We start from the raw sequence: 56,014 nt of genomic DNA, 5'->3' as shown, positions 1-56,014 counted from the left end.
CAGGAAATCTAGTTGTTTCGATCTCACAGCGACGGAATGTCATTACCTTATATCAAGGCGATTACCGCTATTCATTGAAAGATATTGGGGTCATTTTAACAAAAGCCAATCAAGCGATTCAAACGTTGGAGAAATACAAAGTCGTACTTGATCAGGGGATCACAAATCTTGGAGCGCTAGAGTTCGAGCAACTCGTTACTTTTCATGAAGTTACACAGGTCATTCACCGTGTACAAATGGTGCTTCGTATAAAAAGAGAAATTTTGAACTACATTAACGAACTTGGCAATGAAGGGCGATTAATTACAATGCAACTAAATGAATTAGTTGCCAATACAGAAAAAGAAGCGATTTTATTATTAAAAGACTATGTGAAAAACGCTAATCAAAATGTGCCTGAGATTCTAAAGGAACTAACAAAAACACAGACAGAAGAATTACTCGATGAGCAAGAGATCGTGAAAGTTCTTGGCTATAATAAAAATATTAATATTCAAGAGCAAGCTGTTTCTCCAAGAGGTTATCGAATTCTTCATCGAATTCCAAGGCTGCCATCAACGATTATTGATAACTTAATTGAGAAGTATGGGGACTTAACGAGTATTCTCTTTGCTAGCACAGAGGACTTAGATGAAGTAGAAGGAATTGGAGAACCGAGAGCAAAAATGATTAAAGATGGGCTTAATCGCATACAGGAACAATTGTTCGTAGATCGACATATTTAGCCAAAATGGTTGACGCTCTCTTGAAGTAGCGGTATAATTATAAGTTTTCATAATTGACAAATTATTGTAAGTTTGTTACGTTAAAGTAGTACGAACAAATTTTGAGATTTTATGTGAAATGCAGTTTGATAGGTTTCAATTCCGCAATCTTGTCTATAATAATAAAAGGAGGTGAATATGGATGCTAAAGCGAATCGTGCAGCTTTTTTTCGTTCTTGTCGGAGGGACTTTAGGTTTTCTCTACATTCCAGAACTGATCCATATAATTAATTTAGGCGAAGTTCCTAATTGGGTTACGAGTTCTTATGCGGGTGCAGTGTTTGGTGCTATTATTTTATTTATTGCAACATATTGGTTTGCTGATTATATTGTGAATGTGATGAAGCTTTTGGAAGAAGCAATTGTACGTGCACCAGTTACAGATGTGTTATTTGGTACGATGGGTTTAATTTTTGGACTGATTGTGGCCTATTTAATTGGAATACCGTTGAATGCCATTAATATCCCTGTAGTAAGTACAGTGTTGCCTATCTTCGTAACGATTTTTGTAGGGTATTTTGGATTTCAAATTGGATTTAAAAAGAGAGATGAACTTATTAATTTATTTACGCTAACTCGCAACCTTGGCAAGAAAAAGGAGGACGAGGAAGAAGATACCGCTCTCGGAAAACAATTAAAAATTCTAGATACAAGCGTTATTATTGATGGTCGTATTGCTGATATTTGCAAAACCGGATTTTTAGAAGGAACGTTGGTCATCCCTGGGTTTGTTTTAGAAGAACTTCAACATATTGCCGATTCATCAGATGTGTTGAAAAGAAATAGAGGACGCCGTGGTCTTGATATTTTAAACAAAATCCAAAAAGAGTTACCGACTAATGTGGAAATATATGAAGGTGATTTTGAAGATATCTCAGAGGTCGATAGTAAATTAGTCAAATTAGCAAAAATTTCCCACGGAATGGTCGTAACTAATGACTTTAACTTAAACAAGGTATGTGAACTGCAAGGTGTATCCGTTTTAAATATTAATGATTTAGCAAATGCGGTTAAACCAGTTGTCTTGCCTGGTGAAGAATTAAAAGTACAGGTTATTAAAGATGGAAAAGAGCAGCATCAAGGTGTGGCTTATCTAGATGATGGAACGATGATTGTCGTTGAGGGTGGACGTGATTATATTGGAAAGCATATTGATGTCGTTGTCACAAGCGTATTACAAACAAGTGCAGGGCGTATGATTTTCGCTAAACCTAAGGTGCTAGAAAAAGCATTATAAATAAGATCTGGCTTTATCTCTTTATAAAATATAAAGATTGAAGTCTTTGCCAAATGAATTTATCTTTTTAATATACTTTAAAAAAGCGCTATCTTCCATCCGTGGATATTGGCGCTTCTCTTTTGTTGTAGAGGTTATTAATTTTACTTTGTACGCAAGCAACTAAAGTGTCATCACCTGGTAGTTGAAGCAAATTATACTTTTGGGTAAGCGTTTGTCAAAATCCATCTCTAGAAAGTACGTACAAGCATTCTAAAACAAACATATGTCACTTGGTGGAAGAACATGCTAAAATAAATACGATTTTAATTAAGTGTATAGTCGTCTATTATACATATAGGAAATGAATGTAGTCATTGCCATGCTTGACCACATAATAAATGGGGAGAGTTTAAAATGAATTATAGCGTAGTCATTCCGGCAGCTGGTCAAGGCAAACGCATGAAAGCTGGAAAAAACAAACAATTTCTTGAGTTAAGAGGAGAGCCTCTAATTATCCATACGCTTCGTTTGTTTGAGCAAGACCCTTTATGTGAGACAATTGTACTAGTGGCAAACAGAGAAGAATGTCAGACCATGAGAGAGCTTGCCACGGCGCATCAGCTAAAAAAAGTTAAAGCTATAATTGAAGGTGGAAAAGAAAGACAAGATAGTGTCAAAAACGGAATAGATTCACTTAGAAATGAGCAAATCGTTCTGATTCATGATGGAGCTCGTCCATTTATTACATACGATGTTATTCATAAACTCGTTCAAAAAGCAAGTCAACTGGGTGCGGCCATTGCTGCTGTACCTGTTAAAGATACAATTAAAAGGGTAAAAGAAGGAGTGGTGATGGACACACAAAATAGAGAAGAGTTGTGGTCGGTACAAACACCACAAGCTTTTAAATGGTCACTTATTAAAGAGGCCCATGAACGAGCTCAAAAGAAACAAATGTTAGGAACCGATGACGCTAGCCTTGTAGAATGGATCGGTCATACCGTGGCAATCGTCGAAGGAGATTATCAAAATATAAAATTGACCACACCTGATGATTTGCTATTTGCTGAAGCGATCTTAAAGGAAAGGGAGAGAAAGAAATGAGAATTGGACAAGGTTTTGATGTTCATCAGTTAGTTGAAGGTAGGCCTCTTATATTAGGGGGAATTACAATCCCATATGAAAAAGGATTACTTGGACATTCTGATGCAGATGTATTATTACATACCATAGCTGATGCAGCACTCGGAGCAATAGGAGAAGGCGATATTGGAAAGCATTTTCCTGATACAGATAGCGCCTTTAAAGATGCAGATTCAGCAAAACTCCTCACCCACGTCTGGGAACTTGTGAAAGACAGAGGTTTTAAACTAGGGAATATTGATTGTACAATCATTGCACAACAACCAAAGATGGCTCCGCATATTGAGACGATACGAGCTCGTATTGCCGAATTATTAGAAGCAGAACCTAATCAAGTTAACGTCAAAGCAACGACCACAGAGAAACTTGGCTTCACAGGCAGAGGAGAAGGGATTGCCTCACAGGCTGTTATTTTATTAGAGAAAGGTTAAAAAGGTCGAACTTAACCTTTTTAACCTTTCTCTGAGCAGCTGCTGTCTTTTAAGCCTTTTCTGAGTGAACTTCTCAGGAAAGGCGTGCTAGCTGAGCGGAGCCATTGCCACGGCTACAGGAAAGATTAAAGTGTGAAGGCTATAACCGTTTATACTCTACAAGTAGTAGCCATTCACGGCCGCAGGAAACCAAAACTTGACCAAAAGAGTCTAAATGCTAAAATAGACTAAGTGAAAAAAGCATAAATTATGCTAGAAACGGAAGGTGTTAATATATGGGGAACGATGTTCGTGTTAGGTTCGCACCTAGTCCAACAGGACATTTACATATCGGTGGTGCTCGTTCAGCATTATTTAATTATTTGTTTGCAAAGAGTCAAGGAGGTAAATTCATTTTACGGATTGAAGATACCGATCAAGCTCGCAATGTCGACCAAGCGAAAGAGAAACTTTTAGATAGTTTGAAATGGCTTGGAATGGAATGGGATGAAAGTATTGACGTTGGAGGTGAATATGGTCCATATAGCTGTATGGAACGTGTTGGCCTATATGAGGGATACATTCAGCAACTACTTGAATCAGGAAAAGCTTACTATTGCTATATGACAGAAGAAGAACTTGAGGCTGAACGCGAAGCACAAAAAGCTCGCGGTGAAATGCCGCGATATAGTGGACGTGACCGTGATTTAACGGAAGAACAACGTAACGCTTATGAAGCAAAAGGTCTTAAACCAGTTGTTCGTTTTCGAGTGCCTGAAGGACAGGTTATTAAAATAGATGACGCGGTACGTGGTGAAGTGACCTTTGAATCTGATGGCATTGGTGACTTTGTCATTGCTCGTAAAGATGGTATTCCTATGTATAACTTTGCTGTTGTCATTGACGATCATTTAATGAAAATCTCTCATGTGATTCGCGGAGAAGAGCACTTATCGAATACACCTAGACAAGTTTTGTTGTATCAAGCATTCGGTTGGGATGTGCCACATTTTGCACATGCCTCTCTTATTTTAAATCCTGACCGTCAAAAGATGAGTAAACGTGATGAATCGATTATTCAATTTGTCGAGCAATATAAAGAACTTGGTTACCTCCCGGAGGCATTGGTTAACTTCCTTTCCCTTCTTGGTTGGTCACCAGTAGGCGAAGAAGAAATTTTTTCAATGAAAGAATTAGGTGAGCAGTTTACGTTAGAGCGTGTATCAAAAGCTCCGGCAGTTTTTGATACAGATAAGCTTGCTTGGATGAATAACCAGTATGTGCAGAAAGCGGAACTTGATACAGTTGTTAATCTTGCCTTGCCACACTTGGTGAAAGCAGGAAGGCTTCCAGAAGATATGACAGCAGAAGAAAAAGACTGGGCAAGTAAACTTATTGGCTTGTACCAAGAGCAATTGCAGTACGGTGCGGAAATAGTTGAGTTAACAGAACTTTTCTTTAAGACCGAAATTGAGTATAATGAGGAAGCACAAACCGTTTTAGATGAGGAACAAGTACCTGAAGTTTTAGGTCAATTTCTTCAAGAGCTTGAAGCCGTTGAAGAGTTTAATACAGCCTCAATTAAAGCAGCGATGAAAGCTACGCAAAAAGCAACAGGCCAAAAAGGCAAGAAATTATTTATGCCAATCCGAGTTGCGACAACAGGACAGATACATGGTCGAGATCTTGCAGATTCAATTGAGCTCTTAGGTAAAGGTGTTGTTACAGCTCGTTTACAGCTTTTATTGAATAATTAAAAGTTAAATCACAAAAGTGTTGAGAGGGAAAAGTAAAAGGAGTAAGCCTTTCAGAGAGAACCATCACGGCTGAGAATGGTTTAGGTCACTCGCTTTGAACATGCACCCTTGAGCCTTTTTCTGAAATGATAGTAGGAAAAAGCGGATAGCTTCGTTAAAGGCTAATAGAGATTAGTAGGTCAACCTACTATTTAACAGAGTGGAACCGCGCACCGCGCCTCTGTGCATCATACATGCACAGAGGCGTTTTTTTATTTTAGATAGACAAGAGGGGGATGGAGAAGATGGGAAAAAAAATTCGTACATTATTAAATGATGTCGATGTTGTATTTGAACAAGACCCTGCTGCACGAAGTCGTTTGGAAGTCATCTTCACTTATTCCGGTGTTCATGCGATTTGGGCACATAGACTGGCGCATTGGTTTTGGAAGCGGAGATTGTTTTTTATTGCCAGAAGTGTTTCTCAAGTGAGTCGATTTTTTACAGGGATTGAAATTCATCCTGGTGCAGTTATTGGCCAACGGTTGTTTATTGACCACGGTATGGGTGTTGTCATTGGTGAGACCTGTGAAATTGGCGATAACGTAACAATTTATCAAGGAGTAACACTTGGAGGAACAGGAAAAGAAAAGGGGAAGCGACATCCAACGGTTGAAGACAATGTGTTAATTGCTTCAGGCGCTAAAATATTAGGTTCATTTACAATTGGGGAAAATGCACGTATAGGAGCAGGTTCAGTTGTCTTAAAAGAAGTACCAGCTAACTCAACAGTTGTAGGAATTCCGGGCAGAATTGTCGCCCAGAATGGGGTGAAAGTTGAGCATGGACTGAACCATCATCTCATGCCAGATCCGATTGCCGATAAATTAAAAGAATTAGAAGATGAAATTAAAGCCTTAAAAGAAGAAAGAGAACAGGTACAGAAAACTTATTCAAGAGAATAGCTTCATGCATATAGTGGAGTAAAGATTCAAGATTCGGTAGAAGGAGTCGTGCAAATGTCTATTCATGTTTACAACAGTTTATCGAAGAAAAAGGAGCCTTTTGTTCCATTAGAAGAAGGAAAGGTGAAAATGTATGTATGTGGACCAACTGTCTACAACTACATTCACATAGGAAATGCCAGACCGCCAATCGTCTATGATATGGTTCGGAGGTATTTAGAATACAGGGGTTATGACGTAACCTTTATCTCTAACTTCACTGATGTCGACGATAAAATCATCCGAGCTGCAAATGAATTAGGTGAAGATGTGTTTGAAGTGGCTAATCGCTTTATTGAAGCTTATCATCACGATACCTGTGCTCTTGGTGTAAAAGAAGCAGACATTCATCCGCGAGTCACAGAAACAATACCAGAAATTATTTCTTTTGTAGAGGCTCTTATTGAAAAAGGCTATGCCTATGAATCAAAAGGAGATGTTTATTTTAGAACGCGAAAATTTGAAGGTTACGGAAAACTTTCTTCACAATCGATTGAAGACCTGCGTTCTGGGGCAAGAATTGAAGTAGACGAGCGAAAAGAAGATGCTCTCGACTTTGTTCTTTGGAAAGCGGCTAAAGAAAAAGAAGTGTCTTGGAATAGTCCTTGGGGAGAAGGCCGTCCGGGCTGGCATATTGAATGTTCAGCAATGGTAAAAAAATATTTAGGTGACACGATTGATATTCATGCAGGCGGTCAAGATTTAACGTTTCCCCATCATGAAAATGAAATTGCTCAATCGGAAGCTTTAACAGGTAAACCTATGGCTAATTACTGGCTACACAATGGATTTATTAACATTAATAATGAAAAGATGTCGAAATCGCTCGGAAATTTTGTTTTAGCAAACAATATCATTCGACAACATTCGGCAGAAGTTGTTCGTTTTTTCATGTTGACTGCTCATTATCGTAGTCCGATTAATTTCAGTGATGAGTTATTAGAGGGAGCGCGAAACGGACTTGAACGGTTAAAAACAGCCGTTTCAAGTTTGGAGCATAGACTAGAGGAATCGGCTGGTTTTGGTGAAACGGGTGATTGGCTAGAGAAAATTACTGCACTGAAGGAACGTTTTATTAAAGAGATGGATGATGATTTTAATAGCGCGAATGGGATTGCTATTTTGTTTGATTTAGCGAAAGAAGCAAATCGTTACTTGCGTGAGGAAAAAACGTCTAAAGAGGTTTTAGAAGCTTTTATAACACAATTTATTGATTTAGCTAATGTATTAGGTTTAACTCTTCATACGCAAAAAGAACTTCTTGATGAGGAGATTGAGCAATTGATTGAAAAACGCAATCAAGCTAGAAAAGAAAAGGACTTTGCTTTAGCCGACCAAATTCGTGATGATTTAAAAGAGCAAGGAATTATCCTAGAAGATACGGCACAAGGTGTCCGCTGGAAGCGAGGATAAGATGAAGATTATCGATGCATCGATTGATTTAACACAGTTAAACGCATTAGCTCTTGCCTATATGGGCGATTCGGTATTAGACATGTACGTTCGCTTCTATTTAATTGCCAAAGGGAATGTCAGACCACACCGCCTCCATGTTGAGGCAACAAAGTATGTGTCAGCAAAAGCACAAGCCTTTATTATGGGGAAAATGATAGAAGAAGACTTCTTGTCAGCTGAGGAAATGGCTGTTTTCAAACGGGGGCGTAATGCGAAGTCTGGTTCTATTCCTAAGAATACGGATCTTAACACCTACCGTTATTCAACTGGTTTTGAGGCGATGCTAGGTTATCATTATTTTCAAGGGGAACAGAATCGACTTGATGAAATCATGAAAAAGGCTGTATTGATAGTAGAAGAAGGGAGGAAATAAATATGAGTAGTGAAGAATTTATTGTTGGTAAAAATCCAATTATTGAAGCGCTAAAATCCGGTCACTCTATTAATAAAATCTGGATTGCAGAAGGTTCCCAAAAGGGACAAATGACAAAAGTTACACAGCTAGCCAAGGAAAGTGGTGTTTTAGTTCAACATGTTCCTAAGAAGAAATTAGAGCAGCTTGCGGACACAGATAACCATCAAGGAGTCGTTGCCTCGATTGCTGCTTATGAGTATGCCGAGATAGATGATCTGTTTCAAGCAGCAGCAAAAAAGGGCGAAGAGCCATTCTTTCTTTTATTAGATGAAGTAGAGGATCCACACAATCTTGGATCGATATTGCGAACCGCAGATGCAGTGGGGGCACACGGAATCATTATTCCAAAAAGAAGAGCGGTGGGGTTAACGCAAACTGTAGCTAAATCTTCTACAGGAGCGATTGAATATGTACCGGTCGTTCGCGTCACAAACATGGCGCGAACGATGGACGATTTGAAGAAACGTGGCATTTGGTTTGCAGGAACTGATGCTAAGGGAACAGATGATTACAGACGCGCTTCATTTGATATGCCGATTGGATTAGTGATTGGTAGTGAGGGAAAGGGAATCAGTCGTCTCGTGAAAGAAAAGTGCGATTTCCTCGTACGAATTCCAATGGTTGGGCACGTAACATCGCTAAATGCATCGGTAGCCGCTAGTTTACTTATGTATGAAGTTTATCGGAGACGAAATAAAGTAGGCAGTGAATAAAAATGAAAGATATCTTGCTCGTGGATGGCTATAACATGATTGGCGCCTGGCCTGAGCTTCGTCTCTTGAAAGATAAAGATCTAGGCTTAGCACGAGACCGGTTAGTTGAAATTATGGCAGAGTACCAAGCCTATACAGGATTTAAGGTGAAAGTGATCTTTGATGCCCATATGGTTGAGGGGGTAGGAAAGAACTATCACAACCATCTTATTGATGTCATCTATACTAGAAAGAATGAAACGGCAGATGAACGGATTGAAAAATTAGTTCACCAATTAAAAAGAATCGACACACGTATTCATGTTGCTACATCCGATTTTACGGAACAATCCCTTACCTTTGGAAGTGGTGCTTTAAGAAAATCAGCAAGGGAACTTCTTATAGAAATAGAGACGACCGAAAAAGGCATCGACAAAGAAGTACAAAAAACGCAAAAAAAGAAAAATTCGACAAAAATCCAGCTTAGTGCCGAAATTTCCGAAATTTTTGAAAAATGGCGTCGACAGCGCTGAAGTATGGTTGACCATCTGGAAATCTGTGCTATATAATGACCTTATAATTAGACAACAGCCAAGGTCGGAGGGATTGTCGTGAGCATGGACCTTCAAGAAAAGAAAGTAAAACCGATTTATGACACTGTAGACGATGACGAGTTAGTCTTAATAGTGAGAAATGGTGACAGTGGTGCACTAGAATTTTTAATCAATAAATATAAGAACTTTGTTCGTGCAAAGGCGAGATCTTATTTTTTGATAGGTGCGGATCACGAGGATATTGTTCAAGAAGGAATGATCGGACTTTATAAAGCGGTTCGTGATTTTAATGGTGACAAGCTATCATCCTTTAAAGCTTTTGCTGAATTATGTATCACAAGACAGATTATTACGGCCATTAAAACGGCGACGAGACAGAAGCATATTCCGTTAAATTCTTATGTTTCATTGGACAAGCCTTTGTACGATGAGGAATCTGATCGAACTTTACTCGATGTCATTTGTGGTACGCGTGTAACGAACCCTGAGGAATTACTGATTAACCAAGAAGAATTTGCCGACATTGAATTAAAAATGGGAGAATTACTTAGTGACTTAGAACGTCAGGTTTTAATGCTTTATCTTGATGGCAGATCGTATCAAGAAATATCAGTTGATTTAAATCGTCATGTCAAATCAATTGATAATGCCTTACAACGTGTGAAAAGAAAACTAGAACGTTATGTTGAGCTTAAAGGTGTAACACTAACTTAATATTTTGTTTAAGATAACCCCTGTAATTTGGCCATTAACATTTGTGAAAGCCAAGATTAAATCCAGGGGTTATCTTTATTGATTTAGAGTCTACTAAAACAAGTTTAAAAGAAAAAAAGGGTAAAATTCATGCTGTTTTCAAATAAGAATAAGAAGCCCGAAAGGCAATGGTTACTGAGTTTTTTTATTCTTCTAATAATTGACACGATAAAACGGGTGTGATAGATTGAAATAGTATGTACTTGAAATGCTGGAGGTGCGAAGTGCGAACGAACGTTGTACTAGCATGTGAAATTTGCCGGTCAAGAAATTATTCAACACAAAAAAATAAACAGAATACGAGCGAACGGATTGAAATGAAGAAGTTCTGTAAGACATGTCAAGAACACACCCTTCATCGTGAAACCAAGTAGTGTTTATTAGTTGAATTTGAAATGTTTGTATCGGACAAGCTTCGGCCAAATTACTTAACTATAACTAGATTCGAATAGATAAGGGCAATTTTGTCTATATTGATTGATGCTGGGGGTGTCTGTCATGGCTGGCGGAGTAAAAAACCTCGGAAGCTTCTTCCGGGATGTTGTGAAAGAAATGAAGCGCGTGTCGTGGCCTTCTCGAAAAGAACTAACCCGTTATACTTGGGTTGTTATCGGTACGGTAGCTTTTATTTCTGTTTTCTTTTTTATTGTAGATTACGGAATCTCAACACTTCTTCGTTTCTTAAACTAATTAGTAGATAGATCATTAAAGAGCTGTAGCGAAGGAGGGAAGGACAAAATCGTCCTAATAAAAAATGGAAAAAAATTGGTATGTGCTTCATACGTATTCAGGTTACGAAAATAAGGTGAAGACAAATCTGGAGAAACGTCTAGAATCTATGGACATGACAGATAAAATTTTCCGCGTACTTGTGCCTGTAGAAGAAGAAACGGAAATTAAAAACGGTAAGAGTAAGACTGTATCAAAAAAAGTATTCCCTGGTTATGTCATTGTTGAAATGATTATGACAGATGATTCTTGGTATGTCGTCCGAAATACACCAGGAGTAACTGGATTTGTTGGCTCTTCGGGTGCTGGCTCAAAACCAACGGCACTTCTCCCAGAAGAAGCAGAAGCGATTTTAAAACAAATGGGTGTAGAGCAACCTAAAGCTGAAGTGGATTTTGAGATTAAAGAATCTGTAAAAGTTAAAGAAGGTCCTTTTGCTAATTTTGTTGGTTCGATTGAAGAGATTCAAATGGATAAGCAAAAAGTTAAAGTGCACGTCAATATGTTTGGTCGTGAAACGCCGGTTGAACTTGACTTTAACCAAGTGGAAAAGATTTAATTCGAAAAAAACTTGCTATCCTGTGTTAGAAGTGATAGAATCTTCATGGTTGACAAATGGTTTCATTAAATGAACCATCGGGTGCATGAGTGCATCCGTTTTTTGAGTGGGAGGGTGCAAATTTAAACACCCGGATACCACATCACGGACTTTAAGGGAGGTGTGTCACGTGGCTAAAAAGGTTATTAAAATGGTTAAGTTACAAATTCCTGCTGGGAAAGCTAATCCAGCGCCACCAGTTGGTCCTGCATTAGGTCAAGCAGGTGTAAATATTATGGGATTCTGTAAAGAATTCAACGCTCGTACTTCAGATCAAGCTGGTCTAATTATTCCAGTTGAAATCACAGTATTTGAAGATCGTTCGTTTACATTCATCACGAAAACTCCACCTGCAGCTGTTCTTCTTAAGAAAGTTGCTGGAATCGAGTCTGGTTCTGGAGAGCCTAATTCAAAAAAGGTTGCTACAGTGAAGCGTGATAAAGTACGCGAGATTGCTGAGACAAAAATGCCAGATCTTAACGCAGCTAGTGTAGAATCGGCTATGCGTATGGTTGAAGGTACTGCTCGCAGCATGGGTATTGTGATTGAAGATTAATTTGTAAGTTTCTGGAGGTTGCGATGAGGATATACCCTCTTTACCTAATTCATTAGGTTCGCAACCTTTAATAGTGGGAGGTATTACCGCTAAAACCACATTCGAGGAGGAAATAGCATGGCTAAGAAAAGTAAAAAATATGTAGATGCTCTTAAGCTTGTTGATCGTGATACGGCGTATCAAGTAGAAGAAGCGATTGAGTTAGTTAAAAAGACGGCAACGGCGAAATTTGACGAAACAGTTGAAGTAGCTGTACGTCTTGGGGTTGACCCTAAGAAAGCAGACCAACAAATTCGTGGTGCTGTTGTTCTTCCAAACGGTACAGGTAAAACACAACGTGTTCTTGTATTCGCAAAAGGTGAAAAGGCGAAAGAAGCTGAAGCAGCTGGCGCTGATTATGTAGGTGATGAGGACTTCATCAACAAGATTACTCAAGGTTGGTTTGAATTTGATGTAATCGTAGCGACACCTGACATGATGGCTCAAGTTGGTAAACTAGGTCGTGTCCTTGGACCGAAAGGCTTAATGCCAAATCCTAAAACTGGTACGGTAACATTTGATGTGACTAAAGCTGTAAATGAAATCAAAGCTGGTAAAGTTGAATACCGCGTTGATAAAGCTGGTAACATCCACGTTCCTATCGGAAAAATTTCGTTTGAAACTGAAAAACTTACTGAAAACTTCAAGACAATCATTGAAACTCTTGTTAAAGCAAAACCTGCTGCTGCAAAAGGAACTTACATGAAGAATGTTGCTATTGCTTCTACAATGGGACCTGGAGTACGCGTAAACGCATCTGTTTTCGCAAGATAATGATTGACATAGATGACTTGTGTATGTATACTCTTAAGAGTGTCTTACATAAGGCGCTTTAAAATTAAATGTCATACCGTAGACAGTAGGTGTGTAACTCACACTTAATTCCCTACCGAGGTAAGCGATAGATACAGGATTTAAAACTGTGTTTGTATGCCCTCATGTCTACATGAGGGCTTTTTATATGCTTCTTTTACGGTATGGTACAAAAACCATAGGAGGTGTAAGAATGAGCGTATTAGAACAAAAAAAGCAAGTCGTTTCTGACATTGCTGCGAAACTACGTGATAGTAAAGCAACAATTGTTGTTGACTACCGTGGACTTAATGTTGCTGAAGTAACTGAACTTCGTAAACAGCTTCGTGAAGCTGGTGTTGAGTTCAAAGTATACAAAAACTCACTTGCTCGTCGCGCAACTGCAGAAGCGGAACTTACTGATCTTGATGTGCAACTAGTAGGACCTACTGCTATTGCGTTTAGTAATGATGATGTTATTGCTCCTGCTAAGGTCATTAACGAATTCTCTAAAAAGCATGATGCTCTTGAAATCAAAGCTGGTGTCATTGAAGGACGAGTAGCTTCTGTTGAAGAAGTAAAAGCTCTTGCTGAACTTCCATCACGCGAAGGTCTACTTTCAATGCTTGCGAACGTGCTTCAAGCTCCAGTTCGTGGACTTGCGTTGGTTACAAAAGCTGTTGCAGAACAAAAAGAAGAACAAGGCGCATAATAATCGAGTTTTTAAAACTCGATTTGAAACGGCCTAATCGTAATAGAACGTGCTTAGTTCTACTTAGTGCGTAAAAAATCAAATAAAACCAATTATAGGAGGATTTTAAAATGACTAAAGAACAAATCATTGAAGCGGTTAAGGAAATGACTGTTTTAGAACTTAACGACCTTGTAAAAGCAATCGAAGAAGAATTTGGTGTATCTGCTGCTGCTCCTGTAGCTGTAGCTGCTGCTGGTGGAGACGCTGGTGCTGCAGAACAAACTGAGTTTGATGTAATCCTTACATCTGCTGGTGGTTCTAAAATCAACGTTATCAAAGTTGTTCGTGAAATCACAGGCCTTGGTCTTAAAGAAGCAAAAGCTCTTGTTGATGGTGCTCCAGCTCCAATCAAAGAGGGTGCTTCTAAAGAAGAAGCTGAAGAAGCAAAAGGCAAGTTAGAAGATGCAGGTGCTTCTGTAGAAGTTAAGTAATAGATTTTATAAAGGGGATTCGCTTCTGGCGAGTCCTTTTTTATTTGAAGAGTATTTGGTCTATAATGAAGTGGATGATTTTTTTAAGGAGCGATGTTTATGTCGGACCATTATTATACGGAAAAACCTGAGGTAGATAGCAAGGAGAGAAGTTGGACATCTGATTTAAGGGGAATGACCTTTTCTTTTTTCTCGGATCGTGGCGTGTTTTCAAAGAAAGAAGTGGACTTTGGAAGTAAGTTGTTAACAGATGTTTTTGAGTTTCCTAACGTTACAGGAGATATTTTGGATGTAGGTTGTGGGTATGGGCCGATTGGGCTTGCGATTGCTAAATCTGATTCTACCAGAGTTGTACATATGATTGATGTGAATGAAAGAGCTTTACTGCTTTCGGAACGAAATGCAGAAAGAAATCAAATTAAAAATGTACAAATCTATAAAAGTGACCGTCTAGAAAATGTATCGGAAACTAGTTTTGCAGCGATTGTGACGAATCCGCCCATACGTGCTGGTAAACAAGTGGTACACTCGATTTTGGAACAAGCCTACCATCATTTAGCGAATGAGGGTGAAATTTGGGTGGTTATTCAAAAGAAACAAGGGGCACCATCTGCAGTCCAAAAACTAGAAGAATTATTTAATAATGTAGACATTGTCGAAAAGAAAAAAGGCTACTTCATTATTAGAGCAAAAAAAGTTTGACCCAGCTTGTCTTTTGTGATATTGTTATTTAATGCGTATAACTACCTATTTTTAGATCGTATTTTTGATAAAAGTCAAGTGGCAATTTTTGAATAAAGATCTTGAGTAGTGGTTATACTGAAATAATCGATTGAAGTTTGTGAAAATAGGTCACTATCTATTTTTTTTGTTAAAAGAAAGAAATCGAGCTTTCTTTTAATGTACGTACATACTTAGTGTGCGAGTTTTGTTTAATCTATAAAAATGTTGAATCTAATCTGATGATATGGCTGATCAGGTAGAGGAAATATTTTTAGATACTATAACGCGAGATTTGAGGGGTGAATCAGTTGACAGGTCAACTAGTTCAGTATGGACGCCACCGCCAGCGAAGAAGCTATGCAAGGATTAACGAAGTATTGGAGCTGCCGAATTTAATTGAAATTCAAACAGCGTCCTATCAGTGGTTTCTTGATGAGGGCCTAAGAGAAATGTTCCAAGATATTTCTCCCATTCAAGACTTTACAGGAAACTTAGTTCTAGAATTTATTGATTATAGTCTTGGAGAACCGAAATATCCAGTTGATGAATCAAAAGAGCGTGATGTAACTTATGCGGCACCATTACGTGTTAAGGTTCGTCTCATTAACAAAGAAACTGGAGAAGTGAAAGAGCAAGAAGTATTTATGGGAGACTTCCCACTCATGACTGAGACGGGGACATTTGTCATTAATGGTGCCGAGCGTGTCATTGTTTCTCAGCTTGTTCGATCTCCTAGTGTATACTACAGTCAAAAAACCGATAAAAACGGTAAAAAAGGTTTTACAGCTACTGTCATTCCAAACCGTGGTGCGTGGTTGGAACTAGAAACAGATGCTAAAGATATCGTTTACGTTCGGATCGACCGCACAAGAAAAATACCAGTGACGGTTCTTTTGCGTGCGTTAGGTTTTGGATCTGATCAAGAGATCATTGATTTATTAGGCGAAGATGAGTATCTTCGCAACTCGTTAGAAAAAGACAATACGGATGGAACCGAGAAAGCGTTACTAGAAATTTACGAACGTCTTCGCCCTGGTGAACCGCCGACTGTTGAAAATGCGAAAAGTTTATTGGATTCACGTTTCTTTGATCCGAAACGTTATGACTTAGCGAATGTTGGTCGTTATAAGATTAATAAGAAGCTTCATATTAAAAATCGTTTGTTCAACCAACGCTTAGCAGAAACATTAGTCGACCCTGAAACAGGTGAAGTTATTGCTGAAGAAGGGACATTACTAGATCGTCGTACGCTTGATAAAATCCTACCAAATATTGAAAATAACATAGGGTTCCGTCATGTGAACGCATCAGGTGGTGTTGTTGGTGATGATGATATTGAATTGCAATCTATTAAGATCTATGCTCCAAATGATCAAGATGGAGAAAGAACAATTCGTGTAATCGGAAATGCAATGGTTGACCGTTCGGTGAAGCACATTACACCATCTGATATTATTGCTTCTATTAATTATTTCTTCAACTTGTTACACGGTGTTGGTGATACAGATGACATTGACCATTTAGGGAATCGTCGTCTTCGTTCAGTAGGAGAACTCCTGCAAAATCAATTCCGTATCGGGTTATCACGTATGGAGCGCGTCGTGCGTGAGCGTATGTCGATTCAAGATCCAAATATGATAACGCCACAGGCATTAATTAATATTCGTCCCGTTATCGCGTCTATTAAAGAGTTCTTTGGTAGTTCTCAGCTTTCACAGTTCATGGATCAAACAAATCCGTTAGCTGAGTTAACTCATAAGCGTCGTTTATCTGCACTAGGACCTGGTGGTTTAACTCGTGAACGTGCAGGGTTTGAAGTTCGTGACGTTCACTACTCTCACTATGGTCGTATGTGTCCGATTGAAACGCCAGAGGGACCGAACATCGGTTTAATTAACTCGTTATCTTCTTATGCAAAAGTAAATGAATTTGGGTTTATGGAAACTCCATATCGTCGTGTTGATCCTGAAACCGGAAAAGTAACGACACAAATTGATTACTTAACTGCTGACGAGGAAGATAACTATGTTGTCGCTCAGGCAAACGCACGTTTATCAGATGATGGATCATTTATTGATGATAATATCATTGCTCGTTTCCGTGGGGAAAACACAGTTGTCCCTCGTGAACGTTTAGATTATATGGATGTATCGCCTAAGCAGGTTGTCTCTGCTGCGACATCTTGTATTCCTTTCTTAGAAAACGATGACTCAAACCGTGCCCTAATGGGAGCGAACATGCAACGTCAAGCTGTACCTTTACTCGTTCCTGAAGCACCGATTGTCGGTACTGGAATGGAGCATGTGTCTGCAAGAGATTCTGGTGCTGCGATTGTTTCTAAGTCTAAAGGGATTGTAGAACGTGTAACAGCGAAAGAAATCTGGGTACGCCGTCTAGAAGAAGTGGACGGTAAGGAAGTTAAAGGCGACCTTGATAAGTATAAATTACAAAAGTACATTCGTTCGAACCAAGGAACGAGTTATAACCAACGTCCAATTGTGGCAGAAGGTAACGTGGTTGATAAGCGTGAAATTCTAGCTGATGGTCCTTCAATGGAACTAGGCGAAATGGCACTTGGTCGTAACGTCATGGTTGGATTTATGACTTGGGACGGTTACAACTATGAGGATGCAATCATTTTAAGTGAGCGCCTTGTAAAAGATGACGTGTACACTTCTGTTCATATTGAAGAGTATGAATCAGAAGCTCGTGACACAAAACTTGGACCTGAAGAAATTACTCGCGATATCCCGAATGTTGGGGAAGATGCGCTTAAGAATCTTGATGAGCGTGGAATTATTCGCACAGGTGCAGAAGTGAAAGATGGCGATATCCTTGTTGGAAAAGTAACACCTAAAGGGGTAACGGAACTAACAGCGGAAGAACGTCTCTTACATGCCATTTTTGGTGAGAAAGCTCGTGAAGTACGAGATACATCACTTCGAGCACCTCATGGTGGAGATGGAATTGTTCTTGATGTTAAAATTTTCAATCGTGAAGATGGAGACGAATTACCACCTGGTGTTAACCAGTTAGTTCGTGTATACATCGTACAAAAACGTAAAATTCACGAAGGGGATAAAATGGCGGGACGTCATGGTAACAAGGGTGTAATCTCTCGGATTCTTCCTGAGGAAGATATGCCTTATTTACCAGATGGAACTCCAATTGACATCATGTTAAACCCACTTGGGGTACCTTCTCGGATGAATATTGGTCAGGTACTTGAACTTCATCTTGGAATGGCCGCACGTAAATTAGGTATTCATGTAGCATCACCGGTATTTGATGGCGCGAATGAAGAAGATGTCTGGGGTACGATTGAAGAAGCTGGCATGGCACGTGATGGAAAGACGGTCTTGTATGATGGACGCACTGGAGAGCCTTTTGATAACCGTGTTTCTGTAGGGATTATGTACATGATCAAACTTGCGCACATGGTTGATGATAAGTTACATGCTCGTTCTACTGGACCGTATTCTCTTGTTACGCAACAACCACTTGGCGGTAAAGCTCAGTTTGGTGGACAGCGTTTCGGTGAGATGGAAGTTTGGGCGCTTGAAGCTTATGGTGCCGCTTATACTCTTCAAGAGATCTTAACGGTTAAATCAGATGATGTCGTTGGACGTGTGAAGACCTATGAAGCGATTGTTAAGGGTGAGAATGTTCCTGAACCAGGTGTTCCAGAATCGTTTAAGGTATTAATCAAAGAGCTTCAATCTTTAGGGATGGATGTTAAGATGCTCTCTAGTAATGAAGAAGAGATTGAGATGAGAGACCTTGATGATGAAGACGATCAGACAAGTGAGAAACTTAATCTCAACTTTGAATCAAGTGAGTCAAACGTATAAAACAGCTATGGGAGCTAGTGAAAATCTAGTTCCCTCAAGTTGTCTATCTAAATGATTAGATAATGGCGTATCAGGAATTTTTTATTTACGAGCTCAATTAGACATGGAAACGAAAAGGGAGGTTAGCCCCTTGTTAGATGTAAATAATTTCGAATATATGAAAATTGGTCTTGCTTCACCAAATAAAATCCGCTCTTGGTCAAGAGGGGAAGTTAAGAAGCCTGAAACCATTAATTATCGTACACTAAAGCCAGAAAAGGATGGTCTTTTCTGTGAGCGTATTTTTGGACCGACAAAAGACTGGGAATGTCATTGCGGGAAATATAAACGCGTTCGTTACAAAGGTGTTGTGTGTGATCGTTGTGGAGTAGAAGTTACCCGTGCTAAAGTTCGTCGTGAACGCATGGGTCACATTGAACTTGCTGCACCGGTTTCTCATATTTGGTATTTCAAAGGAATCCCAAGTCGAATGGGTCTAGTCCTTGACATGTCTCCGCGTTCGTTAGAAGAAGTGATCTACTTTGCTTCGTATGTAGTCACAGATCCAGGCGATACACCACTTGAAAAGAAACAACTTCTTTCAGAAAAGGAATATCGTACATATCGTGACAAATATGGTCGTTCATTTAATGCACAAATGGGTGCTGAAGCGATTCGTAAGTTGCTTGCCGATATTAATTTAGAAAAAGAAGTGGGCTTATTAAAAGAGGAGCTTGTAACAGCTCAAGGACAACGCCGCACTCGTGCGATCAAACGTCTTGAAGTGTTAGAAGCATTCCGTCATTCAGGTAATGAGCCTTCATGGATGATACTTGATGTACTTCCTGTTATTCCACCGGAGCTTCGTCCAATGGTACAGTTAGACGGTGGTCGTTTTGCAACGTCTGACTTAAATGACTTATATCGTCGAGTGATCAACCGGAATAATCGTTTGAAGCGTCTACTTGACTTAGGGGCTCCAAATATCATCGTTCAAAATGAGAAGCGTATGCTTCAAGAAGCAGTTGACGCATTGATTGATAATGGACGCCGTGGTCGTCCTGTAACAGGACCAGGTAACCGTCCACTTAAATCACTTTCTCATATGTTAAAAGGGAAGCAAGGACGTTTCCGTCAAAACTTACTAGGTAAGCGTGTTGACTATTCAGGCCGTTCCGTTATCGTAGTAGGACCAAACTTGAAAATGTATCAATGTGGACTTCCGAAAGAAATGGCGCTTGAATTATTCAAGCCGTTCATTATGAAGGAACTTGTAAGTAAAGGTCTTGCTCATAACATTAAGAGTGCAAAGCGTAAGGTAGAACGTGTTCAACCAGAAGTTTGGGATGTACTAGAAGAAGTGATTCGTGAGCATCCGGTTTTACTAAACCGTGCACCAACGCTTCACCGTCTTGGTATCCAAGCGTTTGAACCAACTCTTGTTGAAGGTCGTGCGATTAAGCTTCATCCTCTTGTTTGTACAGCTTATAACGCTGACTTTGATGGAGATCAAATGGCCGTTCACGTTCCATTATCTGCCGAAGCCCAAGCAGAGGCTCGCATTTTAATGCTTGCTGCTCAAAACATTTTGAATCCGAAAGACGGAAAGCCTGTAGTTACTCCATCACAGGATATGGTTCTTGGTAACTATTATCTGACTATGGAGCGAGATACGGCTAAAGGTGAAGGGTCGATCTTTAAAGATACAAATGAAGCATTAATTGCTTATCAAAACGGATATGTGCATTTGCATACTCGTGTAGCAGTTCCAGTTTCGTCACTTAACAAGCCGACATTCCGTGAAGAACAAAATGACAAATTGCTATTAACAACGGTTGGTAAGTTGATCTTTAACGAGATTCTACCGGAAACATTCCCGTATATTAACGAACCAACACAGTTTAACTTAGAAGTTGAAACACCAGATAAGTACATCGTTCCTAGTACGACTGATGTAAAGAAGTATTTTACTGAAAACGAACTTATCTTACCGTTTAAGAAAGGTTTCTTAGGAAACGTCATTGCGGAAGTATTCAAGAAGTTTGCGATTGCAGAAACGTCTAAAATGCTTGATCGAATGAAAGAGCTTGGCTTTAAGCATTCGACAAGAGCTGGTATTACAGTTGGGGTTGCTGACATCGTTGTTTTAGCTGAAAAGAAAGAAATTATTGGTGCGGCTGAACTGAAAGTCGAAAAGATTCTAAAGCAATTCCGCCGTGGTTTAATTACGGAAGAAGAGCGTTATGACCGTGTTATCTCTGTGTGGAGTGAAGCGAAAGATGTTATTCAAAATAAATTAATGGGTACGCTTGATCGAAGTAACCCGATCTTCATGATGAGTGACTCTGGTGCCCGTGGTAATGCATCTAACTTTACTCAGTTAGCAGGTATGCGTGGTCTAATGGCTAACCCGTCTGGTCGTATTATCGAACTTCCAATTAAATCAAGTTTCCGTGAGGGACTAACCGTACTCGAGTACTTTATCTCTACTCATGGTGCACGTAAAGGTCTTGCTGATACAGCTCTAAAAACTGCTGACTCAGGTTACTTAACCCGTCGACTTGTTGATGTTGCTCAAGATGTTATTGTTCGTTCAGATGATTGTGGTACAGACCGCGGTTTAGCTGTTCGTGCAATAAAAGAAGGCAATGAAGTGATTGAAAATCTATATGACCGTCTTGTTGGTCGTGTTGTATTTAAAACACTTAAACACCCAGAGACCGACGAAGTGTTAGTTAAAAAGAATGAACTAATCGATGAAGACATCGCTAGAATGATTATTGAAGTTGGTGTGGAAGAGGTAACGATTCGTTCAGTATTTACATGTGATACACGTCATGGTGTGTGTAAGAAGTGTTACGGCCGAAACTTAGCTACTGGTAGCGACGTTGAGGTTGGGGAAGCAGTTGGTATTATTGCGGCTCAATCAATTGGTGAACCAGGAACACAGCTTACTATGCGTACCTTCCATACAGGTGGGGTTGCTGGAGACGATATCACTCAAGGTCTTCCGCGTATCCAAGAGATTTTTGAAGCTCGTAACCCTAAAGGTCAAGCGGTTATCTCTGAGATTGATGGTGAAATCATTGATTTCAAAGAAGGAGATAAACGAGAAGTCACGATCCGAAGTGAGATGGAAACGAAGAACTATGCGATTCCATACGGTGCGCGTATTAAAGTTTCTATCGGGGACTTTGTTAAATTCGGTGAACCAATCACTGAAGGTTCAATTGACCCTAAAGAATTGTTAAAGGTAAAAGGTATGAGCGGTGTTCAAGAATATTTACTCCGTGAAGTACAAAAAGTTTACCGCATGCAAGGGGTAGAAATTGGCGATAAGCACGTAGAAGTTATGGTACGTCAAATGCTTCGTAAAGTACGTGTCGTTGATGCTGGTGAAACAAATGTATTACCAGGTTCTCTTATTGAGATCCAACAGTTTAACGATGAAAATAAAAAGGTGCTTCTTGAACAGCAACGGCCAGCTACTGGTAAACCGGTATTGCTTGGTATTACAAAAGCATCTCTTGAAACAGATTCGTTCTTATCGGCTGCATCATTCCAAGAAACAACACGTGTGTTAACTGATGCGGCAATTAAAGGTAAGCGAGATGAATTACTTGGTCTTAAGGAAAATGTTATCATCGGTAAACTTGTACCTGCAGGAACTGGCATGCCTCGTTACCGTCATTTAAATATTACATCTGAATATGACCAAGTTGAAAATGAATCAGCTGACCAACCAGATGTAGAAGAAGTTCTTACTTCGAATAAATAATTTCAAAGAATGGTTGACAGTGAAGTGCGAGAATGATAATATATCCTAGTGTGCCTGAGAAAACCTGTTGCTTTGGAGGATGATTCATGTCTTATGAAAAAGTTTTACAGGCAAAAGACCTAGTAATAGGTACGAAACAAACGCTTAAGGCGCTTGATGAAGGTATTGTCACTGAGGTTTTTATTGCTAAGGATGCGGAATACCGAGTAATCTACAAAGTTGAAGCATTAGCAAGAGCCAAAGAGATACCACTATTATATGTTGACTCGATGAAAAAGCTTGGTAAAGCTTGTGGAATCGAAGTCGGCGCTGCCACTGTTGCTTTTAGGAAGTAAATAGATGTTTTTGCCACTCGGCGTCATCCGTTTGGCAAAAACTTTCCTTTTGCCTAAAGATGAACCACCAGGACCAGTGGTCTTAATTCACTTAATGAGAGGAGGAAATAAAATGCCTACAATTAATCAGTTAATTCGTAAAGGACGCGTTGCAAAAGTTAAGAAGTCAGATTCACCTGCTCTTAACAAAGGTTTCAACAGTTTCAAGAAGACTCAAACAAACCTTTCTTCACCACAAAAACGTGGAGTTTGTACTCGTGTTGGTACTATGACACCGAAGAAGCCTAACTCAGCTCTTCGTAAATATGCTCGTGTACGTTTAACGAACCAAATTGAAGTTACAGCTTACATCCCAGGTATCGGTCACAACTTACAAGAGCACAGTGTTGTTCTTATCCGTGGTGGACGTGTTAAGGATTTACCGGGGGTACGTTATCATATCGTTCGTGGAGCTCTTGATACGGCTGGTGTTCAAAACCGTATGCAAGGTCGTTCTAAATATGGTACTAAGCGTCCAAAAGCGAAGAAGTAATCCAATAATAGTTGAAGGGAGGGAATTTTATGCCTCGTAAAGGACCAGTCACTCGTCGTGATGTATTACCAGATCCAATTTACAAATCTAAGCTTGTAACACGTTTAATCAACCGTATTATGGAGGATGGAAAACGTGGAAAAGCCCAAACGATTCTTTATAACGCATTTGATCTTGTTAAAGAACGTAGTGGAAATGATCCAATGGAAGTTTTCGATCAAGCTCTAAAGAACATCATGCCTGTTCTTGAAGTTAAGGCTCGCCGTGTTGGGGGTGCTAACTATCAAGTGCCGATCGAAGTTAAACCTGAACGTCGTACTACATTAGGTCTTCGTTGGTTAGTAAGCTACTCACGTAAACGTGGAGAGAAGACGATGGAAGAACGTCTAGCTAACGAAATTCTTGATGCTGCTAACAACGCAGGTGCTGCTGTTAAGAAACGTGAAGATACTCACAAAATGGCAGAAGCAAACAAAGCATTCGCTCACTATCGCTGGTAGAATTTTAAATCTATCAAATAAATTGATTGAATTAGGAAGGAGAAATACCCTATGACAAGAGAGTTCTCCTTGAAAGATACACGTAATATCGGGATCATGGCTCATATTGATGCTGGTAAAACAACTACAACTGAACGTGTACTTTTCTACACTGGACGTATCCATAAAATTGGTGAAACTCATGAAGGTGCATCTCAAATGGACTGGATGGCACAGGAGCAAGAACGTGGTATCACGATCACTTCTGCTGCTACAACAGCTGCTTGGAAAGGTCACCGTATCAACATCATCGATACACCTGGACACGTAGACTTCACAGTTGAAGTAGAACGTTCATTACGTGTATTGGACGGAGCTGTAGCAGTACTTGATGCTCAATCTGGTGTTGAGCCTCAAACAGAAACAGTTTGGCGTCAAGCAACAACATATGGTGTACCACGTGTCGTGTTCGTTAATAAAATGGACAAAACGGGTGCTGATTTCCTTTATTCATTAGGTACTTTACGTGAACGTCTTCATGCAAATGCTCATGCAATCCAATTACCAATTGGTGCTGAAGAAGATTTCGAAGGTATTATTGACTTAATCGACATGGTTGCTTATTACTATGAAGATGATCTTGGAACTCGTACTGATGCGAAAGAGATTCCTGCTGAATACAAGGATAAAGCGCAAGAGCTACACGAACAACTAGTTGAAGCAGTAGCTGAACTAGATGAAGAGTTAACAATGAAGTATCTAGAAGGTGAAGAGATTACAAAGGAAGAACTTAAAGCTGCAATCCGTAAAGGAACTTGTAACGTTGAGTTTTACCCAGTAATTTGTGGTTCGGCATTTAAGAACAAAGGTGTTCAACTTATGCTTGACGCTGTTCTTGATTTCCTTCCATCACCATTAGATGTTCCTGCAATTAAAGGTATCGTACCTGATAGCGAAGAAGAAATTATTCGTGAATCTGGTGACGATCAACCTTTCTCTGCGCTAGCGTTTAAGGTTATGACTGACCCTTACGTTGGTAAGTTAACATTCTTCCGTGTCTACTCAGGTACACTTGATGCAGGTTCTTATGTTAAGAACTCTACGAAAGACAAGCGTGAGCGGGTTGGACGTATTCTACAGATGCATGCAAACTCTCGTGAGGAAATCTCTACGGTTTACTCTGGGGATATTGCTGCTGCTGTAGGTTTGAAAGATACAACAACTGGGGATACTCTTTGTGATGAAAAGAATCTTGTAATTCTTGAATCTATGGATTTCCCAGAGCCAGTAATCTCTTTATCTGTTGAGCCTAAATCTAAGGCTGACCAAGATAAAATGGGTATGGCTCTTGCGAAGCTTGCTGAAGAAGATCCAACTTTCCGTACTGAAACAAACGAAGAAACAGGTCAAACGATTATTTCTGGTATGGGTGAACTTCACCTTGATATCATTGTTGACCGTATGAAGCGTGAGTTTAAGGTTGAGGCTAATGTTGGTGCTCCTCAAGTATCTTACCGTGAAACGATTCGCCAATCAGCGCAAGTTGAAGGGAAGTTCGTTCGTCAATCTGGTGGACGTGGACAATTTGGACACGTTTGGGTTGAGTTCTCTCCAAATGAAGAGGGAGCTGGGTTTGAATTTGAAAACGCAGTTGTCGGTGGATCTGTTCCTCGTGAATACATCAATTCGGTAGAACAAGGAATCAGAGAGTCACTTGTAAATGGTATGGTGGCTGGTTATCCAATCATCGATATCAAAGCTAAACTTTATGATGGTTCTTACCATGATGTTGACTCGAGTGAAATGGCATTTAAGATTGCTGCTTCAATGGCTCTTAAAAATGCAAAGTCAAAATGTGGTGCTGTATTACTTGAACCATTAATGAAGGTTGAAGTTGTTATTCCTGAAGAGTACATGGGAGATGTAATGGGTGACGTTACAGCTCGCCGTGGACGCGTTGAAGGAATGGAAGCTCGTGGGAATGCTCAGATCGTAAAAGCATTTGTGCCACTTTCAGAAATGTTCGGTTATGCAACTTCACTTCGTTCACGTACACAAGGACGTGGAACTTACTCAATGGTATTTGATCACTATGAAGAAGTACCTAAGAGCATTGGTGAAGAAATTATCAAAAAACAAACAGGTCAATAAGATTTTTTTGACTTGATAATTGTTTCAGATAATATTTTGTTGTAAGCTAAGAAAGGTGTTGTTCTTCAATGGATGTTGCACCTTTCTTATCCATAAAAATACTTATTTATACTTATGTTCAATTAAGGGAGGAAATGAATCATGGCTAAAGAAAAATTCGATCGTTCCAAGACACATGCCAATATTGGTACAATTGGACACGTTGACCACGGTAAAACAACTCTAACTGCTGCAATTACAACAGTTTTAGCTAAGAAATCTGGTAAAGGTGTTGCAATGGCGTATGACGCTATCGATGGTGCTCCAGAAGAGCGCGAGCGTGGTATCACAATCTCAACTGCACACGTTGAGTATGAAACTGATTCTCGTCACTATGCACACGTTGATTGTCCAGGACATGCTGACTATGTTAAAAACATGATCACTGGTGCTGCACAAATGGATGGAGGAATCCTAGTAGTATCTGCTGCTGATGGCCCTATGCCACAAACTCGTGAGCACATCCTTTTATCTCGTCAAGTAGGTGTACCTTACCTTGTTGTATTCATGAACAAGTGTGACATGGTTGACGATGAAGAACTACTAGAATTAGTAGAAATGGAAGTTCGCGATCTTCTTTCTGAGTACGATTTCCCTGGTGATGACATTCCAGTTATCCAAGGTTCTGCTCTTAAAGCTTTAGAAGGCGACGAGGCTTGGGAAGCTAAAATCATCGAGCTTATGGAAGCTGTTGATAGCTATATCCCAACTCCTGAGCGTGACAAAGAAAAACCTTTCATGATGCCTGTTGAGGATGTATTCTCTATCACTGGTCGTGGTACAGTTGCAACTGGTCGTGTAGAGCGTGGCCAACTTAATGTTGGTGACACGATCGACATCATTGGTATTACTGAAGAGCCTAAATCAACTACTTGTACTGGTGTTGAAATGTTCCGTAAGCTTCTTGATTATGCTGAAGCTGGTGACAACATTGGAGCACTTCTTCGTGGGGTTGCTCGTGATGAAGTACAACGTGGTCAAGTACTTGCTAAGCCAGGTACAATCACTCCACACACAAACTTCAAAGCTGAAGTTTATGTTTTATCAAAAGAAGAAGGTGGACGTCACACTCCATTCTTCACTAACTACCGTCCTCAGTTCTACTTCCGTACAACTGATGTAACTGGAATTTGTAATCTTCCAGAAGGCGTTGAGATGGTAATGCCTGGTGACAACATCGAGATGACTGTTGAGCTTATCGCTCCAATCGCTATCGAAGAAGGTACTAAGTTCTCTATCCGTGAGGGTGGACGTACTGTTGGTGCCGGCGTTGTTGCATCAATCCAAAAATAATTAACTTTTTAAAAACCACCTTGGCTCGATCAAGGTGGTTTTTTTATCTTGAAATTTAATTATAATCAACTGAACATAATCAACCATTTTTGACTGTTTGATTAGTTATTCTTGTTAAAGCATACATACAAATGGGAGCGAATAGTGTCATGATGCCAATCGCTGTAAAAGCAATTCCCCAGTTAAAAGCATCTATTAATATACCGAAAAACAAAGGTGCAAATATAGTTGCACTAAAACCTAGTACGGATTGAATACCTAATGCTATTCCAAGTAACTCAGGTTCTGTCACTTCTGTAATAGCGGTATTGTAAATCGGTGAATCGGCTACAATTGAAAATCCATACACCATGGCAATAGGAATCATAATTATAATAGGAACAAATGATAGCCAACCAATAGATAATGTGCAAATAATACTAATAACAAGGAAGAGAACAGATGCTCTACCTCTTCCTAACGAATCAGATAATTTCCCTCCTATATAAGTGGCGACACCACCAATAATGATTATGAATGCCCCCATTGTATTTCCTAATTGAAAAGCTAGTTGTTGATCATACCCTTTGTTAATAAAATAGTAGACCAAGAAAGGACCAATCCACGACCACATCGCATAAAGCTCCCAACAATGACCAGTATACCCTGCGTTTATTAAAAGATTTTTCTTTTTGAATACCCCTTTTATCTTCTCAATCGTTAAAGTTTGCCCTTTTAATTTAATGGATGATGGGATCCTAATAAGTAAAACTAAAAAAGCTGCTAGAATACTGAAAAGGGAAGTAATAAAAATAACACCTTGCCAACCTACCCAATTTATAAATAAAGCAGAAATGAGTAACGAGCTACCTGAACCAACAACTAATGAGCCGACATAGATACCAAGGGCACGACCTCTCTCTTTGGGTGGATAAAGCTCAGCCACTATTTTCATGCCAGGAACGTAGATACCTGCAACACCGATCCCTGATAGAGTTCGAAGTAGCAAAGCAGACCAAAAACCTTCTGCAAAAAAAGCAAAAGCCAGTCCAGAAAAACCTGCAAGAAAAGCACCGAACACAAATGAATATTTAGGGTTATAAGCAGATATTAAAAAACTATAAAAAATAACAGCCAACACATAACCAATGTGAAAGAAAGCTAAAATAATTCCAGATTCACTAGACGTTAATTTCCATTCATCCTCGATAACAGGGATAATCGAAGAGTAATTAAACCATACTTGCATAACTAAGAATTGAGCAATTGACAAAAGCCAAAGCAAACGTTTAGGGTTTTGCATGTTTATCCTCCACTTATTCGAGTCTTATAAATGAATTTTAGCAGATGAACGAACTTACAGCATTTACTAATGCAACTAATGAATAAAAAATAGTAAAAAACATTGCTTTTTTATGATGTGGGCTATATAATAGTAAAAGTGTGATCAGCGTAAGTATTCCACTTGCACTGGTTTTTATTTTTGTGTATAATGTGGAATGTTGATCATTGACAGCGATGATGCGGAAGGTTGCTGACACACCAGGCCCCATTGCCATGGCAGGGTGTAGGAAATTTTCGCGGAGTATGTCTGTTTTATAAAAATGGACGATAAAGGAGGGGCTATAATGGCAAAGCAAAAGATTCGCATTCGTTTAAAAGCATATGATCACAGAGTCCTTGATCAATCTGCAGAGAAAATTGTAGAAACAGCAAAACGTTCAGGTGCAAGTGTATCGGGACCGATTCCACTTCCTACTGAGAAGTCTGTATATACAGTTTTACGTGCGGTTCATAAGTACAAAGATGCTCGTGAACAGTTCGAGATGCGTACTCATAAACGTCTTATTGACATCGTGAATCCAACGCCACAAACTGTGGACGCGCTTATGCGTTTGGATTTACCATCTGGTGTTGATATCGAAATCAAGCTTTAATTTTGTAAATTAACTTTAAATAATGATTCTTCATTATTATGATATGAAAATGGCAAATAAAATATGATTTTTATAGGAGGTGTAACGGATGACCAAAGGAATCTTAGGTAGAAAAATTGGCATGACTCAAATTTTTGCTGAAAATGGTGAAGTAATCCCAGTAACAGTAATCGAAGCAGAACCAAATGTAGTTCTACAAAAGAAAACTGTTGATTCTGACGGATATGAAGCAATCCAAGTTGGATTTGCAGACCAAAAGAAAGCAAATGCTAACAAGCCAGCTGAAGGCCACGCTGCGAAAGCAAACACGGCTCCTAAGCGCTTCATCAAGGAAATCCGTAACGTAAATCTTGACGAGTTTGAAGTTGGTCAAGAAGTTAAGGTAGATACATTCGCTGAAGGTGATGTAGTTGATGTAACAGGAACATCAAAAGGGAAAGGTTTCCAAGGTGCTATTAAGCGTCACAACCAATCTCGTGGACCGATGTCTCATGGTTCGCGCTATCACCGTCGCCCGGGTTCAATGGGACCTGTTGCTCCAAACCGTGTATTCAAAGGGAAAGCACTTCCTGGACGTATGGGTGGAGAAACAATCACTGTTCAAAATCTTGAGATCGTAAAAGTGGATACTGAGCGTAACTTGCTTTTAGTTAAAGGTAATGTTCCTGGAGCTAGAAAAGGCTACGTGCAAATTCAAAGTGCGGTTAAAGTAAAATAAAGATTGAAAGAAAGGAGGACACATCATGCCGAAAGTAGCTTTATTTAACCAAACTGGTTCACAAGTTGGAGATATTGAATTAGCTGATTCTATCTTTGGTATTGAACCAAATAATAGTGTGCTTCATGACGCAGTAGTTATGCAACAAGCATCTCTTCGTCAAGGTACACACAAAACAAAAGGACGTTCTGAAGTACGTGGTGGTGGTCGTAAGCCATGGCGTCAAAAGGGAACTGGTCGTGCTCGTCAAGGATCGATCCGCTCGCCACAATGGGTTGGTGGTGGTGTCGTATTCGGACCAACACCTCGTAGCTATAGCTACAAGTTACCTAAGAAAGTTCGTCGTTTAGCAATCAAATCTGCTCTTTCTAGTAAAGTATTAGCAGAAGAAATTGTTGTATTAGACAACTTATCATTTGAAACACCTAAGACAAAAGAAATGGCTGCCGTTCTTTCTGGCCTATCTGTTGATCGCAAAGCGTTAGTAGTAACTGCTGATTACAACGATGCGGTTGCTCTTTCTGCGCGCAACTTACCTGGCATAACATTTGTTACAGCTGAGGGAGTAAGCGTACTTGATGTGCTTAAGCATGATAAGCTTGTTATTACGAAAGACGCCGTTCAAAAGGTAGAGGAGGTGCTTGCGTAATGTCAAACGCTCGTGATATCATTAAGCGCCCTGTGATTACTGAACGTTCAACCGATCTAATGAGTGATAAAAGATATACATTCGAAGTTGATGTACGTGCTAATAAAACTCAAATCAAAGATGCAATCGAAGAAATCTTTGAAGTGAAAGTTGATAAAGTAAACACACTTAATTATAAAGGAAAATCAAAGCGTTTCGGTCGTTATACGGGTTATACAGCTCGTCGTAAAAAAGCGATCGTAACATTATCACCTGAGAGCAAAGAATTAGAGTTCTTTGAAGGTGTTTAAAAAATAATAGAGAAGGAGGAAACTGAAAATGGCGATTAAAAAGTATAAACCAACCAGTGCCGGTCGTCGTGGTATGTCCGTACTTGATTTTGCGGAAATCACAACTGATAAGCCTGAAAAATCGTTACTAGCACCTATACACAAAAAAGGTGGACGTAACAACCAAGGTAAGCTAACTGTACGTCACCAAGGTGGCGGGCATAAGCGTCAATACCGTGTAATTGATTTTAAACGTAACAAAGATGGTATTCCAGGCCGCGTTGCTACGATCGAATATGATCCAAACCGTTCTGCTAACATCGCACTAATCAACTATGCTGATGGTGAAAAACGTTACATCCTTGCTCCAAAAGGACTTAAAGTTGACACGATGATCGAATCTGGTGCAACAGCTGATATCAAAGTAGGTAATGCGTTACCACTTAAAAATATCCCTGTTGGTACAGTGATTCATAATGTTGAACTTAAACCTGGTAAAGGTGGACAGTTAGTTCGTTCTGCTGGAACAGAAGCTCAATTACTTGGTAAAGAAGGAGATTATGCTCTTGTTCGTTTGAACTCTGGTGAGACTCGCTACATTCTAGCTACTTGCCGTGCTACAATCGGTCAAGTTGGTAATCTTGAGCATGAATTAGTTAACATCGGTAAAGCAGGTCGTTCACGTTGGTTAGGCAAACGTCCAACTGTTCGTGGATCTGTAATGAACCCGAATGATCACCCACACGGTGGTGGTGAAGGTCGTTCACCTATCGGACGTAAATCACCAATGTCACCATGGGGTAAACCAACTCTTGGTTACAAAACTCGTAAGAAAAACAAAGCATCAGATAAGTACATTGTACGTCGTCGTAAAAAATAACGGGGTTGCACTGCGGTTCTACTAGAACCGTAGCCAATCACGAAGGGAGGTTTTCTCATGGGTCGTAGTTTGAAAAAGGGACCTTTTGTCGATGATCATCTTATGAAGAAAGTTGAAGTAATGAATGAAACTGAAGATAAGAGAGTTATCAAAACTTGGTCTCGTCGTTCAACGATTTTTCCTGAGTTCATCGGTCACACTATCGCAGTTTATGATGGCCGTAAGCACGTGCCTGTATACGTATCTGAGGACATGGTTGGTCACAAGCTTGGTGAATTCGCACCAACTCGTACGTATAAAGGTCATGCCGCTGATGATAAGAAAACAAGACGTTAATATGTAAGTAAGAGAGGAGGTCAATCCTATGCAAGCTAAAGCAGTAGCAAAACAAATCCGTATTGCTCCTCGTAAAGTTCGCTTGGTTATTGATTTGATTCGTGGGAAGCAAGTTGGTGAGGCTATCGCAATTTTACGCCATACACCTAAAGCTGCTTCACCTGTTGTAGAAAAGCTTTTAAATTCTGCAATCGCGAACGCTGAACATAACTATGAAATGGAGCCTAACAACCTTGTAATTAGTGAGGTGTTTGTCGATGAGGGTGTAACGTTAAAACGTTTCCGTCCACGTGCAATGGGACGTGCTAGCCGTATCAACAAACGTACTAGCCATATTACATTAGTTGTAACTGAGAAGAAGGAGGGATAAGCGTGGGTCAAAAGATTAATCCAACTGGACTTCGAGTAGGAGTTATCCGTGATTGGGATTCAAAATGGTACGCTGATAAAGATTATGCTAATCTTTTACACGAAGATATTAAAATTCGTGAGTATATTGAAAAACGTTTAAAAGACGCTTCTGTCTCTAAAGTTGAGATCGAACGTGCTGCTAACCGTGTCAATGTTACGGTTTCTACCGCTAAGCCAGGAATGGTAATCGGTAAAGGTGGTTCAGAAGTTGAAGCACTACGTAAAGCATTGAATGAATTAACAGGCAAACGAGTTCACATCAATATCTCTGAAATCAAGTATGCTGATATGGATGCTAAGCTTGTTGCTGAAAATATCGCTCGTCAATTAGAAAATCGTATTTCGTTCCGTCGTGCAATGAAGCAAGCAATCCAACGTACAATGCGTGCAGGTGCTAAGGGGATTAAAACTCAAGTATCTGGTCGTCTTGGTGGTGCTGATATCGCTCGTTCTGAACATTATAATGAAGGAACTGTTCCACTTCACACTCTTCGTGCTGATATTGATTACGGTACAGCTGAAGCAGATACAACATACGGTAAATTAGGTATAAAAATTTGGATTTATCGTGGTGAAGTCCTTCCAACGAAAGGAACGAAAAAAGAGGAAGGAGGCAACTAATTATGTTAATGCCAAAACGTGTTAAATACCGCCGCGAACACCGTGGAAAGATGCGTGGTCGTGCAAAAGGTGGTACTGAAGTTCATTTCGGTGAATTTGGTCTTCAAGCTTTAGAAGCATCTTGGATCACAAACCGTCAAATTGAATCTGCTCGTATTGCAATGACTCGTTACATGAAGCGTGGTGGTAAAGTTTGGATCAAGATTTTCCCTTCTAAACCTTACACTGCTAAGCCATTAGAAGTTCGAATGGGTTCTGGTAAAGGGGCACCTGAAGGTTGGGTTGCTGTTGTCAAACCTGGAAAGATTATGTTTGAAATTGCTGGTGTTTCAGAAGAAGTTGCTCGTGAAGCTTTACGTTTAGCTTCTCATAAATTACCGATTAAATGTAAGTTTGTAAAACGCGATGAAGTGGGTGGTGACGCAAATGAAAGCTAATGATATTCGTAACTTAACCACTGCTGAAATTGAGCAAAAGACGAAATCACTTAAAGAAGAATTGTTTAACCTTCGCTTTCAACTAGCGACTGGTCAATTGGATAATCCAGCCCGTATTCGTGAAGTTCGTAAAGCAATTGCTCGTGCGAAAACAGTTTTGCGTGAACGTGAGCTTGGAATTAACAACGGCTAAAAAGGAGGTTTGCAAACATGGAACGCAACCAACGTAAGGTTTACACAGGACGTGTAGTTTCTGATAAAATGGATAAGACAATTGCTGTCCTTGTAGAAACATATAAAAAAGATCGTCTATACGGCAAGCGCGTTAAGTACTCTAAAAAGTACAAAGCACATGATGAAAACAATAGCGCTAAAATCGGCGATATCGTTAAAGTTATGGAGACTCGTCCACTTTCTAAGGACAAACGTTTCCGCTTAGTTGAGATCATTGAAGAATCGGTTATTATCTAATAGAATCCTTGGTTTGAAGGGAGGTAAGTTTGTATGATTCAACAAGAATCCCGTTTAAAAGTTGCTGATAACTCTGGTGCTCGTGAAGTACTATGTATCAAAGTTTTAGGTGGTTCTGGTCGTAAGACGGCTAACATTGGTGATGTAATTGTTTGCTCGGTAAAACAAGCAACACCAGGTGGCGTTGTCAAGAAAGGTGACGTTGTCAGAGCTGTTATCGTACGTACTAAGAGCGGTGCTCGTCGTAATGATGGTTCTTACATTAAATTTGATGAGAATGCTGCAGTTATCATTCGTGATGACAAAAGCCCACGTGGAACACGTATTTTTGGACCAGTAGCACGTGAACTTCGTGAAAATCAATTCATGAAGATTGTATCACTTGCTCCAGAAGTTCTTTAATAAAAGATAATTGAAAGGCCCTGTCAAGGAGGTGCGAACATGGCAAATATGCATGTCAAAAAAGGTGACACAGTAAAGGTCATCTCTGGAAAAGACAAAGGGAAACAAGGTGTAATCCTTGAGGCGTTCCCGAAGAAGAACCGTGTACTTGTTGAAGGAATTAACATTGTGAAAAAACATGCTAAACCTTCTCAAGATAATCCACAAGGTGGAATCTTGAATCTAGAAGCACCTATTCATTCTTCCAACGTTATGCCTATCGACCCTAAGTCTGGCGAACCTACACGTGTAGGTTATAAAGTAGAGAACGGTAAAAAGGTACGTATTGCTAAGAAGTCTGGCGAATCTTTAGATAAGTAGTCAGTGTGTGAAAGGAGGTCAATCGTATGAGTCGTCTAAAAGAAAAGTATTCAAGTGAAATCGTTCCTAGCCTAGTAGAGAAATTCAACTATTCATCTGTTATGGCTGTTCCTAAGCTTGAAAAGATTGTTGTAAATATGGGTGTTGGTGATGCAGTTTCTAATGCTAAAGCACTTGATAAAGCTGTTGAAGAGTTAGCTGAAATCACTGGACAAAAGCCATTAGTAACAAAAGCAAAGAAATCTATCGCTGGTTTCAAATTGCGTGAAGGTATGCCAATTGGCGCGAAGGTAACACTTCGTGGTGAGCGTATGTATGATTTTCTTGATAAATTAATTAGCGTGTCACTTCCTCGTGTACGTGACTTCCGTGGGATTTCAAAAAAAGCTTTTGATGGTCGCGGAAACTACACATTAGGTGTAAAAGAGCAATTAATTTTCCCTGAGGTTGATTACGATAAAGTAGATAAAGTTCGTGGAATGGATATTGTTCTAGTAACAACTGCTAACACGGATGAAGAAGCTCGTGAACTTTTAACTCAAATGGGAATGCCATTTCAAAAATAATCGAAGTCGTTTCGAAGAGGAGGGAAAACATTGGCGAAAAAATCAATGATTGCAAAGCAAAAGCGCACACAAAAGTATAAAGTGCAAGAGTATACTCGCTGTGAGCGTTGCGGTCGTCCTCATTCAGTTTTGCGTAAGTTTAAACTTTGCAGAATTTGCTTCAGAGAACTTGCTCATAAAGGACAAATTCCTGGTGTGAAAAAAGCTAGTTGGTAATCCCAAGAACGGGAAGGAGGTAAATAATTATGGTCATGACAGATCCAATTGCAGATATGCTTACTCGTATTCGTAATGCAAACACAGTTCGCCACGAGAAGTTAGAATTACCTGCTTCAAAAGTGAAGAAGGAAATTGCTGATATTCTTAAGCGTGAAGGTTTTATTCGTGATTTCGAATACATTGAAGATAACAAACAAGGTGTTATTCGTATCTTCTTGAAATACGGTTCAACAAATGAGCGTGTAATCACAGGTCTTAAGCGTATTAGTAAGCCTGGACTACGTGTTTATGCAAAAGCTGGCGAACTTCCTCGTGTTTTAGGTGGACTTGGAATCGCATTAGTTTCAACATCAAATGGTTTAATGACAGACAAGGATGCACGTCAACAACAAGTTGGTGGCGAAGTATTAGCATACGTTTGGTAATATAATCCTTGAAATGAACGGAGGTGTACAAGAATGTCTCGTATTGGTAAAAAACCAGTTGAAGTACCAAGTGGAGTAACAATCACTCTAGATGGCACTTTAATGACTGTTAAAGGTCCTAAAGGTGAGCTTAAGCGTAACCTTCATGAGGATATGAAAATTGTTATTGAGGAAAACCTAGTTACAGTTGAACGTCCTTCTGACAACAAGTTGCACCGTGCGCTTCACGGTACAACACGTAGTTTGATCAATAACATGGTTGAAGGTGTAACAAAAGGTTATGAGCGTGGTCTTGAGCTTATCGGTGTCGGTTACCGTGCTACTAAGTCAGGTCAAAAGCTTGTACTTAACGTTGGTTACTCTCACCCAGTTGAAATCACTCCTGAACAAGGAATTGAGATCGATGTTCCTTCTAACACGAAGGTTATTGTAAAAGGTATTGATAAAGAGCGCGTTGGTGCTGTTGCATCTAACATTCGTTCTGTACGTTTACCTGAACCTTACAAGGGTAAAGGGATTCGTTATGAAGGCGAATTTGTTCGTCGTAAAGAAGGTAAGACAGGTAAATAATCATTAACTTACGGAAAGGAATGACGTTCAATGATTACGAAGCGTAATAAAAACGTAGCTCGTAAGAAAAGACATGCACATGTTCGACGTGCGATTACAGGTACACCTGAACGTCCTCGCCTCAATGTTTTCCGTTCATCTAAACATATTTACGCTCAATTAATTGATGATGTAAATGGTGTTACACTTGCTTCTGCTTCTACACTTGACTCAGAGGTAGTTGCAGATGCATCGAAAGTAGATGCGGCTAAACTTGTAGGTGAACTCGTAGCAAAACGTGCGATTGAGAATGGACATAAAGTAGTTGTGTTTGACCGTGGTGGTTATTTATATCACGGACGTGTAGCAACACTTGCAGATGCAGCCCGCGAGGCTGGATTGCAATTCTAAAGAAAAAGGAGGGAAAACGAATGCGTCGTATTGACCCTAATACGTTGGAACTTGAAGAAAAAGTAGTAGCTGTTAATCGTGTTGCTAAAGTAGTTAAAGGTGGGCGTCGTTTCCGCTTTGCTGCATTAGTTGTAGTTGGCGATAAAAATGGTCATGTTGGATTCGGTATGGGTAAAGCTCAAGAAGTTCCAGAAGCGATTCGCAAGGCTATAGAAGATGCAAAGAAGAACCTTATTGAAGTACCAGTTGTTGGTACAACAATCCCTCATGAGATTGTTGGACATTTTGGTGCTGGACGCGTCTTTCTAAAAAATGCTTCAGAAGGTACTGGAATCATCGCTGGTGGACCAGTACGTGCCGTACTTGAATTAGCAGGTATCGGTGATATTCTTTCAAAATCTCTTGGTTCAAATAACCCAATCAATATGGTTCGTGCAACTATGCAAGGACTACAAGGTTTAAAACGTGCTGAAGAGGTTGCTAAACTTCGCGGCAAATCCGTGGAAGAACTGTTAGGTTAAGGAGGGAAAATAAATGGCTAAGAAATTAGAAATTACCCTCACTCGTAGTCTTATCGGGCGTCCGGAAGACCAACGCGTTACTGTGAACACTCTTGGTTTACGTAAAATGCATCAAACGGTTGTTCAACAAGATAACGCTGCGATTCGCGGTATGGTAAATAAGGTATCTCACCTTTTAACTGTTAAAGAAATCGAAGCTTAATTGCTTATCTATAATAACGAGGAGGTGTCAACATGAAACTTCATGAGTTGAAGCCTGCAGAAGGATCACGTAAAGAACGTAACCGTGTAGGTCGCGGTATTGGTTCTGGTAACGGTAAAACAGCGGGAAGAGGACATAAAGGTCAAAACTCACGTTCTGGCGGTGGTGTACGTCCTGGATTTGAGGGTGGTCAAAATCCTTTATATCGTCGTTTACCAAAACGTGGATTTACAAATCCTACTCGCAAAGAGTTTACAGTAGTAAACCTTGATACGTTAAACCGCTTTGAAGCGGGTACCGAGGTTACTCCTGAACTTCTTATCGAAACAGGAACTGTGAAAAACGTTAAATACGGAATTAAGATCCTTGGTAACGGTAAACTTGAAAATAAATTAACTGTTAAAGCACATAAGTTCTCAGCATCTGCAGTAGAAGCTATCGAAGCTGCTGGCGGAAAAACTGAGGTGATTTAATGTTCCGGACGATCTCCAACATTATTCGAGTGGGTGATTTACGCCAAAAGGTGATTTTCACCCTACTTATGCTCATTGTCTTTCGTATTGGAAGTTTTATTCCTGTTCCAGGCGCGAACAAGGATGTTCTTAATTTTCACGATCAAGCGAATGCATTTGGGTTTTTAAATACGTTTGGTGGTGGAGCATTAGGGAACTTTTCAATTTTTGCCATGGGTATTATGCCATATATCACTGCTTCCATTGTGGTTCAGTTGTTACAAATGGATGTTGTACCTAAGTTTGCTGAATGGGCAAAAGAGGGGGAAGCTGGTCGACGTAAATTAGCTCAGTTTACCCGTTACGGAACGATTGTATTAGGATTTGTTCAAGCATTAGGGATGTCAATTGGGTTTAACTCACTTTTCCCTGGTCTAATTCCGAATCCAAGCGTTACAACTTATTTGTTTATTGCTTTAGTATTAACGGCTGGTACTGCCTTTCTTATGTGGTTAGGTGAGCAAATAACAGCTAAAGGTGTAGGTAACGGTATTTCTATTATTATCTTTGGTGGTATTGCTGCTGGGATTCCTAATGGAGTTAACCAAATCTATGTACAACAGATTGAAGGTGCTGGAGATCAACTGTTCTTAAGTATCGTGACAGTTCTTCTTATGGCCCTTGCTGTTTTGGCTATTATTGTTGTTGTCATTTTTGTTCAACAAGCCCTAAGAAAAGTACCGGTTCAATATGCGAAGCGTCTAGTGGGACGTAGTCCAGTAGGTGGACAGTCCACGCATTTACCTTTAAAAGTGAATGCTGCTGGTGTTATCCCTGTTATTTTTGCACTTTCTCTTTTTATGTTCCCACCAGTTGTTGCTGGCTTTTTTGGGACAGGAAACGAAATTGCGGCATGGGTTACAAGAGTATTTGATTATACACAGCCAATCGGTATGATCGTGTATACATTATTAATCATTGGGTTTACGTACTTTTATACGTTTATTCAAGTTAATCCGGAAAAAATGGCTGACAACCTTAAAAAACAAGGTGGATACATCCCAGGCATTCGGCCCGGTAAGACAACACAGACTTACTTAACACGCATTTTATATCGCTTAACGTTTGTTGGTGCACTCTTCCTAGCTACAGTTGCTATTATCCCAGTATTCTTTACACGTCTCATGGATTTACCTCCTGCAGTACAAATTGGAGGTACTGGATTATTGATTGTGGTTGGTGTAGCATTAGACACGATGAAGCAAATCGAAAGTCAACTAATAAAACGATCTTATAAAGGCTTTATTAAGTAATAAGGGGATCTGGGAAGGTTATCTTTCCCGTTCGCCTTCTGTTGTTAAATCGGAGCGATGGGGGGAGATTGAAATGAATTTAATTTTAATGGGTTTACCTGGGGCTGGTAAAGGTACACAAGCAGAAAGAATTGTTGAAGAATATAACATTCCTCACATTTCAACTGGCGATATGTTTCGAGCCGCAATAAAAGGTCAAACAGATCTTGGTTTAAAAGCAAAGTCCTTTATGGATGCTGGTGAACTTGTTCCTGATGAAGTGACTATTGGTATTGTTCGTGAACGATTAACGAAAGAGGATTGTCAGAGCGGTTTTTTACTTGATGGTTTTCCTCGTACAGTTGCTCAAGCAGAAGCATTAGAGGATCTTTTAAGTTCAATGGAGCGCAAAATTGATTATGTTCTGAACGTTGAGGTTCCTGAAAGTCTTCTATTAGATCGACTTACAGGTCGCAGGGTTTCACCTACGTCTGGGAAAACGTATCATGTCATTTTTAATCCTCCTAAAACAGAAGGTGTATGTGACGTTGATGGAAGTGAGTTAATCCAACGCGATGATGACAAACCTGCAACAGTTAAAAAACGTCTTGAAGTAAACCAGGCACAAGCGCAACCTCTTGTAGATTTCTACACTGAGAAAGGCTATTTACGTGAAATCAATGGTGATCAAGATATTAATAAAGTTTTCGAAGATATCGACCAGCTTTTGAAAGGACTTCGTGCATGATCATATGTAAGACTGAACGAGAACTAGACATCATGCGAGAAGCGGGTAAAATTGTTGCTTTAACGCATCAAGCGTTAAAAGAACATATTCAACCTGGTATATCGACAAAAGAATTAGATGTGATTGCAGAAAAGTTGATTCGCTCACACGATGCAACTCCATCTTTCAAAGGTTATAATGGGTTTACAGGTAGCGTCTGTGCTTCGGTAAATGAGGAATTAGTGCACGGAATTCCTGGGAAGCGAGTGCTTAAAGATGGCGATGTCATTAGTATTGATATTGGTGCTTTTTACAATGGTTATCATGGAGATTCAGCATGGACATATGCAGTTGGCAACATTTCTGAAAAAGATCAAGAGTTACTTGATGTGACAGAAGCTTCTCTTTTTAAAGGATTGGAGTTTGCTAGACCTGGTAATCGCTTATCAGATATTTCACATGCTATTCAATCTTATGCAGAGCCATTTGGTTTTTCAATCGTCAGGGAGTATGTTGGACATGGCGTTGGGCAAGACTTGCATGAGGATCCTCAAATTCCTCACTACGGTCCCCCAGGAAAAGGTCCTAGACTTAAACCGGGTATGGTACTTGCGATTGAACCAATGATTAATGCTGGCACGCGCTATGTACGTACTCTTTCTGATGACTGGACTGTTGTCACAGTCGATGGAAAGAATTGTGCACACTTTGAGCATACGATTGCTATTACGGAATCAGGTTATGAAATCTTAACAAAAGCTTAATTGTAGGTGATGATCTCTATGCAAGACTCTGGTCAAACTCCGGAGATTGGTCAAATCGTGATGGTTACAAAAGGTCGAGATCAAGGTGATTATGGAATTATTATTGATCTGATTGACGAACGTTTTGTAAGGATTGCTGATGGCGATAAGCGTAAAGTTGACCGCGCGAAGAAAAAGAATATTTATCACCTAGAATTAATTGATTACATTGCTGATGAAGTTAAGGGCAGCTTTATAGAAACAGGACGTGTTACTAATGGAAAATTACGTTATGCGCTAACGAATTTTTTAGAGCAACGGTCTGATTTACTGAAGGAAGGAGAGTGAACCTGTGGCTAAAGAAGATGTTATTGAGGTGGAAGGTACGGTTATTGAGCCGCTTCCTAATGCAATGTTTCGCGTTGAACTAGAAAATGGTCATAAGATTCTTGCCCACGTTTCTGGAAAGATTCGTATGCATTTCATTCGAATTCTCCCTGGTGATAAGGTGACAGTAGAACTTTCGCCTTATGATCTAACACGTGGACGAATCACATATCGATACAAATAATACGTTGCGAGAGCGACTAGCAAAATAATATACTGTTGTTTTGCTTTAATCTGATTACATTGCTAATCAGTGCACTCCGTACCATATAGGAGGTAAAAAAAATGAAGGTAAGACCATCAGTCAAGCCTATTTGTGAAAAGTGTAAAGTTATCCGTCGTAAGGGAACGGTAATGGTTATTTGTGAAAACCCTAAGCATAAGCAAAAACAAGGTTAATAAATAAGGAGGTTCTGCACATGGCACGTATCGCAGGCGTCGATATTCCACGTGATAAACGCGTAGTTATTTCACTAACGTATGTCTTTGGAATCGGCAAAACTAAGTCGTCTGAAATTCTAGCGAAAGCAGGTGTATCTGAAAATACACGTGTTCGTGATCTTACTGAAGAAGAATTAGGACGTATTCGTGAAGCGGTTGAAGGGTACAGAGTAGAGGGTGACCTTCGTCGTGAAGTTTCACTTAACATTAAACGTCTTATTGAAATTGGTTCATATCGTGGTGTTCGCCACCGTCGTGGATTACCTGTTCGTGGACAAAATTCTAAAAACAATGCACGTACGCGTAAAGGTCCTCGTCGTACTGTAGCAAATAAGAAAAAGTAGTAAAGGAGGTCGCATAAAAAATGGCTAAGAAAACGAATACTCGTCCAAAGCGTCGCCAACGTAAAAATGTTGAATCTGGGATTGCTCACATTCGTTCTACGTTCAACAATACGATTGTGACAATTACAGATACGCATGGTAATACAATTTCTTGGGCAAGTGCTGGTGGATTAGGTTTCAAGGGTTCTCGTAAATCAACTCCATTTGCTGCTCAAATGGCTGCAGAGCAAGCTGGTAAAGCTTCAATGGATCATGGCATGAAAACTGTTGAGGTTTCAGTTAAAGGACCAGGTGCAGGTCGTGAAGCGGCGATCCGTTCTTTACAAGCTGTTGGGCTTGAAGTGAACATGATTAAAGATGTTACTCCAGTTCCTCACAACGGTTGTCGCCCGCCAAAACGTCGTAGAGTATAACGGAATCAATCATTGTATAGATTTCCCTAATTTGTCAATAATGGATAGAGCGATAACAGTCCTGTTGGCAAAATGGTGTAAGCTTAGGAATTGCCTACTGGTTATCCGGTTAGGCAATCCTTGCAGTCTACCGGAGTTCGACGTTTTGAAGGAGGGTTTGTTTAATGATTGAAATTGAGAAGCCAAATATTGAAGCGGTTGAAGTAAGTGAAGACGCAAAGTATGGAAAATTTATCGTTGAACCATTAGAGCGTGGATATGGTACAACTTTAGGAAACTCCCTACGTCGTATTCTTCTTTCCTCTTTGCCTGGCGCTGCTGTAACTTCTGTTCAAATTGATTCGGTTTTACATGAATTCTCAACCATCGAAGGTGTAGTTGAAGATGTAACAACAATTATTTTGAACTTAAAAAAGCTTGCTCTTAAAATCTATTCAGATGAAGAGAAGACCCTTGAGATTGATATTCAAGGTGAAGGAGTTGTAACAGCAAATGATTTAACGCATGATAGTGATGTTGAAGTACTGAATCCAGATCTTCATATTGCTACGCTTGCTGCTGGTGCGCATTTACATATGCGTTTAGTAGCTAAGCGAGGTCGTGGTTATATCCTTGCTGAGGGTAATAAGAACGATGAACAACCAATTGGGGTTATTCCTATCGATTCTATTTACACACCGGTTTCACGAGTAAATTATCAAGTTGAGAATACACGCGTCGGTCAAGTAACTAACTATGACAAACTAACTCTTGATGTCTGGACTGATGGAAGCATTCGTCCTGAAGAAGCTGTTTCTTTAGGTGCGAAGATCTTAACAGAGCACTTAAATATCTTTGTTGGAATGACTGATCAAGCTCAACACGCTGAGATAATGGTTGAAAAAGAAGAAGATCAGAAAGAAAAAGTTCTTGAAATGACAATTGAGGAACTAGATCTATCTGTTCGTTCTTACAATTGCTTGAAGCGAGCTGGGATCAACACGGTTCAGGAACTAACTCATAAGTCTGAAGAAGACATGATGAAAGTTCGTAACCTTGGTCGTAAATCACTTGAAGAAGTTCAAGAGAAACTTGGGGAGCTTGGTCTAGGTCTTCGTAAAGAAGAATAGGTAGGCAATCTATCTTAATCGTTTATAATAGTCTTTGCTCGTTTTAACTGAGCAGGTAACAAAGGAGGGAAACAACATGGCATACGCAAAATTAGGTCGTGATAGTTCTGGTCGTAAGGCTTTATTCCGTGATTTAGCTACTGATCTTATTATCAATGAGCGCATCCAAACGACTGAAGCAAAAGCGAAAGAGCTTCGCTCAATCGTTGAGAAAATGATTACTCTTGGTAAGCGTGGAGATTTACATGCACGTCGTCAAGCTGCTGCTTTCATTCGTAGAGAAGTTGCTGATACGGAGTCTGGTCAAGACGCTATCCAAAAATTATTCTCTGATATTGCAACTCGTTATGAAGAACGTCAAGGTGGTTATACACGTATTCTTAAAATTGGACCTCGTCGTGATGACGGTGCTCCAATGGTTATTATTGAACTCGTATAATCAATTTGTTCGTTGAGTGAATAGATGAGGCGACAAAGGGCAAATCAGATCTGAGCACGTATGCTCTGTTTCTGGGCCCTTTTTTGTTTGCCTTTTTTTAAGCAACGTTGATTTTGCTTAAAAACGATCGCTGTTATTTGTCAACTTTGGCGGAATAGTGTGGTAAAGCCATTGTTGATACATGAATCATAGTTGAGTAGAACACCGCATAGATAATTTGAACTTTATCAGTACTTTATAATTAGATTATTGAGTGTATTATAAGTTGCGTTTTCTGAAAAAGGAGAATCGAGTGAAGTTTCTCACTCCTTTGGCTGCTCATTTAGACTTACATTTGGCTGTCAAATGTTTAAGGTATAATCTTTGCGTATAAATGCTAGAATTAAATAAATTGCTTGTTTGAGGGGGGATTATGTGTCTACTCTGATTCAACTTCAGGACGTTACATTTCAATATGACGAAGGTGGTCAGTCGGCTATAGAAAATTTAAGTCTCACTATTTCAGCTAAAGAATGGATTGCTGTTTTAGGCCGTAACGGCTCAGGAAAGTCAACATTTGGTCGCCTGCTCAATGGACTATTACCCCCAACAAGTGGAGCCGTGATAATTAATGGATTGTCCACTACTGATGAAAAGGAAATATGGAACATTCGAAAAACTGTTGGAATGGTTTTTCAAAATCCTGATCATCAGTTTGTCGCGACGACAGTACGAGATGATCTTGCTTTTGGCTTAGAAAATTTAGGTCTTACGCGTGACGTGATGCAAGTTCGAATTGATCGATACGCTCATTTAATTGGAATTAGCCATTTACTAGATGCAGAGCCTTACCGCTTATCAGGTGGTCAAAAGCAAAGAGTGGCTATTGCTGGGGTAATGGCAATGGAACCAGAAGTTTTGATTTTTGATGAATCGACCTCTATGCTAGATCCAGTCGGCCGTAAAGAAGTACTAGATACGTTAAAGAGGCTTCACCAACGTGGTATTACGATTATTTCTATTACTCATGATATGGACGAGGCCGTACTTGCCGACCGCGTGATCATATTTGATAAGGGGCGTATAATTAAAGATGCACACCCTATTGATGTATTCCAAGCCCCAGACCTATTAAGGCAGGTAGGATTAACGCTTCCTTTTTCGGTCCAATTGCAAAATGAGCTTCGTGATAAGGGAATTAGACTTGAGAATGTATGTTTAACGGAAGAGGAGCTGATCTCGGAATTATGGATATCGTATTCAGCGAAGTAGACCATTGTTATATGCCTAAGACTCCCTTTGAAAAAATCGCCCTTGAAGACGTGAACATGAAGATTCGATCAGGCTCTTTTACTGCGATTATCGGCCACACAGGCTCAGGAAAGTCTACATTAGTTCAACATATCAATGGTTTGCTAAAGCCAACCTCTGGAACTGTGCAAGTTGGTCCTTTTACGATAAAAGCAGGAGAAAAGAAAATAGACTTGTTAAACTTACGTAGAAAAGTGGGACATGTTTTTCAATATCCTGAACATCAGTTGTTTGAAGAAACCGTAGAAAAAGATATTTGTTTTGGTCCTGTTAATTTTGGGCTATCAAAGGAACATGCCACGAAACGAGCCCAAGAGTTAATAAAGGTAGTCGGTTTAGATACTAGCTTTTTAGCTAAATCTCCTTTTCATTTAAGTGGTGGGCAGATGAGAAGGGTGGCCATTGCTGGTGTGTTAGCAAGTCGGCCGTCTGTGCTTGTGCTTGATGAACCTGCTGCTGGTCTTGACCCTGAGGGAAGAAACCAGATGATGGAGTTATTTTCAAATTATCATAAAGAACATAACACAACAACAATCTTAGTTACTCACCATATGGAAGATGCGGCCAAATATGCCGATCAAATCATTGTTATGCACAAGGGAAAGATCGAAATGTTTGGCGGCAGAGACTTGATTTTTAAAGAAGCGAAAAGGCTCGAGGAATTGGGCCTTGGTCTTCCTAATACGGTTCGTTTCTTACAGGGGGTAAAAGAGAAGTTTCATTTAGCTTCGGTTCCTAACCGATTTGATGTTGAAGGGACCTCAGCATTTATAGCAGAGCTTTTGCGAGCAAAGGAGGAGTAGGCCTATGTTACAAAATGTAATTATTGGACAATATGTTACGGGGGCCTCATTCCTGCATCGTTTAGATCCACGCTCTAAGCTGATCAGTGTCTTTTTACTGGTTTTTGTTATTTTCTTAGCGAATAATTGGTATGCTAACGGTCTTGTTATTCTTTTTACAATTTTGATGGTTATTTTATCAAAAGTTCCTCTTTCGTTTCTCTACAAAGGTCTAAAGCCAATTTTGTGGCTTGTTCTCTTTACGCTGATTCTACATCTATTTATGACAAGGGAAGGGAATGTTTTATTTAGTCTTGGTATCCTATCGGTTTATGAAGAAGGGTTAAAACAAGGTGTTTTTATAGCGGTACGCTTTATTACAATCGTCATGCTTACTTCCCTTGTGACATTAACGACAAAGCCGATTGATTTAACCGATGGACTAGAGAATCTATTTACCCCGTTAAAAAAGGTAGGTTTACCTGCACATGAATTAGCTTTAATGATGTCGATTGCCTTACGTTTTATTCCTACTCTGCTACAGGAAACAGAGAAGATCATGAAAGCACAAATGGCTCGCGGTGTTGATTTTACATCTGGACCTTGGGGGAAAAGGGTTAAAGCGTTATTGCCCTTACTTATTCCATTATTTATTAGTGCGTTTAAAAGGGCTGAGGATTTGGCATTGGCCATGGAAGCAAGAGGCTACCGTGGTGGAGAAGGCCGCTCAAAATATCGCCTTTTGGTTTGGAAAGGACAAGACACCCTTGTTATAATCGTCTGTATAGCGTTTGGTGCTATGATTGGAGCAATGAGATATATTTGGGTCTAGGGAGTGGTAAAATTGAAACGTGTGGCATTATGGGTGATGTATGAAGGGACTCTTTTTTCCGGTTATCAAGTTCAGCCAGGGAAACGAACGGTTCAACGAGAGATAGAGGCAGCACTAGCAACTCTTCATAAAGGGAAGGCCATTCGTGTTCATTCATCAGGGAGAACCGATACTCGTGTGCATGCAAGAGGACAAGTTCTTCACTTTGACACTCCTCTTCTGATTCCACTAGACAAGTGGCCAAAAGCGATGAATGCCTGCTTGCCAGACGATGTACGAATCATTGAAGCTGCTTTTGTGTCAGATGATTTCCACTCCAGGTATCAGGCAGTAAAGAAAGAATATCATTACCGAGTTTTACTTAGTAAACAACCAGATGTTTGGAGAAGGAATACAACGTTTCATTTCCCATACCCTTTTGATTTTGAAAAAATTAAGGAAGCGGCTTCCTTGTTAATTGGGACGTATGATTTCAGCTCATTCTGTGCGTCCAATACAGACGTTAAAGACAAAGTAAGAACCGTATATGAAATTTCAATTGAGATTGAGCAAGATGAGCTTGTTTTCCGATTAGTAGGGAACGGATTTTTGTATAATATGGTCCGTATAATTGTCGGTACATTGCTAGAGGTTGGAGTCGGAAAATGGGAACCGTCTGAAATGTCAATGATTCTTCAAGCTCAAGATCGAACATTAGCAGGAAAAACTGCTCCTGGAAACGGATTATTTCTATGGAAGGTCACGTATGAAACGTCTATCTTCACTGGAAATTATTGAAAAAATGGCTTATTATAAAAAAATGTATATGACAACGACTCCTAGTGTAACAAGTTGTTGACATTGGGTTTCCAATATTATATGATGTTAGATGGTAATTCCAAAACCCACTAGCCCCGGGTTCGGAATGTTACAATAGACACTGGTTTTAAAAAAATTGATAGATTTTCTAAAATACGGAGGGAAATTCATGCGTACAACATATATGGCAAAGCCTAACGAAGTTGAGCGTAAATGGTTTGTAGTCGACGCTGAAGGTCAAACGCTTGGTCGTTTAGCTTCAGAAGTAGCTTCAATCCTACGTGGTAAACAAAAGCCAACTTTTACTCCTCACATTGACACAGGTGATTTCGTTATCATCATCAATGCTGAGAAAATTCACTTAACGGGTAACAAATTAAATGACAAGATCTACTACCGTCACACAAATCATCCAGGTGGTTTAAAAATGACTAAAGCTGGAGACATGCGTGCTAACAAGCCTGAGCGTATGCTTGAGCTTGCAATCAAAGGAATGCTTCCAAAGAACACGCTTGGACGCGCTCAAGGTATGAAACTTCATGTATATGCAGGAAGCGAACACAAACATCAAGCTCAAAAACCAGAAGTTTACACACTTCGTGGTTAATCGATAGGAGGGTATTATTTTGGCACAAGTACAATATTATGGTACAGGTCGTCGTAAGCATTCTACTGCTCGCGTACGCCTAATGCCGGGTGACGGCCGTATCGTTATCAACGGTCGCGAATTAGATGAATATTTTGGTCTTGAAACTTTAAAACTTATCGTAAAACAACCACTTGTTGAAACAGGTGTTGAAGGTCAATATGACGTTCACGTAAATGTTGATGGTGGTGGTTACACAGGACAAGCGGGTGCTATCCGTCATGGTGTTGCTCGTGCTCTACTTAAAGTAGATCCTGACAACCGTCCTTCATTAAAGAGCGCTGGCTTCTTAACTCGTGATGCTCGTATGAAAGAGCGTAAGAAATACGGTCTTAAAGCAGCACGTCGTGCACCTCAGTTCTCAAAACGTTAATCTATACGTTTCAAAGACTCTCGAACCTTTTGGTTTAGGGGTCTTTTTTTGTGCTTGAAATTTGATTTTGAATACGAGAATATATTTTGACAAAAACCATAGCTCAATGTACTTTTAACTTGCCTGCTGTCTGCTCTTTTATGGTAACTCTAACGTGTGGGTGATGTTCATACTCATTTGAATGTCAAAGTAAACCGTTTGTCCTTTTTTATACTTGCTTCTGCTTTAAACAGGAGGGAACCTTGTATGTGCCGTAGTTATGAATGGTGATGCGGTGCCAGAAGCACTCATTTCTTGACTGCTCGCAGACATACTAGATAAATGATTTGTAACAGATTGAATTTTCTCAACCATTTCTTTGACGGCATTTTCAATTCCTGTGATATCCGTAACCGACACACCAACTTGTTCTGAAAGTTTTCGTACTTCGTCTGCTACGACAGCAAACCCTTTGCCATGTTCTCCTGCACGAGCTGCTTCAATCGCTGCGTTTTAAGCTAAAAGATTTGTTTGTTCTGCAATATCTTTAATTACTGAAACTAATTTGGAAATTTCCTGTGACTGTGCATCTAAGCCTTTGACTTTTTGTACGGATTCTTGCACGATGTGGTCTATCGCTTCCATCAATTTACCACCTCCGATGTCATGCCAAGCACTTCATTTGAAGATTGATAAATATCTTCTCCATTCTTAGTTTGGTGTTAATTTTTAAGTTTGGTGATGTTCCTCCCTTTTCTATCTGGAAAACCTTATGCAGCTACCGATCCAAAATTTTGAAATTTTAATACAATTTTTTTAAAATGTTCAGTCAATTTTCCATTTATAATTATAAATATTCTACAAATAGATAAGTGGTTGAATTTATCAATGAAAAATTCACTTTAAAAGATCTCCGCGATAATTTTTTCCTGTAAAGTAACTTCCTCAAAGAATAAATTATTATTCAATCTCAATTTACTGGACAATATCGACAGCTTTTCCACTGCATGTTGTAATTGGAGTTCGTCATACTAAAAGAATAGAAAACAAATGAATGGAGGGGAAGTTAATGAATGTGACAGTGCTATCTGACAAACGCCGAGAGAAGCAATGGAAGTTTGAACGTAATGTTTTGAAAAACTTATCATTAAAAGATCTCAAAGCAAACGTTGAAGAGCATTTCAAACCAGTCGTTCCGTTTCACTTTCTCTCCCATCCTTTTTTATTAGATCCATGTATGGATATGGCTATTGATGCTTTTTTACTAGGAGCGGAATACGGGAAGTTCGGTTATTTAGGTGAATCGGAAAAGCAAGTAAAGGAAAGATGCGACGATGACTTAACTGAAATTATGCATTGTATATTTAACCTGCTCCAAGGGTGGTTAATGGATTCTGACTATTTACTGGGCTCTCTCCAAATATCGACGGAAGCATTTGTTGAGCATTGGTGGATGAAAGGTTTTAAAGAGGGAGAGAAACGATATCGTTTAAGGTTGCATTAATAATTATTAATTGGTTTTGTATAAATATGGTAAATGGCTTTGTACCTAAGGTTGTTCGAAAGGGTATATCACCTTTTCAGATGAAGAAAAAAGCTTGAGTTTCAATGAAGTATAAGCCTGCTTGGTAATGACTCCATAAGCTAGCTGAATTGATTCGACTAGAAAAGAAATCCACTTGTCGTTTGACTTAAAAGAAAGTAGCCGTTTCACTCATTACTTATAAAAAAAGATGGCTAGCGCCGTTTTTCTAATACAATCTTATAAATTCACTTCATATTCTTCCTCTTGTCCCAATATATATAGAAGAGTGGACGAGGAGGGATGGCAGTGAGTTTAATTAAATGGATAAAGGGTGGCGCGTTTGCTTTAGGTGTCGTCGTTTTATTATTTATCATCCAATATCAATTTGTTAGCAATGATTCGTGGACAACGTGGAATCTTCCTTTATCAGGTAAGGTGATAGTAGTAGACCCTGGCCATGGTGGAATTGATGGTGGGGCTTTGTCAAAAAGTGGGATTCTTGAGAAAGAGGTTACTTTGCTTATTAGTGAACAGTTAAGAGATTATTTGCAGGAAGCGGGTGCTCTTGTTTTAATGACAAGAGAGGATGACCATGATTTGGCAAATGCAGATACAAGAAAAGTGCGACAACGCAAAAATGAAGATCTAAGGCGTCGGGTAGAGATTGTTAATGATTCCGATGCTGATTTATTTGTTAGTCTTCATCTAAATGCGATTCCCTCTCCTAAATGGAGTGGGGCGCAAACGTTTTACAACAGAGCGATGCCAGAAAATGAAGAATTGGCGAGATTTGTTCAGGATGAAGTAAGGCGTAATCTTGAAAATACAACCAGACAGGCAAAACCAATTCATAATTTATTTTTGTTGAAAAACGCAAATATTCCAGGTGTGTTAATAGAAGCAGGATTTTTGTCGAATCCGACAGAAGCGGAATTGTTACAAACAGAAAAGTATCAACAAAAAGTAGCAGCAGCCATTTACCAAGGAATTTTACGTTATTATACAGATGAAAAAGTCCCTGAATAATAAGTGCAAGCGGATTCACGCTCGACTAGTTTCTTGTGCTATAATAGGCATATAACTGGAATAAAGGAAGGTGTGTCCGTGTTGGTTACTGAAGCTATAGTGCTCGAAGCCTTAAAGCGTGTTAAGGACCGAGACTTAAATAAAAGCATAGTGGAAACAGGGGGAGTCCGCGAGGTTAAGGTAAAAGATGGAAATGTTAGTTTGAAAATTGCCTTAGCAAAAACAGGAACCCCTGAGCAAATGGAAGTTCAACAAGAAATTGTAAATGTGGTTAAAGGAGAAGGGGCGAATTCAGTCGGACTTCGATTTGAAGAGTTAACGACTGAAGAAATTTCAAAGCTCGGCGGTGTTGATGAACCGGCATTTCAGGGTCCATCAATCCTAGCTCCTAATAGTAAAACAACCTTTATTGCGGTAACAAGTGGGAAAGGTGGAGTCGGGAAGTCTACTGTGTCAGTGAACCTAGCGACGACTCTTGCGCGACTAGGAAAAAAAGTTGGGATTATCGACGCTGATATTTATGGGTTTAGTGTTCCAGATATGATGGGAATTGAAGAAAGGCCGAAAGTGATCGCCGATCGTATTTATCCTGTTGAGCGTTTTGGCGTAAAAGTAATCTCTATGGGCTTTTTTGTAGAAGACAATGCACCTGTCATTTGGAGAGGACCCATGCTTGGAAAAATGCTAAATCAATTTTTTACCGAAGTAGAATGGGGAGACCTGGACTATTTAGTATTAGACTTACCTCCTGGAACGGGAGATGTAGCATTAGATCTTCATACAATGCTTCCTCACTCTAAAGAAATTCTTGTGACAACACCGCATGCTACAGCAGCATTTGTAGCAGCACGTGCAGGGACAATGGCCATTAAAGCGCATCATGAAATCCTTGGAGTAGTGGAAAATATGGCGTATTTTGAAAGTCGTGTAACAAACGAGAAAGAATATGTCTTTGGTACAGGTGGAGGAGAGCGCTTGACTGAAGAGTTAAAAACGGACTTATTAGGGAAAATTCCGCTCGGACAACCTGATATAAACAAAGATGACTTTGCCCCTTCTATCTATGCGGCAGACCATCCTATTGGTGACATATACGCTCAAATTGCTAAACGAGTAATTGAAAAGACAAGCTAATATAAAAGAGGATGACGCATAGGTGATTTTTTGACCTTTGTTGTCATCCTCTTCGCTTTATACTGAAGATTCTAGAAGGCTCTAAGAAGACTTCTATTTACCGCCACCTTCTCCGCCGCCTTCTCCGCCACCTTCTCCGCCACCGCCAGATCCTTGTTCTTGTTTCTCCATTTGTTGTTGGGCAACCTTAGTCAGGATCTCGTTTACTTTAGCTGTGAAAAATGGACTTTCAAAAGCTTCGGTCATAATTGTCATCACCTGCTGGCGATATTCTTTTGATTTCAAGGTTTCGAGAAGGGCTTTTTCCATTTCTGGATCTTTGAGAATAGTGATCATCATTGCTTGATATTCAGGGTCTTTCATTAAGCCTTTTAACATTTTTTCATTTTCTGTTTGCATACTCTCGGCAAATGTTTTAGCGAATTCAGGATCTTTCATCACCTCTTGCCAGAATTTTCTACCTTCTTCTGATGTAAGTGTCTGTTGAATTGTCTTTTTGACGAAAGCATTGTCCATTACGATTTCTTTCTGGAGCTCTTCATCTCCCATAATTTCTTGAATCGCCTTCTTGCCATCATCTGTTTTAAGCATATCAACCATCATCTTTTTTGTGCTCTCATAATCGGGAGTGGCTCCATTACCACCTTCAGCTTGAGCACAACTAGCAACAAGAGTGAGGAGCAAAGTAAATATAAATACAAAAGTGATTTTTTTCATGCTGTATAAGCTCCTTTCGATCATTTTGTCATTAATTTGAGATATTTCGTTAGGTTTTATACATCTCGATAAGGTGAAGGCTAGCAATTTTTACAGGACATTGATACAATCATGAAAGCAGAATGGGATATTGGAGGATTGGCCTGTGAACAGTCGGAAAGTCGTTAAATTATTTTTTACCACGCTTTTAGTTGGGAGTATAAGTGGTGCGATTGTTGGATTTATTTTAGATTATCATGTATATACTGAGGGAACGTTTCTTAATACGTTTTTTGGTTTGATCTGGCTCTTAGGCATTTGTGCTGCTTTCAGTTTAATTAGTCAGATGGGTTTCTTTGCTTACTTAACAGTTCATCGATTTGGTTTAGGTTTATTTAAATCACAAAAATTGTGGAATTATGTACAAGTTATTATTATTGCTTTTGTTGTTTTTGATTTAATTTATTTTCGCTATATAGCTTTTGCACAACCGAATGAAACGATTATTCATTACCTAGTGATGCCGATTATACTATTGTTTTACGGTTTATTAGTTGCTTATTTAAAGGCAAAGGATACAAACCAAGGTGCGTTTATTCCTTCTCTATTCTTTATCGTTGTGATTACGGTAATTGAGTGGGTACCGGCACTTACTGTTAATGATCCAAAGTGGCTATGGCTCTATCTCACACCTTTAATTACAGCGAATACATGGCAGGTCTTAATCTTACATCGATTAACTCAAACAAAATAACCAAAACCTTCCGCAATTTTTGCGGAAGGTTTTGATCTTTTATGCCAATGCTCTATAGTGTTATTATTTCTAGACTTGAGAACAAACAAACCTCATTTATTTAATTTCTTCGTTTTTAGCCTTTGTACTAGCCATTAAATCTTCAACGGTTGTAAAAGTAAAACCTTTTCCGCGAAGTTGATCAATGATGATAGGGAGTGCCTTATGAGTCTGTTTAACAGAATCCGAAGCGTGGAACAATAGAATATCACCAGAATCAGTGGAGGGAACAACCTCTTCAACAATGGAATCTACCCCTGGGTTTTGATAGTCTTTTGAGTTAACGCTCCAATGAACGACAGAGAACCCCTGTGAATCTGCAACTTGTAGAACATTCTTATTGAAAGAACCGTTTGGAGGCCTTAATAAAATAGGACGTTCACCTGTTAATTCGGCTAAGACTTGACTACTCTGATTAATATCTTTTCTAACTTTCTCGTTGTCCAAGCTCGTATAATCTTTATACTGATAACCGTGACTACCAATGCTATGGCCTCTATCTTTGATTTCTTGAACTAGATCAGGATAACGCTCTGCCCAAGAGGCTGATATAAAAAAGGTTGCATGATCTACTTCTTTTTGGTCTAGAATGTCTAAAATCGGGCCGATGCGGTTTTCCCCCCAACTGATGTTAAAAGTTAAGGCTATTTGTTTATCATCAGTTTCAGCTTTATAGAAAGCTTGTGGTCCATCCGAGGTAGAAAATACGGCTATTTGTGAGCGTTCTACATAAAGCAAACCAGCTGTAAAGAAAGCAGCAACGATTATAAGTGATAATTGCTTAATTCGTTTAGCATGAAAGATCCAAAAGAATTTCATTTTCTTACCCTCCTTGTCCATTGTTATGACCAATCTATGGTGAAAAGGATGAAGATATGAATAAAATTGGAACAAATAGAAAATAATTTAATGATCTAAAGTGTAATTTTAAAAGTTTGAATGTTGCGGTTGTCGATATCGTTTAGTTGTTTAGTCACAATAGTCGAGGTGGTAGTCGTGTTAGGGGTTATTTTAAACGAAAAGGAAGTTCAAGAAGTAGAGTATATGCTAAAAAGAGAAATGGAAGAATTACTTTTAGATATGTCTGATCCCCGTATTGATGAAGTAGTGAAGCGAGCAATGGAAGAAAAATATCAAATTATTTTTAAAATCTATAAACGATTTGTATCACCAAAGGAAACAATGAAGTATCTTTTGAATCGGCGCAACACACAATGAGTATGTGTTGCCTTTTAATTTTAGATGAAGTGTTGACTTATGATTATTTTATGTGTTATATTATTTCTTGTCGCCAAAACAATAGTTGTTAACAGGTGTTGACAAGTAATTGGTCGGTGTGATATATTATGAAAGTCGCCAACGAGCGATACGATAGTTCTTTGAAAACTGAACAAAAGCCAAGCGAAAAGAGAAAACATAATTTTCTCGTCAATTTTAAGTGATTTAGTAAAATCACAACGTATCGTTAGCGATACAGTTTGAGCACAAATCAAGCACTTTTATGGAGAGTTTGATCCTGGCTCAGGACGAACGCTGGCGGCGTGCCTAATACATGCAAGTCGAGCGGACTGATTAAGAGCTTGCTCTTATGACGTTAGCGGCGGACGGGTGAGTAACACGTGGGCAACCTGCCCTGTAGATCGGGATAACATCGAGAAATCGGTGCTAATACCGGATAATTTCTAAAATCTCATGGTTTTAGAATAAAAGATGGCTCCGGCTATCACTACGGGATGGGCCCGCGGCGCATTAGCTAGTTGGTAAGGTAATGGCTTACCAAGGCGACGATGCGTAGCCGACCTGAGAGGGTGATCGGCCACACTGGGACTGAGACACGGCCCAGACTCCTACGGGAGGCAGCAGTAGGGAATCTTCCGCAATGGACGAAAGTCTGACGGAGCAACGCCGCGTGAGTGATGAAGGATTTCGGTTCGTAAAGCTCTGTTGTTAGGGAAGAACAAGTGCCGTTCAAATAGGGCGGCACCTTGACGGTACCTAACCAGAAAGCCACGGCTAACTACGTGCCAGCAGCCGCGGTAATACGTAGGTGGCAAGCGTTGTCCGGAATTATTGGGCGTAAAGCGCGCGCAGGCGGTCTTTTAAGTCTGATGTGAAAGCCCCCGGCTCAACCGGGGAGGGTCATTGGAAACTGGGAGACTTGAGTACAGAAGAGGAGAGTGGAATTCCACGTGTAGCGGTGAAATGCGTAGATATGTGGAGGAACAC

72 protein-coding genes, 1 rRNA gene, 1 pseudogene and 2 other annotated features (1 of these 76 cut by a window edge) are annotated in these 56,014 nt (G+C 39.7%); of the genes and pseudogenes, 69 read left to right on the top strand and 5 right to left on the bottom strand.

Translation table 11 applies throughout. The features are described from left to right. From disA to tuf, 26 genes are all read left to right on the top strand, one after another. Positions 1-725, top strand: partial view of a DNA integrity scanning diadenylate cyclase DisA gene (disA, locus tag LDX58_RS20625; protein WP_227938957.1) — the 3' portion only. Its footprint begins 352 nt before the window's first position; the window shows 725 of its 1,077 coding nt (coding positions 353-1,077); its start codon lies off the left edge, out of view; it ends in the stop codon at positions 723-725. Positions 726-906: 181 nt separating this feature from the next. Continuing rightward, the gene (locus LDX58_RS20620) at positions 907-2,001 is read left to right on the top strand and encodes a PIN/TRAM domain-containing protein (protein WP_227938955.1); all 1,095 of its coding nucleotides are present in this window, start codon (positions 907-909) and stop codon (positions 1,999-2,001) included. A gap of 396 nt (positions 2,002-2,397) precedes the next feature. Further along, a complete protein-coding gene (ispD, locus tag LDX58_RS20615) occupies positions 2,398-3,087 on the top strand; it encodes a 2-C-methyl-D-erythritol 4-phosphate cytidylyltransferase (protein ID WP_227938953.1) in 690 nt (229 codons plus the stop codon). Further along, positions 3,084-3,557, top strand: coding sequence for a 2-C-methyl-D-erythritol 2,4-cyclodiphosphate synthase (gene ispF, locus LDX58_RS20610; protein ID WP_227938952.1), 474 nt, complete (start codon positions 3,084-3,086; stop codon positions 3,555-3,557). The genes ispD and ispF overlap by 4 nt, the downstream gene beginning before the upstream one ends. 275 nt (positions 3,558-3,832) lie before the next feature. Continuing rightward, a complete protein-coding gene (gene gltX / locus LDX58_RS20605) occupies positions 3,833-5,293 on the top strand; it encodes a glutamate--tRNA ligase (RefSeq protein ID WP_227938950.1) in 1,461 nt (486 codons plus the stop codon). A 10-nt stretch (positions 5,294-5,303) separates the two neighbouring features. Next, positions 5,304-5,518, top strand: a binding site (T-box leader). 59 nt (positions 5,519-5,577) lie between these two features. After that, the gene (gene cysE / locus LDX58_RS20600) at positions 5,578-6,237 is read left to right on the top strand and encodes a serine O-acetyltransferase (RefSeq protein ID WP_227938948.1); all 660 of its coding nucleotides are present in this window, start codon (positions 5,578-5,580) and stop codon (positions 6,235-6,237) included. Between the two features lie 54 nt (positions 6,238-6,291). After that, entirely contained in the window at positions 6,292-7,689 is a 1,398-nt protein-coding gene (gene cysS / locus LDX58_RS20595; protein ID WP_227938947.1) for a cysteine--tRNA ligase, read from the top strand. Position 7,690: 1 nt separating this feature from the next. Continuing rightward, entirely contained in the window at positions 7,691-8,104 is a 414-nt protein-coding gene (locus LDX58_RS20590) for a Mini-ribonuclease 3 (protein ID WP_227938946.1), read from the top strand. A 2-nt stretch (positions 8,105-8,106) separates the two neighbouring features. Further along, entirely contained in the window at positions 8,107-8,859 is a 753-nt protein-coding gene (gene rlmB / locus LDX58_RS20585) for a 23S rRNA (guanosine(2251)-2'-O)-methyltransferase RlmB (RefSeq protein ID WP_227938945.1), read from the top strand. 2 nt (positions 8,860-8,861) lie between these two features. Continuing rightward, positions 8,862-9,371 (top strand): NYN domain-containing protein, encoded by a 510-nt coding sequence (locus tag LDX58_RS20580; RefSeq protein ID WP_227938944.1) that lies wholly within the window; start codon positions 8,862-8,864, stop codon positions 9,369-9,371. Between the two features lie 78 nt (positions 9,372-9,449). Beyond that, positions 9,450-10,106: an RNA polymerase sporulation sigma factor SigH gene (gene sigH / locus LDX58_RS20575; protein ID WP_227938943.1), complete on the top strand. Its 657-nt coding sequence runs from the start codon at positions 9,450-9,452 to the stop codon at positions 10,104-10,106. A gap of 263 nt (positions 10,107-10,369) precedes the next feature. Beyond that, positions 10,370-10,519 carry a 50S ribosomal protein L33 gene (gene rpmG / locus LDX58_RS20570; protein ID WP_227938942.1) on the top strand — a complete coding sequence of 50 codons (150 nt, stop codon included), beginning with the start codon at positions 10,370-10,372 and terminating at the stop codon, positions 10,517-10,519. A gap of 124 nt (positions 10,520-10,643) precedes the next feature. Beyond that, positions 10,644-10,835, top strand: coding sequence for a preprotein translocase subunit SecE (secE, locus tag LDX58_RS20565; RefSeq protein WP_227938939.1), 192 nt, complete (start codon positions 10,644-10,646; stop codon positions 10,833-10,835). A 64-nt stretch (positions 10,836-10,899) separates the two neighbouring features. Further along, a complete protein-coding gene (gene nusG, locus LDX58_RS20560) occupies positions 10,900-11,433 on the top strand; it encodes a transcription termination/antitermination protein NusG (protein WP_227938932.1) in 534 nt (177 codons plus the stop codon). Positions 11,434-11,602: 169 nt separating this feature from the next. After that, complete coding sequence (rplK, locus tag LDX58_RS20555; RefSeq protein ID WP_227938930.1) at positions 11,603-12,028, top strand: 50S ribosomal protein L11; 426 nt, start codon at positions 11,603-11,605, stop codon at positions 12,026-12,028. Between the two features lie 117 nt (positions 12,029-12,145). Next, on the top strand, positions 12,146-12,841 hold the full coding sequence (gene rplA / locus LDX58_RS20550) for a 50S ribosomal protein L1 (RefSeq protein ID WP_227938928.1): 696 nt from the start codon (positions 12,146-12,148) through the stop codon (positions 12,839-12,841). Positions 12,842-12,899: 58 nt separating this feature from the next. Continuing rightward, positions 12,900-13,036 (top strand) — a sequence feature (ribosomal protein L10 leader region). Positions 13,037-13,073: 37 nt separating this feature from the next. Next, a complete protein-coding gene (gene rplJ, locus LDX58_RS20545; protein ID WP_227938926.1) occupies positions 13,074-13,571 on the top strand; it encodes a 50S ribosomal protein L10 in 498 nt (165 codons plus the stop codon). A 110-nt stretch (positions 13,572-13,681) separates the two neighbouring features. After that, positions 13,682-14,044, top strand: coding sequence for a 50S ribosomal protein L7/L12 (gene rplL, locus LDX58_RS20540; RefSeq protein WP_227938924.1), 363 nt, complete (start codon positions 13,682-13,684; stop codon positions 14,042-14,044). Between the two features lie 99 nt (positions 14,045-14,143). Continuing rightward, the gene (locus LDX58_RS20535) at positions 14,144-14,746 is read left to right on the top strand and encodes a class I SAM-dependent methyltransferase (protein ID WP_227938922.1); all 603 of its coding nucleotides are present in this window, start codon (positions 14,144-14,146) and stop codon (positions 14,744-14,746) included. Positions 14,747-15,075: 329 nt separating this feature from the next. Continuing rightward, positions 15,076-18,618 carry a DNA-directed RNA polymerase subunit beta gene (gene rpoB, locus LDX58_RS20530; protein WP_227938920.1) on the top strand — a complete coding sequence of 1,181 codons (3,543 nt, stop codon included), beginning with the start codon at positions 15,076-15,078 and terminating at the stop codon, positions 18,616-18,618. A gap of 130 nt (positions 18,619-18,748) precedes the next feature. Next, entirely contained in the window at positions 18,749-22,375 is a 3,627-nt protein-coding gene (gene rpoC, locus LDX58_RS20525) for a DNA-directed RNA polymerase subunit beta' (RefSeq protein WP_227938918.1), read from the top strand. A gap of 86 nt (positions 22,376-22,461) precedes the next feature. Then, positions 22,462-22,710: a 50S ribosomal protein L7ae-like protein gene (locus tag LDX58_RS20520; RefSeq protein ID WP_227938916.1), complete on the top strand. Its 249-nt coding sequence runs from the start codon at positions 22,462-22,464 to the stop codon at positions 22,708-22,710. A 112-nt stretch (positions 22,711-22,822) separates the two neighbouring features. Then, positions 22,823-23,242, top strand: coding sequence for a 30S ribosomal protein S12 (gene rpsL / locus LDX58_RS20515; protein ID WP_227938914.1), 420 nt, complete (start codon positions 22,823-22,825; stop codon positions 23,240-23,242). 29 nt (positions 23,243-23,271) lie between these two features. Then, positions 23,272-23,742 carry a 30S ribosomal protein S7 gene (gene rpsG, locus LDX58_RS20510; RefSeq protein WP_227938912.1) on the top strand — a complete coding sequence of 157 codons (471 nt, stop codon included), beginning with the start codon at positions 23,272-23,274 and terminating at the stop codon, positions 23,740-23,742. 51 nt (positions 23,743-23,793) lie between these two features. Next, a complete protein-coding gene (fusA, locus tag LDX58_RS20505; RefSeq protein ID WP_227938911.1) occupies positions 23,794-25,872 on the top strand; it encodes an elongation factor G in 2,079 nt (692 codons plus the stop codon). Between the two features lie 141 nt (positions 25,873-26,013). After that, positions 26,014-27,204, top strand: a complete 1,191-nt coding sequence (tuf, locus tag LDX58_RS20500) for an elongation factor Tu (RefSeq protein ID WP_227938907.1) — start codon at positions 26,014-26,016, stop codon at positions 27,202-27,204. Positions 27,205-27,283: 79 nt separating this feature from the next. Here tuf and LDX58_RS20495 read toward each other — a convergent pair whose 3' ends face one another. Beyond that, the gene (locus LDX58_RS20495) at positions 27,284-28,486 is read right to left on the bottom strand and encodes an MFS transporter (protein ID WP_227938906.1); all 1,203 of its coding nucleotides are present in this window, start codon (positions 28,484-28,486) and stop codon (positions 27,284-27,286) included. A gap of 325 nt (positions 28,487-28,811) precedes the next feature. Here LDX58_RS20495 and rpsJ point away from each other — a divergent pair, with 325 nt between their 5' ends. The 37 genes from rpsJ (at position 28,812) to rpsI (ending at position 48,635) form a co-directional block, all read left to right on the top strand. After that, a complete protein-coding gene (gene rpsJ, locus LDX58_RS20490; protein WP_227938904.1) occupies positions 28,812-29,120 on the top strand; it encodes a 30S ribosomal protein S10 in 309 nt (102 codons plus the stop codon). 88 nt (positions 29,121-29,208) lie between these two features. Further along, positions 29,209-29,838 (top strand): 50S ribosomal protein L3, encoded by a 630-nt coding sequence (gene rplC / locus LDX58_RS20485; RefSeq protein WP_227938903.1) that lies wholly within the window; start codon positions 29,209-29,211, stop codon positions 29,836-29,838. Positions 29,839-29,863: 25 nt separating this feature from the next. Beyond that, positions 29,864-30,487, top strand: a complete 624-nt coding sequence (gene rplD, locus LDX58_RS20480) for a 50S ribosomal protein L4 (protein WP_227938902.1) — start codon at positions 29,864-29,866, stop codon at positions 30,485-30,487. Next, positions 30,487-30,777, top strand: coding sequence for a 50S ribosomal protein L23 (gene rplW / locus LDX58_RS20475; protein ID WP_227938901.1), 291 nt, complete (start codon positions 30,487-30,489; stop codon positions 30,775-30,777). The genes rplD and rplW overlap by 1 nt, the downstream gene beginning before the upstream one ends. Before the next feature lie 28 nt (positions 30,778-30,805). Then, positions 30,806-31,636: a 50S ribosomal protein L2 gene (rplB, locus tag LDX58_RS20470; protein WP_227938899.1), complete on the top strand. Its 831-nt coding sequence runs from the start codon at positions 30,806-30,808 to the stop codon at positions 31,634-31,636. Positions 31,637-31,693: 57 nt separating this feature from the next. Beyond that, the gene (rpsS, locus tag LDX58_RS20465) at positions 31,694-31,972 is read left to right on the top strand and encodes a 30S ribosomal protein S19 (RefSeq protein ID WP_144451548.1); all 279 of its coding nucleotides are present in this window, start codon (positions 31,694-31,696) and stop codon (positions 31,970-31,972) included. A 28-nt stretch (positions 31,973-32,000) separates the two neighbouring features. Beyond that, complete coding sequence (rplV, locus tag LDX58_RS20460; RefSeq protein ID WP_227938898.1) at positions 32,001-32,342, top strand: 50S ribosomal protein L22; 342 nt, start codon at positions 32,001-32,003, stop codon at positions 32,340-32,342. Positions 32,343-32,344: 2 nt separating this feature from the next. Next, a complete protein-coding gene (gene rpsC / locus LDX58_RS20455) occupies positions 32,345-33,004 on the top strand; it encodes a 30S ribosomal protein S3 (RefSeq protein WP_227938897.1) in 660 nt (219 codons plus the stop codon). Positions 33,005-33,006: 2 nt separating this feature from the next. Next, positions 33,007-33,441: a 50S ribosomal protein L16 gene (gene rplP / locus LDX58_RS20450; RefSeq protein WP_227938896.1), complete on the top strand. Its 435-nt coding sequence runs from the start codon at positions 33,007-33,009 to the stop codon at positions 33,439-33,441. Then, positions 33,431-33,634, top strand: a complete 204-nt coding sequence (gene rpmC, locus LDX58_RS20445) for a 50S ribosomal protein L29 (protein ID WP_003322618.1) — start codon at positions 33,431-33,433, stop codon at positions 33,632-33,634. The genes rplP and rpmC overlap by 11 nt, the downstream gene beginning before the upstream one ends. Before the next feature lie 17 nt (positions 33,635-33,651). Then, positions 33,652-33,912 carry a 30S ribosomal protein S17 gene (gene rpsQ, locus LDX58_RS20440; RefSeq protein ID WP_227938895.1) on the top strand — a complete coding sequence of 87 codons (261 nt, stop codon included), beginning with the start codon at positions 33,652-33,654 and terminating at the stop codon, positions 33,910-33,912. 33 nt (positions 33,913-33,945) lie between these two features. Next, a complete protein-coding gene (gene rplN / locus LDX58_RS20435; protein ID WP_034631482.1) occupies positions 33,946-34,314 on the top strand; it encodes a 50S ribosomal protein L14 in 369 nt (122 codons plus the stop codon). A 48-nt stretch (positions 34,315-34,362) separates the two neighbouring features. Beyond that, the gene (rplX, locus tag LDX58_RS20430; protein WP_227938977.1) at positions 34,363-34,674 is read left to right on the top strand and encodes a 50S ribosomal protein L24; all 312 of its coding nucleotides are present in this window, start codon (positions 34,363-34,365) and stop codon (positions 34,672-34,674) included. Positions 34,675-34,700: 26 nt separating this feature from the next. Then, positions 34,701-35,240 carry a 50S ribosomal protein L5 gene (gene rplE, locus LDX58_RS20425; RefSeq protein ID WP_227938893.1) on the top strand — a complete coding sequence of 180 codons (540 nt, stop codon included), beginning with the start codon at positions 34,701-34,703 and terminating at the stop codon, positions 35,238-35,240. A 30-nt stretch (positions 35,241-35,270) separates the two neighbouring features. After that, positions 35,271-35,456, top strand: coding sequence for a type Z 30S ribosomal protein S14 (locus tag LDX58_RS20420; RefSeq protein ID WP_012957149.1), 186 nt, complete (start codon positions 35,271-35,273; stop codon positions 35,454-35,456). Positions 35,457-35,485: 29 nt separating this feature from the next. Then, positions 35,486-35,884: a 30S ribosomal protein S8 gene (rpsH, locus tag LDX58_RS20415; RefSeq protein WP_227938891.1), complete on the top strand. Its 399-nt coding sequence runs from the start codon at positions 35,486-35,488 to the stop codon at positions 35,882-35,884. 33 nt (positions 35,885-35,917) lie between these two features. Continuing rightward, positions 35,918-36,454, top strand: a complete 537-nt coding sequence (rplF, locus tag LDX58_RS20410; RefSeq protein WP_227938889.1) for a 50S ribosomal protein L6 — start codon at positions 35,918-35,920, stop codon at positions 36,452-36,454. A gap of 30 nt (positions 36,455-36,484) precedes the next feature. Further along, entirely contained in the window at positions 36,485-36,844 is a 360-nt protein-coding gene (gene rplR / locus LDX58_RS20405) for a 50S ribosomal protein L18 (protein WP_227938887.1), read from the top strand. 20 nt (positions 36,845-36,864) lie between these two features. Further along, positions 36,865-37,365, top strand: a complete 501-nt coding sequence (gene rpsE / locus LDX58_RS20400; protein ID WP_227938885.1) for a 30S ribosomal protein S5 — start codon at positions 36,865-36,867, stop codon at positions 37,363-37,365. Positions 37,366-37,378: 13 nt separating this feature from the next. After that, positions 37,379-37,567, top strand: coding sequence for a 50S ribosomal protein L30 (rpmD, locus tag LDX58_RS20395; RefSeq protein WP_034631470.1), 189 nt, complete (start codon positions 37,379-37,381; stop codon positions 37,565-37,567). Positions 37,568-37,599: 32 nt separating this feature from the next. After that, positions 37,600-38,040, top strand: a complete 441-nt coding sequence (gene rplO / locus LDX58_RS20390; RefSeq protein ID WP_227938883.1) for a 50S ribosomal protein L15 — start codon at positions 37,600-37,602, stop codon at positions 38,038-38,040. Further along, positions 38,040-39,332, top strand: coding sequence for a preprotein translocase subunit SecY (gene secY, locus LDX58_RS20385; RefSeq protein ID WP_227938881.1), 1,293 nt, complete (start codon positions 38,040-38,042; stop codon positions 39,330-39,332). Before rplO ends, secY begins: the two co-directional genes overlap by 1 nt. 73 nt (positions 39,333-39,405) lie before the next feature. Further along, positions 39,406-40,059 carry an adenylate kinase gene (locus tag LDX58_RS20380; protein WP_227938879.1) on the top strand — a complete coding sequence of 218 codons (654 nt, stop codon included), beginning with the start codon at positions 39,406-39,408 and terminating at the stop codon, positions 40,057-40,059. Then, complete coding sequence (map, locus tag LDX58_RS20375; protein ID WP_227938877.1) at positions 40,056-40,802, top strand: type I methionyl aminopeptidase; 747 nt, start codon at positions 40,056-40,058, stop codon at positions 40,800-40,802. The genes LDX58_RS20380 and map overlap by 4 nt, the downstream gene beginning before the upstream one ends. An 18-nt stretch (positions 40,803-40,820) precedes the next feature. Further along, complete coding sequence (locus tag LDX58_RS20370; protein ID WP_227938875.1) at positions 40,821-41,129, top strand: KOW domain-containing RNA-binding protein; 309 nt, start codon at positions 40,821-40,823, stop codon at positions 41,127-41,129. A gap of 4 nt (positions 41,130-41,133) precedes the next feature. After that, the gene (infA, locus tag LDX58_RS20365) at positions 41,134-41,352 is read left to right on the top strand and encodes a translation initiation factor IF-1 (RefSeq protein WP_010896341.1); all 219 of its coding nucleotides are present in this window, start codon (positions 41,134-41,136) and stop codon (positions 41,350-41,352) included. A gap of 101 nt (positions 41,353-41,453) precedes the next feature. Continuing rightward, the gene (gene rpmJ / locus LDX58_RS20360; protein WP_003322638.1) at positions 41,454-41,567 is read left to right on the top strand and encodes a 50S ribosomal protein L36; all 114 of its coding nucleotides are present in this window, start codon (positions 41,454-41,456) and stop codon (positions 41,565-41,567) included. A gap of 20 nt (positions 41,568-41,587) precedes the next feature. Then, positions 41,588-41,953, top strand: coding sequence for a 30S ribosomal protein S13 (rpsM, locus tag LDX58_RS20355; protein ID WP_227938873.1), 366 nt, complete (start codon positions 41,588-41,590; stop codon positions 41,951-41,953). Between the two features lie 20 nt (positions 41,954-41,973). Continuing rightward, positions 41,974-42,366 carry a 30S ribosomal protein S11 gene (rpsK, locus tag LDX58_RS20350; RefSeq protein WP_227938871.1) on the top strand — a complete coding sequence of 131 codons (393 nt, stop codon included), beginning with the start codon at positions 41,974-41,976 and terminating at the stop codon, positions 42,364-42,366. Positions 42,367-42,530: 164 nt separating this feature from the next. Continuing rightward, positions 42,531-43,475 (top strand): DNA-directed RNA polymerase subunit alpha, encoded by a 945-nt coding sequence (locus LDX58_RS20345; protein ID WP_227938870.1) that lies wholly within the window; start codon positions 42,531-42,533, stop codon positions 43,473-43,475. A 76-nt stretch (positions 43,476-43,551) separates the two neighbouring features. Beyond that, positions 43,552-43,914, top strand: a complete 363-nt coding sequence (gene rplQ, locus LDX58_RS20340; protein WP_227938869.1) for a 50S ribosomal protein L17 — start codon at positions 43,552-43,554, stop codon at positions 43,912-43,914. Positions 43,915-44,328: 414 nt separating this feature from the next. Then, positions 44,329-45,165 (top strand): energy-coupling factor transporter ATPase, encoded by an 837-nt coding sequence (locus LDX58_RS20335; RefSeq protein ID WP_227938868.1) that lies wholly within the window; start codon positions 44,329-44,331, stop codon positions 45,163-45,165. After that, positions 45,141-46,007, top strand: coding sequence for an energy-coupling factor ABC transporter ATP-binding protein (locus LDX58_RS20330; protein WP_227938867.1), 867 nt, complete (start codon positions 45,141-45,143; stop codon positions 46,005-46,007). Before LDX58_RS20335 ends, LDX58_RS20330 begins: the two co-directional genes overlap by 25 nt. A 4-nt stretch (positions 46,008-46,011) precedes the next feature. Next, entirely contained in the window at positions 46,012-46,818 is an 807-nt protein-coding gene (locus LDX58_RS20325) for an energy-coupling factor transporter transmembrane component T family protein (protein ID WP_227938865.1), read from the top strand. A gap of 12 nt (positions 46,819-46,830) precedes the next feature. Continuing rightward, positions 46,831-47,595, top strand: coding sequence for a tRNA pseudouridine(38-40) synthase TruA (truA, locus tag LDX58_RS20320; protein WP_227938863.1), 765 nt, complete (start codon positions 46,831-46,833; stop codon positions 47,593-47,595). Between the two features lie 190 nt (positions 47,596-47,785). Beyond that, positions 47,786-48,223, top strand: coding sequence for a 50S ribosomal protein L13 (rplM, locus tag LDX58_RS20315; protein WP_227938861.1), 438 nt, complete (start codon positions 47,786-47,788; stop codon positions 48,221-48,223). 19 nt (positions 48,224-48,242) lie between these two features. Next, a complete protein-coding gene (gene rpsI, locus LDX58_RS20310) occupies positions 48,243-48,635 on the top strand; it encodes a 30S ribosomal protein S9 (RefSeq protein ID WP_227938860.1) in 393 nt (130 codons plus the stop codon). Positions 48,636-48,860: 225 nt separating this feature from the next. On the opposite strand, the gene LDX58_RS20305 is transcribed toward rpsI, so the two are convergent. Together LDX58_RS20305 and LDX58_RS26305 are read right to left on the bottom strand one after the other, a co-directional pair. Continuing rightward, positions 48,861-49,034 (bottom strand): hypothetical protein, encoded by a 174-nt coding sequence (locus LDX58_RS20305; protein ID WP_227938979.1) that lies wholly within the window; start codon positions 49,032-49,034, stop codon positions 48,861-48,863. Positions 49,035-49,042: 8 nt separating this feature from the next. Then, positions 49,043-49,259: pseudogene (locus LDX58_RS26305) on the bottom strand (methyl-accepting chemotaxis protein); the annotation flags it as partial. 424 nt (positions 49,260-49,683) lie between these two features. Here LDX58_RS26305 and LDX58_RS20295 point away from each other — a divergent pair. The 3 genes from LDX58_RS20295 (at position 49,684) to salA (ending at position 52,299) form a co-directional block, all read left to right on the top strand. Then, entirely contained in the window at positions 49,684-50,118 is a 435-nt protein-coding gene (locus LDX58_RS20295) for a YbaK family protein (RefSeq protein ID WP_227938858.1), read from the top strand. 327 nt (positions 50,119-50,445) lie between these two features. Beyond that, a complete protein-coding gene (gene cwlD, locus LDX58_RS20290) occupies positions 50,446-51,165 on the top strand; it encodes an N-acetylmuramoyl-L-alanine amidase CwlD (protein ID WP_227938856.1) in 720 nt (239 codons plus the stop codon). An 81-nt stretch (positions 51,166-51,246) separates the two neighbouring features. Then, on the top strand, positions 51,247-52,299 hold the full coding sequence (gene salA / locus LDX58_RS20285; RefSeq protein ID WP_227938854.1) for an iron-sulfur carrier protein/transcriptional regulator SalA: 1,053 nt from the start codon (positions 51,247-51,249) through the stop codon (positions 52,297-52,299). A 93-nt stretch (positions 52,300-52,392) separates the two neighbouring features. Here the strand turns inward: salA and gerD are convergent, their stop codons facing one another. Beyond that, positions 52,393-53,016 carry a spore germination lipoprotein GerD gene (gerD, locus tag LDX58_RS20280; RefSeq protein WP_227938852.1) on the bottom strand — a complete coding sequence of 208 codons (624 nt, stop codon included), beginning with the start codon at positions 53,014-53,016 and terminating at the stop codon, positions 52,393-52,395. Positions 53,017-53,161: 145 nt separating this feature from the next. Between gerD and LDX58_RS20275 the strand changes: the two genes are divergently transcribed. Next, entirely contained in the window at positions 53,162-53,749 is a 588-nt protein-coding gene (locus LDX58_RS20275) for a KinB-signaling pathway activation protein (protein WP_227938851.1), read from the top strand. 96 nt (positions 53,750-53,845) lie between these two features. Here the strand turns inward: LDX58_RS20275 and pdaB are convergent, their stop codons facing one another. Further along, a complete protein-coding gene (pdaB, locus tag LDX58_RS20270) occupies positions 53,846-54,607 on the bottom strand; it encodes a polysaccharide deacetylase family sporulation protein PdaB (protein ID WP_227938850.1) in 762 nt (253 codons plus the stop codon). A 177-nt stretch (positions 54,608-54,784) separates the two neighbouring features. Between pdaB and LDX58_RS20265 the strand changes: the two genes are divergently transcribed. Continuing rightward, on the top strand, positions 54,785-55,006 hold the full coding sequence (locus tag LDX58_RS20265; protein ID WP_227938849.1) for a hypothetical protein: 222 nt from the start codon (positions 54,785-54,787) through the stop codon (positions 55,004-55,006). A 280-nt stretch (positions 55,007-55,286) separates the two neighbouring features. Further along, positions 55,287-56,014, top strand: a 16S ribosomal RNA gene (locus LDX58_RS20260); the annotation flags it as partial.

The organism is Alkalihalobacillus deserti, assembly GCF_020734105.1.
Taxonomy (GTDB): domain Bacteria; phylum Bacillota; class Bacilli; order Bacillales; family Bacillaceae_D; genus Halalkalibacter; species Halalkalibacter deserti.
Note: the sequence above shows the minus strand (reverse complement) of the source record. Positions and strands in the feature narration are given on the sequence as shown.

Bases quoted from the DNA above. Each gene is read 5' to 3' on its own strand.
- LDX58_RS20620 (WP_227938955.1), top strand. From the start codon at position 907: ATGCTAAAGCGAATCGTGCAGCTTTTTTTCGTTCTTGTCGGAGGGACT.
- ispD (WP_227938953.1), top strand. From the start codon at position 2,398: ATGAATTATAGCGTAGTCATTCCGGCAGCTGGTCAAGGCAAACGCATG.
- ispF (WP_227938952.1), top strand. From the start codon at position 3,084: ATGAGAATTGGACAAGGTTTTGATGTTCATCAGTTAGTTGAAGGTAGG.
- gltX (WP_227938950.1), top strand. From the start codon at position 3,833: ATGGGGAACGATGTTCGTGTTAGGTTCGCACCTAGTCCAACAGGACAT.
- cysE (WP_227938948.1), top strand. From the start codon at position 5,578: ATGGGAAAAAAAATTCGTACATTATTAAATGATGTCGATGTTGTATTT.
- cysS (WP_227938947.1), top strand. From the start codon at position 6,292: ATGTCTATTCATGTTTACAACAGTTTATCGAAGAAAAAGGAGCCTTTT.
- LDX58_RS20590 (WP_227938946.1), top strand. From the start codon at position 7,691: ATGAAGATTATCGATGCATCGATTGATTTAACACAGTTAAACGCATTA.
- rlmB (WP_227938945.1), top strand. From the start codon at position 8,107: ATGAGTAGTGAAGAATTTATTGTTGGTAAAAATCCAATTATTGAAGCG.
- LDX58_RS20580 (WP_227938944.1), top strand. From the start codon at position 8,862: ATGAAAGATATCTTGCTCGTGGATGGCTATAACATGATTGGCGCCTGG.
- secE (WP_227938939.1), top strand. From the start codon at position 10,644: ATGGCTGGCGGAGTAAAAAACCTCGGAAGCTTCTTCCGGGATGTTGTG.
- nusG (WP_227938932.1), top strand. From the start codon at position 10,900: ATGGAAAAAAATTGGTATGTGCTTCATACGTATTCAGGTTACGAAAAT.
- rplA (WP_227938928.1), top strand. From the start codon at position 12,146: ATGGCTAAGAAAAGTAAAAAATATGTAGATGCTCTTAAGCTTGTTGAT.
- rplJ (WP_227938926.1), top strand. From the start codon at position 13,074: ATGAGCGTATTAGAACAAAAAAAGCAAGTCGTTTCTGACATTGCTGCG.
- rplL (WP_227938924.1), top strand. From the start codon at position 13,682: ATGACTAAAGAACAAATCATTGAAGCGGTTAAGGAAATGACTGTTTTA.
- LDX58_RS20535 (WP_227938922.1), top strand. From the start codon at position 14,144: ATGTCGGACCATTATTATACGGAAAAACCTGAGGTAGATAGCAAGGAG.
- LDX58_RS20520 (WP_227938916.1), top strand. From the start codon at position 22,462: ATGTCTTATGAAAAAGTTTTACAGGCAAAAGACCTAGTAATAGGTACG.
- rpsL (WP_227938914.1), top strand. From the start codon at position 22,823: ATGCCTACAATTAATCAGTTAATTCGTAAAGGACGCGTTGCAAAAGTT.
- rpsG (WP_227938912.1), top strand. From the start codon at position 23,272: ATGCCTCGTAAAGGACCAGTCACTCGTCGTGATGTATTACCAGATCCA.
- fusA (WP_227938911.1), top strand. From the start codon at position 23,794: ATGACAAGAGAGTTCTCCTTGAAAGATACACGTAATATCGGGATCATG.
- tuf (WP_227938907.1), top strand. From the start codon at position 26,014: ATGGCTAAAGAAAAATTCGATCGTTCCAAGACACATGCCAATATTGGT.
- LDX58_RS20495 (WP_227938906.1), bottom strand. From the start codon at position 28,486: ATGCAAAACCCTAAACGTTTGCTTTGGCTTTTGTCAATTGCTCAATTC.
- rpsJ (WP_227938904.1), top strand. From the start codon at position 28,812: ATGGCAAAGCAAAAGATTCGCATTCGTTTAAAAGCATATGATCACAGA.
- rplC (WP_227938903.1), top strand. From the start codon at position 29,209: ATGACCAAAGGAATCTTAGGTAGAAAAATTGGCATGACTCAAATTTTT.
- rplD (WP_227938902.1), top strand. From the start codon at position 29,864: ATGCCGAAAGTAGCTTTATTTAACCAAACTGGTTCACAAGTTGGAGAT.
- rplW (WP_227938901.1), top strand. From the start codon at position 30,487: ATGTCAAACGCTCGTGATATCATTAAGCGCCCTGTGATTACTGAACGT.
- rplB (WP_227938899.1), top strand. From the start codon at position 30,806: ATGGCGATTAAAAAGTATAAACCAACCAGTGCCGGTCGTCGTGGTATG.
- rpsS (WP_144451548.1), top strand. From the start codon at position 31,694: ATGGGTCGTAGTTTGAAAAAGGGACCTTTTGTCGATGATCATCTTATG.
- rplV (WP_227938898.1), top strand. From the start codon at position 32,001: ATGCAAGCTAAAGCAGTAGCAAAACAAATCCGTATTGCTCCTCGTAAA.
- rplP (WP_227938896.1), top strand. From the start codon at position 33,007: ATGTTAATGCCAAAACGTGTTAAATACCGCCGCGAACACCGTGGAAAG.
- rpmC (WP_003322618.1), top strand. From the start codon at position 33,431: ATGAAAGCTAATGATATTCGTAACTTAACCACTGCTGAAATTGAGCAA.
- rpsQ (WP_227938895.1), top strand. From the start codon at position 33,652: ATGGAACGCAACCAACGTAAGGTTTACACAGGACGTGTAGTTTCTGAT.
- rplN (WP_034631482.1), top strand. From the start codon at position 33,946: ATGATTCAACAAGAATCCCGTTTAAAAGTTGCTGATAACTCTGGTGCT.
- rplX (WP_227938977.1), top strand. From the start codon at position 34,363: ATGCATGTCAAAAAAGGTGACACAGTAAAGGTCATCTCTGGAAAAGAC.
- rplE (WP_227938893.1), top strand. From the start codon at position 34,701: ATGAGTCGTCTAAAAGAAAAGTATTCAAGTGAAATCGTTCCTAGCCTA.
- rpsH (WP_227938891.1), top strand. From the start codon at position 35,486: ATGGTCATGACAGATCCAATTGCAGATATGCTTACTCGTATTCGTAAT.
- rplF (WP_227938889.1), top strand. From the start codon at position 35,918: ATGTCTCGTATTGGTAAAAAACCAGTTGAAGTACCAAGTGGAGTAACA.
- rplR (WP_227938887.1), top strand. From the start codon at position 36,485: ATGATTACGAAGCGTAATAAAAACGTAGCTCGTAAGAAAAGACATGCA.
- rpsE (WP_227938885.1), top strand. From the start codon at position 36,865: ATGCGTCGTATTGACCCTAATACGTTGGAACTTGAAGAAAAAGTAGTA.
- rpmD (WP_034631470.1), top strand. From the start codon at position 37,379: ATGGCTAAGAAATTAGAAATTACCCTCACTCGTAGTCTTATCGGGCGT.
- rplO (WP_227938883.1), top strand. From the start codon at position 37,600: ATGAAACTTCATGAGTTGAAGCCTGCAGAAGGATCACGTAAAGAACGT.
- secY (WP_227938881.1), top strand. From the start codon at position 38,040: ATGTTCCGGACGATCTCCAACATTATTCGAGTGGGTGATTTACGCCAA.
- LDX58_RS20380 (WP_227938879.1), top strand. From the start codon at position 39,406: ATGAATTTAATTTTAATGGGTTTACCTGGGGCTGGTAAAGGTACACAA.
- map (WP_227938877.1), top strand. From the start codon at position 40,056: ATGATCATATGTAAGACTGAACGAGAACTAGACATCATGCGAGAAGCG.
- LDX58_RS20370 (WP_227938875.1), top strand. From the start codon at position 40,821: ATGCAAGACTCTGGTCAAACTCCGGAGATTGGTCAAATCGTGATGGTT.
- rpmJ (WP_003322638.1), top strand. From the start codon at position 41,454: ATGAAGGTAAGACCATCAGTCAAGCCTATTTGTGAAAAGTGTAAAGTT.
- rpsM (WP_227938873.1), top strand. From the start codon at position 41,588: ATGGCACGTATCGCAGGCGTCGATATTCCACGTGATAAACGCGTAGTT.
- rpsK (WP_227938871.1), top strand. From the start codon at position 41,974: ATGGCTAAGAAAACGAATACTCGTCCAAAGCGTCGCCAACGTAAAAAT.
- LDX58_RS20345 (WP_227938870.1), top strand. From the start codon at position 42,531: ATGATTGAAATTGAGAAGCCAAATATTGAAGCGGTTGAAGTAAGTGAA.
- rplQ (WP_227938869.1), top strand. From the start codon at position 43,552: ATGGCATACGCAAAATTAGGTCGTGATAGTTCTGGTCGTAAGGCTTTA.
- LDX58_RS20330 (WP_227938867.1), top strand. From the start codon at position 45,141: ATGGATATCGTATTCAGCGAAGTAGACCATTGTTATATGCCTAAGACT.
- LDX58_RS20325 (WP_227938865.1), top strand. From the start codon at position 46,012: ATGTTACAAAATGTAATTATTGGACAATATGTTACGGGGGCCTCATTC.
- rplM (WP_227938861.1), top strand. From the start codon at position 47,786: ATGCGTACAACATATATGGCAAAGCCTAACGAAGTTGAGCGTAAATGG.
- LDX58_RS20295 (WP_227938858.1), top strand. From the start codon at position 49,684: ATGAATGTGACAGTGCTATCTGACAAACGCCGAGAGAAGCAATGGAAG.
- gerD (WP_227938852.1), bottom strand. From the start codon at position 53,016: ATGAAAAAAATCACTTTTGTATTTATATTTACTTTGCTCCTCACTCTT.
- pdaB (WP_227938850.1), bottom strand. From the start codon at position 54,607: ATGAAATTCTTTTGGATCTTTCATGCTAAACGAATTAAGCAATTATCA.